The 42,044-nt window shown below is 65.9% G+C and carries 47 protein-coding genes; 17 read left to right on the top strand and 30 right to left on the bottom strand.

Annotation, left to right across the window (positions count from 1 at the left end; all coding sequences use genetic code 11):
• The 7 genes from MKI88_RS16380 to MKI88_RS16350 form a co-directional block, all read right to left on the bottom strand.
• Positions 1-396: ATP12 family chaperone protein (locus MKI88_RS16380; RefSeq protein ID WP_241632532.1), on the bottom strand; the 396-nt coding region annotated here is incomplete at its 3' end.
• Complete coding sequence (locus MKI88_RS16375; protein WP_241632530.1) at positions 393-620, bottom strand: hypothetical protein; 228 nt, start codon at positions 618-620, stop codon at positions 393-395. The genes MKI88_RS16375 and MKI88_RS16380, both read right to left, overlap by 4 nt.
• The gene (locus MKI88_RS16370) at positions 617-1,279 is read right to left on the bottom strand and encodes an HAD-IA family hydrolase (RefSeq protein ID WP_241632528.1); all 663 of its coding nucleotides are present in this window, start codon (positions 1,277-1,279) and stop codon (positions 617-619) included. Before MKI88_RS16370 ends, MKI88_RS16375 begins: the two co-directional genes overlap by 4 nt.
• On the bottom strand, positions 1,276-1,878 hold the full coding sequence (locus MKI88_RS16365) for an FMN-binding negative transcriptional regulator (protein ID WP_241632526.1): 603 nt from the start codon (positions 1,876-1,878) through the stop codon (positions 1,276-1,278). The genes MKI88_RS16370 and MKI88_RS16365 overlap by 4 nt, the downstream gene beginning before the upstream one ends.
• Entirely contained in the window at positions 1,878-2,987 is a 1,110-nt protein-coding gene (locus MKI88_RS16360; protein WP_241632525.1) for an RluA family pseudouridine synthase, read from the bottom strand. The genes MKI88_RS16365 and MKI88_RS16360 overlap by 1 nt, the downstream gene beginning before the upstream one ends.
• Entirely contained in the window at positions 2,984-3,361 is a 378-nt protein-coding gene (gene crcB / locus MKI88_RS16355) for a fluoride efflux transporter CrcB (protein WP_241632523.1), read from the bottom strand. The genes MKI88_RS16360 and crcB overlap by 4 nt, the downstream gene beginning before the upstream one ends.
• Before the next feature lie 56 nt (positions 3,362-3,417).
• Positions 3,418-4,086, bottom strand: coding sequence for a hypothetical protein (locus tag MKI88_RS16350; RefSeq protein WP_241632522.1), 669 nt, complete (start codon positions 4,084-4,086; stop codon positions 3,418-3,420).
• Between the two features lie 192 nt (positions 4,087-4,278).
• On the opposite strand from MKI88_RS16350, the gene MKI88_RS16345 reads away from it, so the two are divergent.
• A complete protein-coding gene (locus tag MKI88_RS16345) occupies positions 4,279-4,713 on the top strand; it encodes a biopolymer transporter ExbD (RefSeq protein WP_241632520.1) in 435 nt (144 codons plus the stop codon).
• A gap of 27 nt (positions 4,714-4,740) precedes the next feature.
• Positions 4,741-5,379 (top strand): hypothetical protein, encoded by a 639-nt coding sequence (locus tag MKI88_RS16340; protein WP_241632518.1) that lies wholly within the window; start codon positions 4,741-4,743, stop codon positions 5,377-5,379.
• Between the two features lie 53 nt (positions 5,380-5,432).
• Here MKI88_RS16340 and MKI88_RS16335 read toward each other — a convergent pair whose 3' ends face one another.
• From MKI88_RS16335 to MKI88_RS16290, 10 genes are all read right to left on the bottom strand, one after another.
• Positions 5,433-5,981 (bottom strand): GNAT family N-acetyltransferase, encoded by a 549-nt coding sequence (locus tag MKI88_RS16335; RefSeq protein ID WP_241632517.1) that lies wholly within the window; start codon positions 5,979-5,981, stop codon positions 5,433-5,435.
• 58 nt (positions 5,982-6,039) lie between these two features.
• Entirely contained in the window at positions 6,040-6,465 is a 426-nt protein-coding gene (ribH, locus tag MKI88_RS16330; protein WP_241632515.1) for a 6,7-dimethyl-8-ribityllumazine synthase, read from the bottom strand.
• Positions 6,466-6,470: 5 nt separating this feature from the next.
• Positions 6,471-7,760, bottom strand: coding sequence for a 3,4-dihydroxy-2-butanone-4-phosphate synthase (ribB, locus tag MKI88_RS16325; protein ID WP_241632513.1), 1,290 nt, complete (start codon positions 7,758-7,760; stop codon positions 6,471-6,473).
• A gap of 49 nt (positions 7,761-7,809) precedes the next feature.
• Positions 7,810-8,424, bottom strand: coding sequence for a riboflavin synthase (locus tag MKI88_RS16320; protein WP_241632511.1), 615 nt, complete (start codon positions 8,422-8,424; stop codon positions 7,810-7,812).
• A 120-nt stretch (positions 8,425-8,544) separates the two neighbouring features.
• A complete protein-coding gene (ribD, locus tag MKI88_RS16315) occupies positions 8,545-9,546 on the bottom strand; it encodes a bifunctional diaminohydroxyphosphoribosylaminopyrimidine deaminase/5-amino-6-(5-phosphoribosylamino)uracil reductase RibD (RefSeq protein ID WP_281063750.1) in 1,002 nt (333 codons plus the stop codon).
• On the bottom strand, positions 9,543-9,920 hold the full coding sequence (locus MKI88_RS16310) for a hypothetical protein (RefSeq protein ID WP_241632508.1): 378 nt from the start codon (positions 9,918-9,920) through the stop codon (positions 9,543-9,545). The genes ribD and MKI88_RS16310 overlap by 4 nt, the downstream gene beginning before the upstream one ends.
• A gap of 29 nt (positions 9,921-9,949) precedes the next feature.
• Positions 9,950-10,606 carry a TonB family protein gene (locus MKI88_RS16305; RefSeq protein ID WP_241632506.1) on the bottom strand — a complete coding sequence of 219 codons (657 nt, stop codon included), beginning with the start codon at positions 10,604-10,606 and terminating at the stop codon, positions 9,950-9,952.
• Between the two features lie 321 nt (positions 10,607-10,927).
• Complete coding sequence (locus tag MKI88_RS16300) at positions 10,928-11,110, bottom strand: DUF4169 family protein (RefSeq protein ID WP_241632505.1); 183 nt, start codon at positions 11,108-11,110, stop codon at positions 10,928-10,930.
• Positions 11,110-12,447 carry a glutamate--tRNA ligase gene (gene gltX, locus MKI88_RS16295; RefSeq protein ID WP_241632503.1) on the bottom strand — a complete coding sequence of 446 codons (1,338 nt, stop codon included), beginning with the start codon at positions 12,445-12,447 and terminating at the stop codon, positions 11,110-11,112. The genes MKI88_RS16300 and gltX overlap by 1 nt, the downstream gene beginning before the upstream one ends.
• The gene (locus MKI88_RS16290; protein WP_241632502.1) at positions 12,444-14,096 is read right to left on the bottom strand and encodes an NAD+ synthase; all 1,653 of its coding nucleotides are present in this window, start codon (positions 14,094-14,096) and stop codon (positions 12,444-12,446) included. Before MKI88_RS16290 ends, gltX begins: the two co-directional genes overlap by 4 nt.
• Positions 14,097-14,205: 109 nt before the next feature.
• Here MKI88_RS16290 and MKI88_RS16285 point away from each other — a divergent pair, with 109 nt between their 5' ends.
• Together MKI88_RS16285 and MKI88_RS16280 are read left to right on the top strand one after the other, a co-directional pair.
• Positions 14,206-15,141: a ribose-phosphate pyrophosphokinase gene (locus tag MKI88_RS16285; RefSeq protein ID WP_241632501.1), complete on the top strand. Its 936-nt coding sequence runs from the start codon at positions 14,206-14,208 to the stop codon at positions 15,139-15,141.
• 237 nt (positions 15,142-15,378) lie between these two features.
• Positions 15,379-17,265, top strand: a complete 1,887-nt coding sequence (locus MKI88_RS16280) for a methyl-accepting chemotaxis protein (RefSeq protein WP_241632499.1) — start codon at positions 15,379-15,381, stop codon at positions 17,263-17,265.
• A 97-nt stretch (positions 17,266-17,362) separates the two neighbouring features.
• Here the strand turns inward: MKI88_RS16280 and MKI88_RS16275 are convergent, their stop codons facing one another.
• On the bottom strand, positions 17,363-17,761 hold the full coding sequence (locus MKI88_RS16275) for a low affinity iron permease family protein (RefSeq protein WP_241632497.1): 399 nt from the start codon (positions 17,759-17,761) through the stop codon (positions 17,363-17,365).
• 254 nt (positions 17,762-18,015) lie between these two features.
• Between MKI88_RS16275 and MKI88_RS16270 the strand changes: the two genes are divergently transcribed.
• Positions 18,016-18,468 (top strand): hypothetical protein, encoded by a 453-nt coding sequence (locus MKI88_RS16270; protein WP_241632495.1) that lies wholly within the window; start codon positions 18,016-18,018, stop codon positions 18,466-18,468.
• 134 nt (positions 18,469-18,602) lie between these two features.
• On the opposite strand, the gene MKI88_RS16265 is transcribed toward MKI88_RS16270, so the two are convergent.
• Entirely contained in the window at positions 18,603-18,902 is a 300-nt protein-coding gene (locus MKI88_RS16265; protein ID WP_241632494.1) for a hypothetical protein, read from the bottom strand.
• A gap of 1,285 nt (positions 18,903-20,187) precedes the next feature.
• Here MKI88_RS16265 and MKI88_RS16260 point away from each other — a divergent pair.
• Positions 20,188-20,490, top strand: a complete 303-nt coding sequence (locus MKI88_RS16260) for a glycine zipper 2TM domain-containing protein (protein WP_241632492.1) — start codon at positions 20,188-20,190, stop codon at positions 20,488-20,490.
• 164 nt (positions 20,491-20,654) lie between these two features.
• Entirely contained in the window at positions 20,655-20,873 is a 219-nt protein-coding gene (locus MKI88_RS16255) for a hypothetical protein (protein ID WP_241632490.1), read from the top strand.
• Between the two features lie 86 nt (positions 20,874-20,959).
• Here the strand turns inward: MKI88_RS16255 and MKI88_RS16250 are convergent, their stop codons facing one another.
• Positions 20,960-22,207 carry a TetR/AcrR family transcriptional regulator gene (locus MKI88_RS16250; RefSeq protein ID WP_241632488.1) on the bottom strand — a complete coding sequence of 416 codons (1,248 nt, stop codon included), beginning with the start codon at positions 22,205-22,207 and terminating at the stop codon, positions 20,960-20,962.
• 95 nt (positions 22,208-22,302) lie between these two features.
• On the opposite strand from MKI88_RS16250, the gene MKI88_RS16245 reads away from it, so the two are divergent.
• Positions 22,303-23,073 (top strand): acyl-CoA thioesterase II, encoded by a 771-nt coding sequence (locus MKI88_RS16245; protein WP_241632486.1) that lies wholly within the window; start codon positions 22,303-22,305, stop codon positions 23,071-23,073.
• A 12-nt stretch (positions 23,074-23,085) separates the two neighbouring features.
• Here MKI88_RS16245 and MKI88_RS16240 read toward each other — a convergent pair whose 3' ends face one another.
• From MKI88_RS16240 to MKI88_RS16230, 3 genes are all read right to left on the bottom strand, one after another.
• Positions 23,086-24,132 (bottom strand): YeiH family protein, encoded by a 1,047-nt coding sequence (locus tag MKI88_RS16240; protein WP_241632484.1) that lies wholly within the window; start codon positions 24,130-24,132, stop codon positions 23,086-23,088.
• Positions 24,133-24,145: 13 nt separating this feature from the next.
• A complete protein-coding gene (locus MKI88_RS16235) occupies positions 24,146-25,858 on the bottom strand; it encodes an amidohydrolase family protein (protein ID WP_241632482.1) in 1,713 nt (570 codons plus the stop codon).
• A 62-nt stretch (positions 25,859-25,920) separates the two neighbouring features.
• Complete coding sequence (locus MKI88_RS16230) at positions 25,921-26,361, bottom strand: OsmC family protein (RefSeq protein ID WP_241632480.1); 441 nt, start codon at positions 26,359-26,361, stop codon at positions 25,921-25,923.
• Positions 26,362-26,428: 67 nt separating this feature from the next.
• Between MKI88_RS16230 and MKI88_RS16225 the strand changes: the two genes are divergently transcribed.
• A complete protein-coding gene (locus tag MKI88_RS16225; RefSeq protein WP_241632478.1) occupies positions 26,429-27,052 on the top strand; it encodes an NADPH-dependent FMN reductase in 624 nt (207 codons plus the stop codon).
• A 63-nt stretch (positions 27,053-27,115) separates the two neighbouring features.
• On the opposite strand, the gene MKI88_RS16220 is transcribed toward MKI88_RS16225, so the two are convergent.
• A complete protein-coding gene (locus MKI88_RS16220; RefSeq protein ID WP_348636266.1) occupies positions 27,116-27,700 on the bottom strand; it encodes a TlpA disulfide reductase family protein in 585 nt (194 codons plus the stop codon).
• Positions 27,701-27,716: 16 nt separating this feature from the next.
• On the opposite strand from MKI88_RS16220, the gene argH reads away from it, so the two are divergent.
• From argH to MKI88_RS16200, 4 genes are read left to right on the top strand one after another with little or no spacing between them, the layout of a single operon-like run.
• The gene (argH, locus tag MKI88_RS16215; protein WP_241632533.1) at positions 27,717-29,093 is read left to right on the top strand and encodes an argininosuccinate lyase; all 1,377 of its coding nucleotides are present in this window, start codon (positions 27,717-27,719) and stop codon (positions 29,091-29,093) included.
• Positions 29,090-29,332, top strand: coding sequence for a lipoprotein (locus MKI88_RS16210; RefSeq protein WP_241632476.1), 243 nt, complete (start codon positions 29,090-29,092; stop codon positions 29,330-29,332). Before argH ends, MKI88_RS16210 begins: the two co-directional genes overlap by 4 nt.
• Before the next feature lie 3 nt (positions 29,333-29,335).
• Positions 29,336-30,607, top strand: a complete 1,272-nt coding sequence (gene lysA, locus MKI88_RS16205) for a diaminopimelate decarboxylase (RefSeq protein ID WP_241632474.1) — start codon at positions 29,336-29,338, stop codon at positions 30,605-30,607.
• A gap of 44 nt (positions 30,608-30,651) precedes the next feature.
• Positions 30,652-31,413, top strand: coding sequence for a bifunctional precorrin-2 dehydrogenase/sirohydrochlorin ferrochelatase (locus tag MKI88_RS16200; protein WP_241632472.1), 762 nt, complete (start codon positions 30,652-30,654; stop codon positions 31,411-31,413).
• 7 nt (positions 31,414-31,420) lie between these two features.
• Here MKI88_RS16200 and MKI88_RS16195 read toward each other — a convergent pair whose 3' ends face one another.
• The 3 genes from MKI88_RS16195 to mgtE all read right to left on the bottom strand — a co-directional run bounded on the left by MKI88_RS16195 (position 31,421) and on the right by mgtE (position 33,942).
• Complete coding sequence (locus MKI88_RS16195; protein WP_241632470.1) at positions 31,421-32,008, bottom strand: response regulator; 588 nt, start codon at positions 32,006-32,008, stop codon at positions 31,421-31,423.
• A gap of 78 nt (positions 32,009-32,086) precedes the next feature.
• Positions 32,087-32,491, bottom strand: a complete 405-nt coding sequence (locus MKI88_RS16190; RefSeq protein ID WP_241632468.1) for a DUF1489 family protein — start codon at positions 32,489-32,491, stop codon at positions 32,087-32,089.
• A 35-nt stretch (positions 32,492-32,526) separates the two neighbouring features.
• Complete coding sequence (gene mgtE / locus MKI88_RS16185) at positions 32,527-33,942, bottom strand: magnesium transporter (RefSeq protein WP_241632467.1); 1,416 nt, start codon at positions 33,940-33,942, stop codon at positions 32,527-32,529.
• A 275-nt stretch (positions 33,943-34,217) separates the two neighbouring features.
• Between mgtE and MKI88_RS16180 the strand changes: the two genes are divergently transcribed.
• Positions 34,218-34,667 carry a peptidylprolyl isomerase gene (locus tag MKI88_RS16180; RefSeq protein WP_241632465.1) on the top strand — a complete coding sequence of 150 codons (450 nt, stop codon included), beginning with the start codon at positions 34,218-34,220 and terminating at the stop codon, positions 34,665-34,667.
• A gap of 53 nt (positions 34,668-34,720) precedes the next feature.
• Here MKI88_RS16180 and MKI88_RS16175 read toward each other — a convergent pair whose 3' ends face one another.
• Positions 34,721-35,611, bottom strand: coding sequence for a LysR substrate-binding domain-containing protein (locus MKI88_RS16175; RefSeq protein WP_241632463.1), 891 nt, complete (start codon positions 35,609-35,611; stop codon positions 34,721-34,723).
• A 281-nt stretch (positions 35,612-35,892) separates the two neighbouring features.
• Between MKI88_RS16175 and MKI88_RS16170 the strand changes: the two genes are divergently transcribed.
• Positions 35,893-38,193 (top strand): CDC48 family AAA ATPase, encoded by a 2,301-nt coding sequence (locus tag MKI88_RS16170; protein WP_241632461.1) that lies wholly within the window; start codon positions 35,893-35,895, stop codon positions 38,191-38,193.
• Here the strand turns inward: MKI88_RS16170 and MKI88_RS16165 are convergent.
• The gene (locus tag MKI88_RS16165; protein WP_407073372.1) at positions 38,144-39,448 is read right to left on the bottom strand and encodes an MFS transporter; all 1,305 of its coding nucleotides are present in this window, start codon (positions 39,446-39,448) and stop codon (positions 38,144-38,146) included. The genes MKI88_RS16170 and MKI88_RS16165 overlap by 50 nt on opposite strands.
• Before the next feature lie 189 nt (positions 39,449-39,637).
• Between MKI88_RS16165 and MKI88_RS16160 the strand changes: the two genes are divergently transcribed.
• Positions 39,638-40,267, top strand: coding sequence for a class I SAM-dependent methyltransferase (locus tag MKI88_RS16160; RefSeq protein WP_241632459.1), 630 nt, complete (start codon positions 39,638-39,640; stop codon positions 40,265-40,267).
• Positions 40,268-40,273: 6 nt separating this feature from the next.
• On the opposite strand, the gene MKI88_RS16155 is transcribed toward MKI88_RS16160, so the two are convergent.
• Positions 40,274-41,446, bottom strand: coding sequence for a phosphatidylserine/phosphatidylglycerophosphate/cardiolipin synthase family protein (locus MKI88_RS16155; RefSeq protein ID WP_241632457.1), 1,173 nt, complete (start codon positions 41,444-41,446; stop codon positions 40,274-40,276).
• Positions 41,447-41,569: 123 nt separating this feature from the next.
• Here MKI88_RS16155 and rpoZ point away from each other — a divergent pair, with 123 nt between their 5' ends.
• The gene (gene rpoZ / locus MKI88_RS16150; protein WP_241632455.1) at positions 41,570-41,914 is read left to right on the top strand and encodes a DNA-directed RNA polymerase subunit omega; all 345 of its coding nucleotides are present in this window, start codon (positions 41,570-41,572) and stop codon (positions 41,912-41,914) included.
• Positions 41,915-42,044 lie beyond the last annotated feature (130 nt).

Here is a 42,044-nt window from a genome sequence, read left to right as displayed (position 1 = left end):
CCCCGTCGCGACCGCGAAGACGATATCGTAGTGCTGCGCCGCCCAGTCGAGCAGCGGATCCCAGCGATCGGCCTGGCGCGCGACGAGCGCTGCCGGGCTGTCGGCGCGGTAGCAGAGCAGGTCGCTCTCGCCATAGACCGAGAGACCCGCCGCAAAGCCCGCAGGGTCGGGCGCAACGCGGTCGATCGCGGCGTTGGACAGGCCGGTGCAGGTCATGCTGCGCGGATCGATATCGTCGCCCTGCGCCATCCATTCACCGGCAATGGCGTCGGCCAGCGCGCGCGTCGGTACGATCAGCGATGCGCGTCCCGGCGTGCGCACGGGGCGGCTGTCGAGCGCGATCGCGAACCCGCCCTCGGCCGCGCTCGCCTCGGCCTGCTTGTAAAAGCGCTTCATGGCCGGGGCGGCGTACGCCAGCGGCGCGCGAGCATCCTCGGCATCAGCGCCGTGTCGATGAGCCCGAGCACGACGAGGACATAACCGACGGCCGGCGGAATGGCCTCGAAGCGGCCCGCGGTGATGACGAGGCCGAAAAAGATCATCAGCGCGCCCGCGATCCGGGTGAAGGTCATGACGAAATATCGTGCGCGCGCCTGCGCCTCGGCCTGTTCGGGAGTCATGCAAATTCCTTGAGGTGCGTCGGGATCGCTACGGGCTCGAGCGCGATGCCGTGCGCGCCGGCAATCAGCAGTTCCTCGGGCGCGTGATAGCCCCAGGCCACCCCCAGTGCATGCGCATCCGCCGCGCGGCCCATCAGCATGTCGAAGCTGGTGTCCCCGATCATCACCGTCGTCTCGGGGGCGGCGCCGGCCTCGGCGATCGCGGCTTCGATCATCGCCGGGTGCGGTTTGGACGGGTGGCGGTCGGCGGTCTGGAGCGTGACGAAGCGCTGTTTCAGGCCGTGATGATCGAGGCACAGCGCAAGCCCGCGATCGGACTTGCCCGTCGCGACGCCCAGCAGCCAGCCATCGGCCTCGAGTGCGTCGAGCGCGGCGGCGATACCCTCGAACAGCGGTTCGTCGACCAGCCCCTTGCCGCGCAGCGCATGGAAGGCGCGCTTATAGTCCTGGGCGAGCGACAGATGCAGCGCGGCATCGCCTTCGGGCAGCAATGCGGCGATCGCCTGCGGCACGCTCAGGCCCACGATCCGTCGGATCGCGGCGCGGTCGGGGGGCGCGAGCCGCGCCTGTTCGAAGCAATGCTCCATCGCCATGCAGATATTGGCCTGGCTGTCGACGAGCGTGCCGTCGCAATCGAAAAGCGCGAGGCGGTTGGTCACCCTGCCATGTTCCGCATCAGATGCGCCATCGCGCGCTTGCCTGCCGCCTCGAGCGCATCGGCCGCACGCTCGCGCGCCGCCTCGGGCTTGTTTTGTCCGAGCTTCTTCGTGCCGCGCCATGCGGTGATCTCGAGCGTATAGCCGGTGATCGCGCCGAGCATCCTGTCGACGAGTCCGGGCGTCATCTTGTCCCGCGTCCATTCGGGCTTGGGTGCAAGCGGCGCCTCGTGCAGCGCCGAAAGCCTGTCGATCTGCGCCAGAAGCGCGTCCGGCTCCATCTTGCGGACATGCCCTTCGAGCTCGACCGCAAGATAGTTCCAGGTCGGGACCTGATCCTCCATGCCGTACCAGTCGGGGCTGATATAGGCATCGGGGCCCTGAACGACATAGAGCGCGTCGGCGCCATCGAGGTGACGCGCGATGCCGTTTCCGCGCGCGATATGGAAACCGAGCGTCGCGTCATCGACAAAGACCGCAGGGACATGCGCAACGCGAGGCCCATCGGGCGTCGCTGCGAACAGCGCGCCGAAGCCGATCCCGGTCACGAAATCGCGGAGAGCGTCGCGATCCTCCCAGCGAAACTGCGGACCCGGATGCATCAGTCGCGCCCCCGCCCGCGCCTCTCGCCCTTGCGCTCCTTGCGCTTGTCCTTGGCGATGGCGGCGGCCTTGCGGCGCTTGCCCTCGGGGGTCTCCGAAAATTTGACTTCGTCGATCGTCAGCGCCTCGGCGAGCAGCGGGTCGAAACCGAGCGTCTCGATGCTCTCGGCGAAATGCCGGGGCAGCTCGGCGGTGACGTCGACCTGTCCGCCATCGGGGTGATCGATGCGGATGCGGCGCGCATGAAGGTGCATCTTGCGGCTGATCCCGCCGGTCAGAAAGGCCTCCTTGCCACCATATTTGCCGTCGCCGACGATCGGATGGCCGATCGCCGCCATGTGGACGCGAAGCTGGTGCGTGCGCCCGGTAAAGGGCTGTAGCTCGACCCAGGCGGCGCGGTTGCCCGCGCGCTCGATCACGCGGTAGCGCGTGCGTGCGGGCAGGCCCTCCTTCTCGTCGACATGCATCTTCTCGCCGCCCGTGCCCGGCTGCTTGGCGAGCGGAAGCTCGATCATGCCGTCATCGATATCGGGCACGCCGACCACGATCGCCCAATAGACCTTGCGCGCGGTGCGGCTCGAAAAGCTCTTGGCGAAGCTTGCCGCGGCGCGCGAAGACCGCGCGAGCAGCAGGGCTCCGCTCGTATCCTTGTCGAGCCGATGGACGAGCTTGGGCCGCCCTTCGGCCTCGAAGATCAGTGCGTCGAGCAAGCCGTCGACATGCTCCGACGTCTTGGTGCCGCCCTGCGTCGCGAGCCCCGGCGGCTTGTTGATCACCAGCGCCGAGCGATCCTTGTGGATGACGAACGACTGGGCATAGGCCAGCTGGTCTTCGCTGAGCTGGGGACGTTCGCGCCTGGGCCTGGCCGTCGGGGTCTCTGCCCTGGCGGGTTCGGCGGGCGGCACGCGCAGCACCTGCCCCGCCTCGATCCGGTCGCCGGGGGTCGCGCGCTTGCCATTGATGCGCAGCTGGCCGGTGCGCGCCCAGCGCGAAACGAGGTTGAAGCTGACATCGGGCAGGTGCCGCTTGAACCAGCGGTCGAGACGGATGCCGTCATCGTCGTCGGCGACGGTGAACTGGCGGACATCGGCGGGAGTATTGTTGGTCATGCGAATGCCCTTACCATCCAGAGCCCCGCAAACAGAGCGACGATCGACCCGATCACCGAGATCAGCGCATAGGCGGCGGCGGATGCCATGCCGCCGCGCTCGATCATGTTGACCGCATCGAGGCTGAAGGCGGAAAATGTGGTGAAGCCGCCAAGCAGGCCGATGCCGATCAGGTGGCGATAGCCCTCGGCCCCCGCGCCAAAGCGCGCGAGCAGCCCCGCGAGCAGCCCCATTGCGAAGCCGCCGACGAGATTCACGATCAACGTGCCCCAGGGATAATGGGGACCAAGGTGCTGGAGCGTCAGCCGGCCGACGCCGAAGCGCGCCGCGCTGCCGAGCGCGCCGCCGACCATGACGAGAATGAGATTCCGCATGTCGCGCCCTTAGCCCAAAAATGGCGGGCAATGCACCTATTGTATCGCGAAGCGCCTCAGCGGCCGATATTGGCGATCAGGTCGACCTCGGTGCCGCCCTTGGGCAGCGCGCGCGCAAGCAGGTAATAGGCGCCGCCATCGCGGTCGCGCGTGCCGCCAAGGATATGCTCCTGCCCCTCGCGGACATGCTCGGCGGTGAAGCCCGCGGCGGTCGCGCGCGTATAGTAGAAGTCGATCACCTGGCCGATATCGGCGGCGGTCGCGAAGGTGATCGCGCGCGCATGGCAACCGGCGCCGTCCTTGCCCGCGGCCTCGCTGACGCGCGCCTGCGGAAACAGCGGAAGGTCGGTGGGCAGCCTCGTCGCCCAGCTGGCATGATAGGCGAGGCCGGACATGCAGGCTTGTTTGCTGCCGTCGGCCTTCGCGGCGGCGAGCTTTGCGGGATCGACGGGATCGGGCGTGGTTTTGGGCGCGGGCGCGCGTTTGAGTGCGCCGAGTTGCGCGGCGCTCGGCTTCGGCCCCGGCGCGGCCGGCGGACCGGCGCGCTTTGGATCGACGACGATCTGGTCCCTGAGCGCGCCCGTGAGCGCCGGGTCGGACGCATTGCCCGCAAGGCTGTTGTCGAGCTTTGCAAGCTCGGCCTGATCGGGCTCGTTGCTGCACGCGCCGAGCGTCAGAAGCGCGGCGCACAAGAGCGTGGACGTGGAAAGGGCAATCCGGGCCATGGGCGGTGATCCTTGTTCGTGCGCGAACCTAGGCCATGTCAGGGTGAAGAAAGAACAGCAAAAGCTGGTTAATTCCGGGATGTTGGCAAGTCAGCTGTGCAAAAATGGAACATCGGGGCGGTGTCCGAACCATATTGGCTGCGCAACGACTATATGATATGTGATGACGTAACATCAATGCAGGAGGATGCCATGCGCCGTCGCACCGTCTTTGCCGCACCCGCCCAGCCGACCCTGATGAAGGACCTCAACACCACGCCGCTGATCGACGTGATGCTGGTGCTGCTGGTGATGTTCATCATGGTGATCCCGATCCAGCTGCATAAGGTGCCCGTCGACCTGCCCGGCAAGGGCGCAACCGACGTGCCGAGGCCGGTCCATCGGCTCGACATCACCGCCGCCAATGCGCTGCTGTGGGACGGCCAGCCGGTGAGCGAGGCGGCGCTGCCCGCGCGGCTCGCCGCGATGACGCGCGATCCCGCAGGGCCCGTGCTCCACGTCGCGGCCGATGGCGCGGCGCGCTACGAGGTCTTCGACCGCACGCTCGCGACCGTGAAGCAGGCGGGGATCACGCGGCTCGGCATGGTCGGCAACGAGCGCTATCTGAAGAGTCTGGGGACGCAGTAGGTGATGGGAAGGCGCTACGCACGATCCATGAGATGCGATCGCCGGATTTCGATCCTTGCAGCAGCGCTGCTGCTGACCGCGTGCGGCAGCAGCGATGGCGCGCCGCTCGACGGGGGGGCTCCGCTCCGCTTTGAACGTGACCCCGAAGCCGTAGCATTGATGAAGAACGATCCGTGCTGGCGGCGCGAGAAAGGGGCTTGGCATAGCAGCGTCGGCCACTGCCGCGAAATGTCTCCATCCAAACGGATGACGGGGGTCTTTGTCCTGACCTTTGAGGAAAGAAGCTTTTTCCCAAACAAGACAGCCATTCCGGACGCCAACGATCCGCTTCGCTTCACCCACGAAATCGAACTGGACTACGATGCTGTAGGAAAATACGCCCCGGCATCGGCCGCTTCGGAAAACGGGGATGCCTTTCTCCTGACGTTCATCGGTCGCAGGACGCGCGACCCATATAGCGTGGACTGCCAAGGGCTGCCACAATACACCACGGTCGTCGATCGCCTGATAAGCGCGCGCTACATCGGACCTATGGGCCCGTTTGATGTCGAACGGCTAAAAGCTTTACCGACAACGGTTTCGGTTAGGCATGACGGACGGCTGGGTGAATTGGAGGCCGAGGCGGTGAAACGCTGTTCGGGACGCCGCTCGGCATCTTCCAATTAGCATTGCACCGGAAGGTTCCTAAACATCAATCGGCAACATCGAACCCAATCGCCCTAAAGCGATGCCCTCCGCGCCTTCCATTCGGCCGCGCTCTGCGCCCAGCAGTCGACGCGCTCGGATTCGAAGGGGGCAGGGAGGGCGGTCGGGCCGCGATTGACCGCGCCAAGCCGCTCGGCGAGCCGGATCGACGCGGTGTTCTCTGGGTTGATGCAGTGGATCACCTCGTCCCAGCCGAGCTGGTCGAAGGCGAAGTCGATGCTGGCGATCGCGGCCTCGCGCGCATAACCCTTGCCGCAGAATTCGCGCGCTATGCCCCAGCCGACCTCGGTGCCCGGCCAGCCCTCGGGCTGCCAGGGGCCGACACGGCCGACCCAGCGCCCGCTTGCACGCTCGATCAGCGAGAACATGGCGAAGCCGTTGATGTGCCAGGCGCCCGCCATTGCGCAGATGCCGCGCCAGGCGGCCGCGCGCGGTTGCACGCCGCCCAGAAAGCGCATCGTCTCGGGGTCGGCGTGAAACGCGACCCAGCCCTCGAAATCCTCGCGTGCGGGCGGACGGAGCACGAGGTGCTCGGTCACCAGCATCGGCCCGCCCAAAGTCATCGCCTGTCCCTTTCAGATCCGGGCAGCCGGTGTAGCTCGGGCGGGGAACAGGCGCAAATCAGGTCGCGGCGAAGCGGCCCTGCAGTTCGAGCATCGCGATCGCGGCCTTGGCCGCCTCGCCGCCCTTGTCCTTTTCCTTGCGGTTCGCGCGCGTCAGCGCCTGCACCTCGTTCTCGACGGTCAGGATGCCGTTGCCGATGGCGATGCCGTCGAGCGTGAGCGCCATGATCCCGCGCGCGCTTTCGTTGGAGACGACCTCGAAATGATAGGTCTCGCCGCGGATGACGACGCCAATCGCGACATAGCCGTCATAGCGCCCGCTTTCGGCGGCAAGCGCGATTGCGGCGGGAATTTCGAGTGCGCCGGGCACCGTCACGGTTTCATGGGCATGACCTGCGTCTTCGAGCGCGGTGCGCGCGCCGTCGAGCAGCATGTCGTTGAGATGCTCGTAGAAGCGCGCTTCGACGATCAGGAATTTTGCCATGACGTTCAGGCCTTTCCGCAATCGATGGGACGTTCCCCTAGAATGGAAAGCCCGTAGCCGTCGAGCCCCACCAGCGTGTGATGCGTGTTGGTGAGGATCACCATGTCCTGCACGCCGAGCTCGTTGAGGATCTGCGCGCCCACGCCGTAATCGCGCAGTTCCTCGATATCGGGTGCGGGCAGCCCCGCCTTGCGCTGGACCGCGTTGGTGAAGGGCGCATCGGTCTGCTTGTTGATGACGACGACGACGCCGGCGCCCTCCTCGCCGATAATTTCCATCGACCGCCGCAGCATCACGCCGCGATCGCCTTCCTCGCCGAACACGTCGGCAAAGGTCGACAGAACGTGCATGCGGACGAGCGTGGGCTTGTCGGGATCGACGCGGCCCTTGACCAGCGCCACCTGCTCGGTGCCCGTGGCCTTGTTGTGAAAGGTCATCGCGGTCCACTCGCCGCCCCAGCGGCTGGTGAACTTCGCCTCGGCCTTTTTCTCGACAAGGTGATCATGCTGGCGGCGATAGGCGATGAGGTCGCGGATCGTGCCGATCTTGAGGCCGTGTTCCTGCGCGAATTCGACGAGATCGTCCATCCGCGCCATGGTGCCGTCGTCCTTCATGATCTCGCAGATCACGCCCGAAGGATTGAGCCCGGCAAGCCGCGACACGTCGACCGCGGCCTCGGTATGGCCGGCGCGTACGAGCACGCCGCCGTCGCGCGCGACGAGCGGGAAGACATGGCCCGGCGAGACGATGTGCTGCGCGCTTTTGGTCGAGTCGATCGCAACCGCAACCGTGCGCGCGCGATCGGCGGCCGATATGCCCGTGGTGACGCCTTCCCGCGCCTCGATCGACACGGTGAAGGCGGTCTCGTGCCGCGTGCCGTTGTTGCGCGCCATCAGGTCGAGGCCCAGCTGGTCGACGCGGTCCTTGGTGAGCGTGAGGCAGATCAGCCCGCGGCCATGCTTGGCCATGAAGTTGATCGCGTCGGGAGTCGCCATCTGCGCGGGGATGATGAGATCGCCCTCATTCTCGCGATCCTCGTCGTCGACAAGGATGAACATGCGGCCGTTGCGCGCCTCGTCGATGATCTCCTCGATCGGGACGAGCGCGGGCGTCTTTTCGCGCTGGAGCAGATATTTCTCGAGCTTCTTCAGCGTGTCGGCGGTGGGGTTCCAGTCCGCCTCCTCAAGGCTGCGCAGCGAGTTGGCATGAAGCCCGGCCGCGCGTGCGAGGCCGGAGCGGGAGATGGCGCCATCGGCGACAAGGTCGCGGACGCGTTCGATCAGTTGCGTGCTCATGCTCCGGCATTATCACATTGCAGTGTGATATACCAGAATAGAAATCACATCACCCTGTATGGTTTTCCAATGCCATGCGCATCCGACCGAGATAGCGCGCGAGCACGTCGATCTCGATATTGAGCGCGCGGCCCACCGCCAGCGCGTCGAATGTGGTGACCGTGGCGGTGTGCGGGATGATGTTGACGCCGAACTCGACGCCATCGGCGGTGTCGGTGACGCTGTTGACGGTGAGCGAGATGCCGTCGAGCGTGATCGAGCCCTTGGGCGCGAGATAGGGCGCGAGATCGCGCGGCGCGGCGATGGTGACGCGGTGCGAATCGCCCTCGTCGACAAGCGCGACGATCCGGCCAACGCCGTCGACATGGCCGGTGACGATATGCCCGCCGAGCTCGTCGCCGACCTTGAGCGCGCGTTCGAGGTTGAGGCGATTGCCCTCGTGCCACTGGCCCCCGGCGGTGCGCGAGACGGTCTCGCCCGAAATGTCGACCGCGAACCAGCCCGGCCCCTTGTCGACGACGGTCAGGCACACGCCCGAACATGCGATGGATGCGCCGAGATCGATGGTGCCCGTGTCATAGGCGGTCTGGATCACCGCGCGCAGGTCACCGCGCTGCTCGATGCTTTTGATCGTGCCGATATCGGTGATGATTCCCGTGAACATGCCTGCCTCATAGATCGCGCTTACAATGGCATCCGCTCGTCCTGAGGAGAGGCTGAGCCTGACGAAGCCTCATCTCGAAGGATCCTTCGAGATGCCGTTTCGACGTCGCTCAACGGCTCCTCAGGATGAGCGGCCTGTGGTCGATACTTCGTTCTCCCGCATGCGCTCGTAGACTTCGAGCCGGTCGCTGCCAAGCGGCCGCGTGTCCGAAAGCCGCCAGCGGCCATGCGCGTCGTCGAGCCGTTCGAGCCCGATATCGCCGAGCGCCGCCTTGCCGTGCCCGATCAGGATCGGCGCGCGATAGAGCAGCAGTCGGTCGACGAGATCGGCGGCAAGGAAGGAGGCCGCGGTTGCAGCGCCGCCCTCGACGAGCAGATGGTCGACATCCTCGAGCGCGCCGATCGCACGCGGATCGCGCACCGATTCCCAGCCCGAAGGGGGATCGCCACGCGTCAGCAGCGCGCGTCGGGGGCTTCGCGGCTCAAGCCCGGGCAAGCGTACGTCGAGCCGGGGTGCGTCGGCGTCATAGGTGCCGCGCCCCACCAGGATCATCTCGTGGCGCGAACGCTCCAGATGTGTGTGTGCGCGCGCCGCATCGCCCGTGATCCAGCGGCTTGCGCCGCTGACGAGCGCGATGCAGCCGTCGAGCGACATGGCGAGCTTCAGCGTCACATGCGGGCGGCCATGCGCACGACGGGTGAGGAAACCCGCCATCGCGCGGCGCACCGCGTCACCGCTGATACCTTCGGATATCGCGATGCCCGCATCCCGCAGGCGCTCAATACCGCGTCCGTCGGTACGCGGATCGGGATCGCCCAGCGCGATGACGACGCGCGCGACGCCGGCTGCGACAAGCAGGTCGGCGCAGGCGGGGCCGCGCTGGCTTTGGTGCGCGCAGGGCTCGAGCGTCACATAGGCGGTCGCGCCGCGTGCTGTGTCACCCGCCTGCTCCAGCGACATTGCCTCGGCATGTGGACGCCCGCCCGGCTGGGTCCAGCCACGGCCGACGACGATGCCGTCCCTGACGATCACACAGCCGACATTGGGATTGGGTGCGGTCGCCCCGCGCGTGCGTTCCGACAGCGCGAGCGCCGCGGCCATCCAGCGCGCGTCGCGGTTCAAAGCCCGAGCGCGTCCAGCTGCCGGTCGACCTTGCGGAACTGCTCCATGCGTTCCTGCTTCCTCTTTTCGAGTTCGGCCTGGAGCACCTTCTTCTTTTCCGCGTCGATCTTCTGCTGCGCGCGAATCTGTTCGAGGCTGCGGTCGAGCGGCCAGCTCTCGACATACTGGATGTCGCGCTTCCACGGCTTTTCGACGCGCGAATCGACGTAGAAGCCCGCCATCAGCAGCGTGGTGATCGTGATCGACAGGAAGCCGAAGATCAGCTCATGCTTCTGCCGCATCGCGAGGAATCCGCGCAGATCGCGGAGTGCGCGCCGGGGAGAGACGGGCCGGGGGAAGATTGCCATGGCGGCCAAGATAGTCGTTTGGGCCATGCGATTCCACCCCCGGCCGGTTGGGCGGGTCAGTCCGTGATCTCGAAGCGCACCGTCATCTCGCGCCAGCCCTCGACCGCAACGCCGTCGCGCGTGGCGGGGGTAAAGCGCCATTTCTTCAGTGCCTGCTGGACGGTGACCTCGTAAAAGGCGTCGTCGGCGGCCGAAATGCGCGCGACCTGCTTCACGCGACCATCGGAGCCGACGAGCACGCGCACGACGACGACGCCCTCCTCACCAAGCCGCTGTTTGCCCGGGGGATAGGGCGGCTGGAAGGCGTTCAGATATTTGGTGTTGATCTTGGGGCCGATGAAGACCGACGGGCGCGGCGGATCCTGGACGAGCGTGCCCGTGCCTTCTCCCGTGCCGGGGAGAGGCGGCGGATCGACGGTCGTCCCGGGCACAACGAAGTCCGGCTCGCTGGGGAATATGGTCTCGCCCGGCGTGATCTGGCTTGGGGCCGTCTGCTGCGGCTCGACCTTCTGTTTGGGCGGATCGGGTGGAACGGGCGCGGGATCCGGCGCCTCTTCGATCGGGATCAGGCGGATATATTTGATTCCTTCCGGAATGATCTCGGGGCTGCTCAACAGCAAAGCGCCGATGATCCCTGCGTTGATCGCGATCGCAGCGCCCATGCTCGTGGGGCTGCGGGTTTTCTGGTCGAGATAGCCTCCTGCGCTGTGCATGACGTCCTCCTCCTCGGAGCGGCGCCACGGCAGGCACCGCGTGAAGATAATGTTACATCATTACATTATTCGCGCAAGACTGTTTCGCGACGGCAATGGGCCGCGACGTCGTCGCTTCATAGAGCTACCGGACGAGTTTGCGACCGTAAGTTCCTCGCCGGTACGGGGAGGTGGCAGCCCGATGGGCTGACGCAGGGGCGGCGCCGAATGGGTGCGTTCGCGCCAACCCCTCCACCACGCTTCGCGTGGTCCCCCTCCCCGTTCCGGGGAGGAACCTGGGCGTCCGATAACCACGACGTTCCCGGCCTATGGTATCGCGATCTAGTCGTCGGTGTCGCGTTTAGCCTGATCGAGCGCGCGTTCGTGGCGCTCATGTTGAGCCTTGTCGGCCGCCTTTTGCGCGCCCGTCCTACCGAATTTCGCGCGGTTCTCGCTGGCCTTCTGCGCTGCATCGGCACGCGTTTTCGCCTTGCGCGCCAGCCGCAGGTTGATGATCTCGGCCATCAGTCCGCGACGGCGGCAAGCCGCGCAAGCGCGCGCTCGCGGCCGATCAGCGGCAGCAGCGCCGCCATGTCGGGGCCGTGATCACGCCCGGTGAGCGCGCGGCGCAGCGGCAGGAAGAGCGGCTTGCCCTTGCGCCCCGTCGCCTCCTTGAGCGTGGCCGTCAGTGCGTGCCAGGGATCGGCGGACCAGTCGATCTCGGCTGCGGCCTTTGCGGCTTCGCCCAGATAGGCGCGGTCCTCATCGGCGATATCGGTCCCGGTGACGGGCCCCTCGACCACCGCCCACCAGTCCGATGCCTGATCGACCGTCTCGAGATTGGGACGGATGGCCGCCCATGCAGCCTCGTCCATGCCCGCGGGCAGACGATCGGCGACCACCGCGAAATCGAGCTGATGAACGATGCGTGCGTTGAGCTGCGCCAGTTCGGCCTCGTCGAAGCGCGCGGGCGCGCGGCCGAAATGCGCGAAGTCGAAGCTGTCGACCAGCGGTTGCGGATCGGTCACCGCCTCGACGGGGTCGCTGGTGCCGATGCGCGCGAGCTTGGTGATGATCGTGACCGGCTCGATCCCCGCCTCACGGAAATGATCGACGCCGAGTGAGCCGAGACGCTTGGAGAGCTTGCCCTCGCTCCCCGTCAGCAGCGCCTCATGCGCGAATTGCGGAGCCTCTGCGCCGAGGGCCGAGAACATCTGAAGCTGTGCTGCGGTGTTGGAAACATGATCCTCGCCGCGCACGACATGCGTGATGCCCATGTCGACATCGTCGATCGCCGAAGGGAGCATGTAGAGCCAGCTGCCATCGGCGCGGCGGATGACGGGATCGGAGAGCAGATGCGGGTCGAAGCGCTGCTCGCCGCGGATCAGGTCATGCCACGCGATCGGCGTGTCGTGATCGAGCCTGAAGCGCCAGTGCGGCCGGCGCCCTTCGGCCTCGAACGTTGCACGCTCGGCATCGCTGAGCGCCAGCGCGCCGCGGTCATAGACGGGCGGCAATCCCCGCCCGAGCAGCACCTTGCGCTTGAGGTCGAGCTCCTGCGCGGTCTCGTAAGCCGGATAGACGCGGCCCGATGCCTTGAGCGCCTCGAACCTTTGCTCATAGAGCGCGAAGCGTTCGGACTGGCGCGCTTCGCCGTCCCAGCCCAGCCCGAGCCATGCGAGATCGGCGCGGATCGCGGTGACATTTTCCTCGGTCGAACGCTCGGCGTCGGTGTCGTCGATCCTGAGCAGGAAGCGCCCGCCATGCTTCTTCGCCCACATCCAGTTATGGAGCGCGGTGCGGATGTTGCCGACATGGAGCCGGCCGGTGGGCGAGGGAGCAAAACGGGTTACGACGGTCATGACGTCCTGAATGCGTTGGTGATGGGATAGCGGCGGTCGCGGCCGAAATTGCGCTTGCCGAGCTTGACGCCGGGAGGGGCCTGGCGGCGCTTGTATTCGGCGATATAGAGCAGCCGCTCGATCCGCGCGACGGTGGCGCGGTTGAAGCCGCGCGCCGCGACATCGTCAACCGACAGTTCCTCCTCGACGAGCCCGTGCAGGATCGCATCGAGCTCTTCATAGGGGGGCAGGCTGTCCGAATCCTTCTGGTCGGGGCGCAGCTCGGCCGAGGGCGGCTTGGTGATGATGCGTTCGGGGATGACCGGGCCGTCGGGGCCGAGGCCAAGCCGCGGGAGGTTCCCGTTGCGCCAGCGCGAGATCTCGAAGACCGTCGTCTTGTAGGCGTCCTTCAGCGGATTATAGCCGCCCGCCATATCGCCATAGATGGTGGCATAGCCGACCGACATCTCCGACTTGTTGCCCGTGGTCAGCAGCATGTGGCCGAACTTGTTTGAGAGCGCCATCAAGGTCACGCCGCGAATGCGCGACTGGATATTCTCCTCGGTGATGTCGACGCTGCGATCGGCGAAACTGTCGGAGAGCATGGTGTCGAACGCCTCGACCGCAGGGGCAATGGGAATGGTGTCGAGCTTGCAGCCGATCATCGCCGCGCACTCAGCGGCATCGTCGAGGCTTTCCTGGCTGGTGAAGCGGCTGGGCAGCATCACGCACCAGACGCGCTCGGGGCCCAGCGCATCGGCGGCGATCGCGGCGCAGATCGCCGAATCGATCCCGCCCGACAAGCCGAGCACCACGCCCGGGAAGCGGTTGGTGTTCACGTAATCGCGCAGGCCGACGACCATCGCGTGATAGACATCGGCGGGATGCGGATCGAGCGTGTGCAGTTCGCCGGGCACGCAGCGCCAGCCGCCTGGCCCACGCTCCCACACCGTATCGACGAGCGTCTCCTCCCAGTCGGGAAGCTGGTGCACGAGTTCGCCATCGGCATTGAGTACGAATGAGGCGCCGTCGAAGACGATCTCGTCCTGCCCGCCGACACGGTTGAGGAAGACGAGCGGCAGCCCGGTCTCCTGCACGCGCGCGGCCGCGATGCCATTTGCGCGCAGATCGTCCTTGTCGATCTCATAGGGGCTGCCATGCGGCGCGATCAGAAGCTCGGCGCCCCGCGCCTTGAGGTGCGCGCACACCGTCGGGAACCAGATGTCCTCGCAGATCGGCAGGCCGAGCTTCACCCCGCGAAAGACGATCGGGTCAGGAAGGGGAGCGGGCTCGAACAGCCGCTTTTCATCGAAGGTGCCGTAATTGGGCAGTTCGCGCTTGCGCGTTATCGCGACAACCCTGCCACCGTCGAGCAAGGTGAGTGCGTTGTAGAGCTTGCCATCCTCGAGCAGGACGGTGCCGACGATCATCGCGGGGCCGCCGTCCGCCGTGGCCTTTGCAAGCCGCGCAAGCTCCACGCCCGCGCGCTCGATCAGCGCGGGCTTGAGCACGAGATCCTCGGGCGGATAGCCGATGAGCTGGAGCTCGGGATAGACGATCAGGTCGGCGCGCGTTGCCTTGCGCCATTCGAGCATCGCATCGGCATTGCCGGTGATGTCGCCGACGCGCTGCGAAAGCTGTGCAAGCGCAATGGTTAGCCGGTCGGTCATGGCTCCACGCATTAGGCAGCCGCGCCCGCTGCGGCAATGCCCCCTTTCATGATTGCACTTCGATGACTAAAGGGGCGGGCAATCGGGAAACGGCGCGGGACCAGCACTCATGAAACTTCTCACCGGCAATTCGAACCTGCCGCTTGCCAAGGCGATCGCCGAATATCTGGAGATCCCCCTCACCGACGCGAGCGTTCGCCGCTTCGCCGATGAGGAAGTTTTCGTGGAAATTCATGAAAATGTGCGTGGCGAAGACGTGTTCGTCCTGCAGTCGACGGCATACCCCGCCAACGACAATCTGATGGAGCTGCTGATCTGCATCGACGCGCTCAAGCGCGCATCGGCCAAGCGGATCACCGCGGTGCTCCCCTATTTCGGCTATGCCCGCCAAGACCGGAAGCCCGGCCCGCGCACGCCGATCTCGGCCAAGCTCGTCGCCAATCTGATCACCACCGCGGGCGCCGACCGCGTGCTCTCGGTCGACCTGCACGCAGGCCAGATTCAGGGCTTTTTCGATATCCCGACCGACAATCTCTATGCCGCGCCCGTGATGTCGGCGGACATCCAGGCGCGCTTCGGCGGCAAGAACATCATGGTCGTATCGCCCGACGTCGGCGGCGTGGTGCGCGCGCGTGCGCTCGCCAAGCGACTCGACAACGCCCCGCTCGCCATCGTCGACAAGCGCCGCGAGCGCGCGGGCGAATCGGAGGTGATGAACATCATCGGCGACGTCGAGGGCCGCTTCTGCATCCTGATCGACGACATCGTCGATTCGGCGGGCACGCTGTGCAACGCTGCCGCCGCGCTGAAAGCCGCGGGCGCCGAGGATGTCGTCGCCTACTGCACGCACGGCGTGCTCTCGGGCGGCGCGGTCGCGCGCGTCGAGGGCTCGGAACTCGCCGAGCTCGTCATCTCCGACTCGATCGGCAGCCATGAGATCATCAAGGACGCGAAGAAGATCCGTCACCTGACGATCGCACCGCTGCTCGCCGAAGCGATCCGCCGCATCGCCGACGAAAGCTCGGTCTCGAGCCTGTTCGACTGAACGCGGCTCTGCCGATGCGGCGAGACAAGACGCAAATGCTACGCGCCGCATCAATATCAACTAACATATTATATTGATTGAATGACTTGGTCTGACCTCTGATCAACTGGACGGTTCGGGTCGATCGTCCACGCCAGTATTTGGCGCGACTCCGGCACGCGACCGCTTCTGCGCCTCTATAATTCATCGATATTGGCGGCCGATCTTCCTGCCGCCTGATGGAGGCATGGAGGGCAAATGACCACTTTTAAGAGCATGAAGATCGCGACCAAGGTTGCCGCGTTGCTGGGGATGCTGGGGCTGCTCACGCTTGGCATCGCCTTGCTGAGCCATCGCACGCTGGGTCAGGTCGATCAGGGCTATACCTCGCTGATCGTCAATTCGCTGCCGGCCAACACCGATCTCAGCCGCGCCAACCGCCGCGCCACCGATCTGGTCTATATCGGCTATCGCGCGCTTTCCTATGACGGCAACAGCGAAAAGGGTCGCGCGGCTCCGGAGTTGCTTCAGAAATCCTATGAAAGGGGCCTGAAGAATCTGGAGGACGCAAAGGAGTCCGATCCGAGCCTGGCCGACGCGATTGCCTCGCTGCGCCAGCGCTATGACGGCGTTCACGATACGACGCGGCAGGCGGTCGGCCTCAGCACGCAGAATCGCAAGGCCGAGGCGGCGCAACTCCTCGCCAGGGCGGACGACGAGCTGGAGGCCATGAACTCCGCCCTGGGCGATCTGACGATCGACCGCGTCAAGCAGAGCGACGCCGACACCGCAGCGCTCCAGGCGCAGGCAGCGTCAATGTCGACATGGATGCTGGTGATCAGCCTGATCGGCGTGGCAGGCGGCCTCGCGGTCGCGATCCTGGTCGCGCGCGCCGCGATCGTCGCGCCGCTGGCGCGCCTGCAGGATGCGATGCGCAGCCTGTCCCAGGGCAACAACCGGATCGCGGTGCCCGGCACCGAGCGTGCGGATGAAGTGGGCGACATGGCCAAGGCCGTCGAGGTGTTTCGCGACGCCGCGGTGGCGCAGGAACAGGCGGCCGCCGAGAAGGCGCGCGCCGATGCGGACCAGAAATTCGTGGTCGATACGGTGTCCGAACGCCTCGCCAATGTGGCTGAAGGCGACCTTACCGCCGAGATCAGGGTGGAGTTCCCGCAAAACTATGCCGAGCTGCGCGCCAACTTCAATTCGGCGCTCACCAACCTGCGCGATCTGATCGGCGCGGTGACCGAAAGCGCCCAGACGCTGCGCACCGGATCGGGCGAAATCGCCCACGCTTCCGAAGATCTTGCACGCCGCACCGAGAGCAACGCGGCGAGCCTTGAAGAGACTTCAGCCGCGCTTGCACAGATCGACGAGCGTATCAAGGCGACCGCAAAGGCGGCGGGCGTGACGGTGACGCGCGCGGATGAGGCGATCACCACGGTTTCGGGCGGCCGCTCGGTCGCCGACGAGGCGGTTCAGGCCATGGGCCGCGTGCGCCAGAGCGCCAAGGGTATCGACGAGGTCATCGAGGGTGTCGACAAGATCGCCTTCCAGACGCGCGTGCTCGCGATGAACGCGGCGGTCGAAGCCGGACGCGCGGGCGACGCCGGGCGCGGCTTTGCCGTCGTCGCGGATCTGGTCAGCGCGCTCGCCATGCGCGCCGAAGAGGAGGCGAAGCGCGCACGCGATCAGCTGACCGTGACGCAGAGCGACATCGTCTCGGCGGTCGACGCGGTCCAGAAGATCGATGGCGCGCTGACCGAAATCTCCGCGGGTGTCGGCGAGGTGCATGATCTGCTGGGGCGCATGGCCACCGACAATCAGGCGCAGGCTTCCGCGATCACGCAGATCAGCGTTGCGGTGATGAGCATGGATCAGTCGACACAGCAGAACGCCGCGATGGTCGAGGAAACCTCGGCCGCCGCGCGCAACCTTAGCGTCGAAACCGTGGCGCTGACCGAGAAGGCGGGCCAGTTCCGGATCGGGGATCGCGCAACCGCGACGCGAGTCGCCGCGCGAATCGTCAAAAAGGACGATGCCTCTGCCACAGCGATCAGGACCTTGCCCGTCGCGGCCATGGCGAAGGCGAACGCCGCGGCCGGGCGCACTGCGGCCGCCCGGGGCGACTGGCAGGATTTCTGAGGCAGCTGGCCAGACTGTCCGACGGACATGGCGGATCGAACCCTGTCCCGCCTTTGCGGGAGAGGGTTCGACGAGTCCCGCCCCTGATGCCGAGCGCTCAGCGGCGCCGGATCAGCCGCTTGATAGGCAGGGGATGCGGCGTGCCCTGACCAAATTCGCGCTCGAGGGCGGCGCGGATCGTTTCAAGCTCGTTGTCGCTGAGATGCTCGATCCCGATGAACTCGTCGCGTGCGTTGCCCATTGCACGGATGAGTTCGTCGAGCTTGGCCTGAATCGCGCTCGCGTCGCGGTTCTGGGCATTCTGGATCAGGAAGACCATCAGGAAGGTGATGATCGTGGTGCCCGTATTGATGACGAGCTGCCAGGTGTCCGACCAGCCGAACACCGGCCCGCTGATCCCCCAGACGACAATGATCGACAGCGCCAGCGAAAAGGCGGCGGGCTGCCCCGCCCAATGCGCGACCCTTTGCGCGATCCGTTCGAACAACCGTACCATTGTGGCCCCCTGTGGCGATTTGCGGCGGGCATGCTGTGTCCTTGCGCGTGTCGAGGCAAGCAGCGTCGCGCACTTCACTTGGAACGCTGGCGTTCCAATCGCCATTGCGCTGTGATAACTTGTCCATTCTCGCGCTTCGTGTGTCTCGAAAGAGAGCGTTTCGCGATCCGCATTGCAAAGTTGCGTCCACGTCCATGCAACGCGCCGCGGCGCGCAGTTGCGCGCTTACGCGGCCATGACGGGAAAAATGGATCATGACCAGAACCGACCGGATCGCGGGCCTTGTGCCCGCAGCGCTTGTGTTTGCCATGCTGTGCGCCGCGCCCGCCGCGGCTCAGGAAAGTTCCTACACGCCCGACGCTTATTGGGAAGTCTCGATGATCGACGTCGAGGATGGGCAAGGCGAAAACTATGCCGACTATCTGGCGCGCGAATGGAAGGCGAATCAGGAGTTCGCCAAGAGCAAGGGCTATATCAAGGATTATCACGTCGTTGCGAACACCAACAACCGCGAGGACGAGCCCGATCTCTATCTCATCACGATCTTCGACAAGATTTACGACACGCCCGAGCAGCTTCGCCAGCAAAAGGAATATGAGGCGCATGTGAAGAAGAATGCGCGGGTGCTCGACACCGAATTCGGCGCGCGCGGCAAGATGCGCCGCGTAACGGGCAGCATGCTTCTTCGTGAACTCAAGCTCAAATAAGGGGAATCCTGCGTGGAGCCTGATCGTTTGACGTGGAAGTGCTGAGCGCTGTCCGTTGAAAGCGTGAATCAGGCTCTGGTCCAACAGGCTGGTTCGGCCTGAAACGATCGAGGTTCAACGCCCGCGGCGCTGTTTCAACGCTGCCGCGGGTGTCGCTTGTTGGTATCGACCACGTCGCCAAGCATGTCCTCGTCATCCTCGATCTCGTCGGCATCGGCATCGCCGCCCGGATCGGGCACCAGATCGGTCTGGATCAGTCCCTGGTGAGGGCCTTCGCTCTCCACTTCCCACATTTGCGCGCGCTGCTTCTCGTCATAGTCGTCCTTGATGAAGGCGCCATTGATGCGCTTGTGCGCGATGCGGGCGGCCAGCGGCTCTGCCTGTTCCGCTGTGTCACGGAACTCCTGCTCAACCTGTTTCCGGTCGATCGACACCGCGCAGCTCCTCTTCCCGAGGCCTTTCGTTCCGCCCCCTCGTTGCGCTTATAGCACGAAAGACCCGCCAAAGTCCGCATCGGCTGAGGTGTGAAAATCCGGGTGCGATGGGGTGTCCGGGAAATGGGGGCTGGCATTGCTGCCAGCCCCCACTGCGCCAAGTCCGGATCGCCCAGATGTGCGACCGACGACCCATTCTCAGGCATCCACGCAGGACCCTTGTCGAATGACCTTGCCCCGCAGGGCGTTCGCCTACGAACCTCGCGCGGCGGGCGCTTTCGCGAAGCCTTTGCAAGTGTCGTCATTGATTGCCCCGCCGCTGCGGCTTTCAAGGAAGCGTCCTTGTCCAGCCGCGGCGTCGTCGCCGCCAAAGCCCCGCTCGTATCCGCCCAGCGCTTTTCGGCTGCGGCGGATGCTTTCATGGCGTGCCGAGTCGCGCAAAGGCCAAAGCGGGGTAGTTGCCCTGTGGATAACGGGGATATCGGGGAGAAGCGCCGGATCGTGCAGACCTGTGTTCGCCGGCCAGCGAATGCGTCCGTCGACGAACGGAAATGGGGGCTGGCATCGCTGCCAGCCCCCACTGCGCCGGGTCCGGTTATCTTCGCCTTGCGGCGTTGGCCCCGTATCCCTGGCGTTCTGCCCTTACCTTTGCGCCTGAACGCTCCGGCAGGTGCATGGGCCTGCTATGATCCGCACCGGGTTTCCGCCTTGGCATTCGCCTGGCGGCGGTTCATCGCTTGCCCAGACCTCTGTTTCCGAATGGCTTTTCCGAAGAATTGCCGTTCTTTCACAATGGCCTGTCTCTGCAGTCTTGCCCTTCGTTTCCGTCGGGCTCCTTGCTTCGACACACAAAGATTTCCACGTCGCGCCGAGTCGCGCAATGCACGAAATCATGCCTTTGGGCTGTGGATAACGGGGATATCGGGGATAAGCCCAAGCTTCGAACGGCTGCGCGCCAGATGCCATTCACGCGCCGCCGGCGCAAGTGGTTTAGCGCGCTCTGCGGCGAGTCCTGTCATGCTGCGCCGGATGGCCTTTGCAGCGGCTTGTCGACGAAAACGGGCAATTGGCCGTGCCCGAACGCGAAAACGGCTTAGCAGTCGCCGCGCCGGCCCCTAGCAGGACGGCGAACGCGCGCCGAAAATCAGCGTCATGGGATCATTTTATTTTTTAATCACGTTAATTCAGTGACTTGTATTGTTGTTTCAGGTTCATGAAACCGGGCACATCATGGGCGCGTTCACTAGGGGTCATTGATCAAAATCAAAAAAAGGGACTGTTGTTTATGCGTAGTTTTGTTCTTGCTCTGGGTGCCGCATCGCTCGCCATCCCCGCCACGATGGCCTTGCCGACCGAAAAGGCCGAGGCGGGCAAGCATTACAAGTACAAGGAATGGCGCGGTCGCGACGGCCGCACCTATTGCCGCAAGTCGGACGGCACCACCGGCCTGATCGTGGGCGCGGCGGGCGGTGCGCTGCTTGGTCGCGCGATCGATACACGGGGCGACCGCACGACGGGCACCGTCGTCGGCGCCGCTGCCGGCGCTCTGCTCGGCAAGGAAATCGACAGCACGCGCCGCTGCCGCTGAGGCGGCCCGACAAGCGTCGTGCAGACAAGGGGTGGGATGCTATTGGCGTCCCACCCTTTTTCTCTGTCCCCCATCGGGACTACGTAAAAACACACGGCTCGTCTGCGAAACCTAACGGTCTATCGTGGGTTCATGCTATGGTGGACCAAGGAAAGGGGAGTAGCATGCGTAACATTCAGCCTGTCGAACATACCCGTACCATCGAGCCGGGCCTTATGGGCTACCGGATCATGTATCGTCGCGAGGAAGCCAATCATTGCCCCGGTTGCGGCAACAGCAATTGGCATGTCGGCAGGCTATCGGCGCAGTGCGCATTTTGCGACACGAGCCTGCCCTTTGCCGATGGCGGCACGATCTCGATGGCGTCGCCGCTCCACATCTGAACGCGGGGCGGCGTCCGGCTGCGGCCGTGATTGAGCTTGCATAATCGAGCGCCGCGGCGACGGCTCATGGCGCCAGCGACCGCAGGTCAGGCGAGCATCCGGTCGTCGAAAAGCCCGAATGCCAGCGTCGAGGCGTAGAGGCCGATCGCATCCGCCGGAGCAAGTGCATCGGCCCAGTTGTGCAGCTCATAGGCGGCGTTGAGCATCGCCACCAGCGTCTGGCTCGCGACCAGCGGATCGACCGCACGGACCGATCCTTCGCTGATCCCATCGATCATCATGCCCGCAAAGCGGCGCGCGACATGGTCGGATCGCTCGACCATCGCCCCGCGCACGCGGCTCGGCAGTGCCTGAAGCGCGGTCGTCCGCAAGAGCGGGCCGCGTTCCGAAAACTGCACATCGAGGATCATCGCCATCGCCGAGCAGAGCCGCTCCCACTGGCTGCCGTCGGCGCGGTCGGCGGCGCGCTGCGCCTGCGTCTGTATAGCGAAGCTGTGCGCGAAGCAGTTGACGACCAGTTCGTCCTTGGCATCGAGGTGGTGATAGAAACTGCCCTTGGTCACATTGAGCTCGGATGCGATGCGCTCGACCGAGGCCCCGCGATAGCCGCGCTCGTTGATCAGCCGCGTGGCCGCCTTGAGAAAGTTGCGCCGCGCAAGCTCGGGCCCCTCGGGCGAGGCATCCTCGGCGAGCAGCGTGCTGACCGGCGCCCAGGCCGCGCCGCGTGGCGCCAGTCCGGTGTCGAACAGCTCGAACATCCGCGCGGACAGGCGGGGGAATTCGTCGGTGGCATAATGTTGCAGCCAGCCGGGCAGCCAGAAGATCGTCTCGACCAGCACGTGCGTCCGCGCCGTGAGCAGCGCCTTGGCGCGCTCATTATCCGCTGCGCCGAAAAAGCCGCGGATGCGGCGGAGCAATCCGCGGTAGCGATCGGCCAGAGCCTCGCGCTCCGGGCCCTCCATGGCGCGCAGGTCGGACAGCACCGTGAACGGGGGCTCGTCGCCATCGCGAATGCGCGCGCGCTGCGCGAAGCTTTCGTCGACATAGGCGCGGACGCGCGATCGCGGATCGGGCGCGCGTTCCGCGGACTCGACGATCGCCTCGATCCGGTCGAGCGAGCGATCGTAGCAGGCGGCGGCGAGCACCTCCTTGCGCTTGAAATAATAGGTTACGCTGGTGGTGTTGAGCCCGACCATGGCCGCGACGTCCGCCAAGGTCATGCCAAGCGCGCCATTCTCGTTGATCTCGGCTGCGGCCGCGTCGAGGATCAGCTCGCGCTTGCGCTGAAAACGCGCGGTCTGGGTCCGGTTCGTCGTGGCGGTATCGCTGCTCATAACGGAAGTGCTAGCAATTTGCGCTGTACTCGAACAGTCGGTCTTGTATCGGGAGCGCGATAAACCCTATCCAGGACGCACCGGAGAGGAACCGCATGACGACACTGGCCGATATCCTTGCGGGCGCGGCGCCCGGCGACACCGGGTTGCGATTCGAGATTCCACCGACCTGGATGCAGGGGCGCACCGCCTATGGGGGGCTTTCGAGCGCACTCGCGCTGCATGCGGCGTGCACGACGGCCGAGGATCTGCCGCCGTTGCGGACCGCGCAGATATCCTTCGTCGGACCGCTGGCGGGTTCGGTCGAAGTCGCGACGCGGACGCTCAGGCGCGGCCGGACCGCCGCGTTCGTCGGCGCCGACGTCGTCAGCGAGGCGGGGCTCGGGCTTGGTGCGACCTTTGTCTTCATGGGCGACCAGCCATCGCATATCGACCATGTCGCACTGCCTGCGCCGGCCGCATTTCCCGATCGGCCGTCTGCACCGCGGACCAGCGAGAGGGCCGATTCCTTCTTCCGGAATTTCGAATTCATCGACGCCGAGGGCGACTTCGGACGTGCCGACTGGGTGCGCTGGGTGCGCCTGCGCGAGCGTGACGGGCTCGATCCGATGATCGCGGTGATGGCCGTCGCCGATGCGCTGCCGCCCGCGGCGCTGCGGCTTGCGACCGAGCGCGGGCCGATCAGCTCGATGACCTGGCTGGTCAATATGCTGACCGCCGAGCCGCGGACGCGCGACGGCTGGTGGCTGCTGAGCTCACGCGCCGAATATGCGCGCAGCGGATGTTCGAGCCAGACGATGACGATCTGGAACGCCGATGGCGTCCCGGTGGCAAGCGGCATGCAGAGCGTGGCGCTTTTCGTCTGAGGCGCGATCCCGTCAAGTGAGCAAAGCCGCAGCGCTTGCGGCGAGCGCGAGCGCGACGAGCGTCGGGATGACGACCGCGAGCATCGGCCGCGCTCCGCTGTCGAGCAGCGTGTTCATCGGCGAACGCATGCCTGTTGCTGCGACCGCGCAGGCGAGCATCGCGCTTGCCGCCTGCTGGGCGAAATCGCCGACCATGGCGGGGATCGCGATGGCCGAATTGAGCGCGGCCAGTGCGAAGAAGCCGATGACGAACCAGGGGAGCCGGAAGAAGGCGGCGCGGCTGGTGCCTTCGGTCTGGAAGCAGAGCGCGACGATGGCGAGCACGGGGGCGAGCATCGCAACGCGCGTAAGCTTGACGATCGCGGCGGTCTCGCCCGCATGCTGCGAGAAGGAGTAGCCTGCGCCCAGCGCCTGCGCGACGTCGTGGATCGAGGCGCCGATCATGAAGCCTGCGCCGGTCTCGCCGAGGTCCATGAAGCGCGCAATGATCGGATACAGGAACATCGCGAACGAGCTCAGCGCCGATATGATGACGAGGACGAGCGTGAGCTGCGCCTGGCTCGCGCGCCGTTCGCCGAGCACGGCAGCGAGCGCGAGTGCGGCCGAGGCCCCGCAGATCGCGACCGCACCCCCCGCGAGCGTACCGAAGGCCGCGCCAAGCCCGAGCGCGCGCGACGCGAGCACCCCCGAACCGATCGTAACGGCGACGATCAGCAGCAGCGCGACGAGCGCCCAGGGGCCGAGATCGGCGACCTGGCCGATGGTGATGCGCAGGCCCACCAGGACGATGCCGAACCGGAGCAGCGTGCGCGATGCGAAGGCGAGGCCCGGCCCCAGCCGTGCGTCGGCGCTGAGGAAGTTGAGCGAAAGCCCGATCAGCAGCGCCATCAGCGTCAGTGGCGCACCATAGTGATCGGACAGATAGCCGGCGGCGAGCGTCGCGAGCGCGGCGACGCCGAGCCCGGGCAGGTAATGGATCGGGGTTACGCGCGGCGCAGGCTCGAGATCGCCGTAGAGATCGGCGCCCTGCGGCAGCCGTCGTGCGCCTGAAGCCGTCATCGCCGCGCCCGCGTCACTTGCACCGCCCGCCGTCGGGCCAGCCCGTCCAGCCCGCACCGCGAACCACCCGGCCGGGCTTCGCACCCGTATGCTCGCCGTCCCTGAGCACGGGGACGCCATTGACGATCACGTGTCTCATGCCCGTCGCATATTGCGCGGGCTTCGCGACCGTCGCGCGATCTGCAATCGTGGCGGGGTCGAAGACGACGATGTCGGCGAGATAGTCGCGCGCCAGCCGCCCGCGCTGCTTCAATCCCAGATTCTCGGCGGGCAACGCGGAGAGGCGGCGGATCGCGTCGGGCAAGGTCGCGGCCTTCTGGTCGCGCACATAATGACCGAGCACGCGCGCAAAGGTGCCATAGGCGCGCGGGTGGTTGTTGTATTTGAGGAAGACACCCTCGGTCGCCGCGGCTTCCTCGTCGGATCCGAAGCTCATCCAGGGCAGGCCGATCTGGCGACGGACATTGTCCTCCGACATCAGCCGGTAGAGCGTGCCGACGCGTGAGCCGTCCTCGATCACGAGGTCGATCGCGGTGTCTTCGGGGCTCTTGCCGCGCATCGCGGCGACCTCGGCCAGCGTCTTGCCGGTGAGTGGTTTGAGCGCCGGGTTCTTGAAGCCGACAACGATCAGGTTTTCCGCGCCGCCCGCGGCACGGTAGAGATTTTCCCAACCCTCGCCCGGCGCCTTCATCTCCGCGATGACGCGCGCGCGAATCTTCGGGTCGCGCAGCCGTTCGATCCATGTCTCCAGCCCGCCCGCCTGGACCCAGGTGGGCATCGCGGCATCAAGCCCGGTGCCCGCGATCGCATAAGGATACATGTCGGCGGTGATCCGCAGCCCCTGTTTGCGTGCATCCTCGATCCGCGCGATGGCGGCATCGAGCTTGCCCCAATTGTCCTGGCCCGCCTGTTTCAGATGATAGATTTCGGCGGGTGCGCCGCTTGCCCTCGAGATCTCGATCAGTTCGTCGATCGCCTCGATGAGCCGATCGCCTTCCGAACGCATATGGCTGATATACATGCCGCCGCACTGCGCGGCCTCGCTCACCAGTGCGATGAGTTCGGGAGTCTCGGCATAGGAGGCGGGCGCATAGATCAGCGAGGAGCCGACGCCCATTGCGCCCTCCTGCATCGCGGTACGGACGATGCGGCGCATTTCGGCGAGCTGCGCGGGGGTCGGATCGACATCGTCCTCTCCGAGCACATTCTCGCGGACGGTGGCAGCACCGACAAAGGATGCAACATTGGTCGAGACGCCCTTTTTCGTCAGGAAGTCGAGATACTCGCCGAGCGTCGTCCAGGTGATCGGATATTTGATGTCGCCCTGTCGCTCGACCACGAGCTTCTTCATCTGCGGGTTGAGCGGGCCGCTGCTCGTCCCCTCGCCCATCACTTCCAGCGTCACGCCCTGGCGAATGTCGCTCTGCGCGCGGCCGTCCTCGATCAGCGAGTCATTGGCCCAGCTCAGCATGTTGATGAAGCCCGGTGCGACCGCCAGACCCTGCGCGTCGATCGTTTCCTTGGCCGTCCCGGGTGCCTTGCCGCCGAGGTGGACGATGCGATCGCCCTTGACGGCAATGTCTCCGACCACGCCGGGCGCGCCCGACCCGTCATATAATGTGCCGCCGCGGATCAGCAGGTCGTATTCGGCCGCGGGGGGAGCGCTCGCGCCGATCAGCGCCGCCAGAAGCAACGATGCGGACATGCGACGAATGCGAAACGCCATGAACTACCCCCTCGATTATGATCTTCAGCCTTGTTGCAGAGCCTCTCACCAATTCCAATCGATTAGCGCCCCCCGCGCGGGTCGCCCGCGATGGTTGCGATGACCGGCGTGCCCATCAGCGTGCGATGGACGGGGCATTTGCCCGCGACCTCGATCAGCCGCGCGCGCTGCTCGTCGGAGAGCGCGTCGCCGTGGATATGGACGGTCTTGGTGAAATTGTCGGTCCAGGCGGGCTGGCCCTCGACGCCGCCCTTGCGGTGCGTGAGGCTGACCGAGACATGGTCGAGCGGCCAGCCCTTGTCACGGGCGTAGAGCCGCACCGTCATCGCCGTACATTCGCCGAGCGCGGAGAGCAGCAGGTCATAGGGCGCGGGCCCCAGATTGCCGCCGCCGACGCCCTCGGGCTCGTCGCCCGTCAGGACATGCCCCGAAACGTCGATGCGAACGGCAAAGGCGCTCTCGCCGGTTTCGCTCACATGCGCCTCGATCCGTCCATCCGCCATGCATGATCTCCTTCGTTCGCGGACAAGCACCTTGCCCGGACCGCAGATTTCTTCAATAGCAGCGGGCATGTCGAGCATCGAAACCCGTCCGCCGCTCATCGTCGGGCTTGGCGGCACCGCCAAGCAATGCAGCGCGAGCGAGCGCGCCTTGCGCCATGTGCTCAGGCGCTGCGAGGCGCATGGCGCGGAGACGCTGCTGTTCGACGGGCCGTCGCTCGACATTCCGATGTATGCGCCCGAGATCGCCGAACGTACCGACAAGGCGCGCGCGCTGATCGACGGGCTGCGTCGCGCCGACGGCGTCGTCATCGCGTCACCCGGATATCACGGCACCGTCTCGGGCCTGATCAAGAACGCGCTCGATTATGTGCAGGATATGGCCGCGGACGAACGCGTCTATTTCGAAGGGCGCGCGGTCGGTCTGATCGCGGTGGCGGCGGGCTGGCAGGCGACGGGAACGACGCTCGCGACGCTGCGCTCGATCACGCATGCGCTGAGAGGCTGGCCGACGCCGATGGCGGTCGCGGTCAATTCGATGATGCCCGTGTTCGATCCCGATGGGGAGGTGTGCGATCCGGCGATCGTCCAGCAGCTCGACGTCATGGCCGGGCAGGTCGTCAGTTTCGCGCGGATGAAGGCGCTCCACGATCTGGGCCAGGCGGCGAGTGTTGCGGAAGACGCCAGGGGCTAAGGCGCGCAACGTCCGGCGACTGTTTGCGGCCGTCGGTGATGACGAACAGATGGTCGATCGCGTCTATCCGGCCTTGCCCAGCGTCTCGGCGAGCAGCGTGTTGGCGCGCGGGCCGTTCCAGTCCATGCCGCCGATGACGCGCCAGACCTCCTTGCCATCAGCGTCGTAGAGGATCGTGGTCGGCAGCATGCCGCTGGCATAGTTCAGGCCGAGCCGGTTCTCGGGATCGAGATAGGGTTCGAGCATCGCATAGCGGCTCTTCTCGAACCAGGGGCCGACAACCTCCTTGCCCTTCGAATCCTGCGAGACGGTGAGCACCTTCAACTTTCCGGCCTCGCGCTTCGCAAGCGCGTCGAGCGCGGGCATTTCCTTGATGCAGGGGCCGCACCAGGTCGCCCAGAGATTGACGAGCACGGGCTTGCCCCTGAACTTTTCGAGCGTGACCGTGCTGCCATCGGGCGCGGTGAAGCCGTCCTTTGGCATTGTGGCGCCGCGTTGCGCGATGTCGAGCGTGCCCGTGAAGGCTTCGGGCTGAACGGTTTCCGCGACGTTCGCTTGCCGGTCTGGCGCTTGCGGCGCGGGTTCGGATTGCCTATCGCAGCCGCCAAGTGCTGCCAGGCCGAGGATGAGAATGAACGAAGACCGCACCAAGGGCTCCAATAGCATGTGGGGCGGGCGTTTCGAGGAGGGCCCGGCCGCTGTCATGCGCGAGATAAACGCGTCGATCCCCTTCGACAAGCGCTTGTGGCGGCAGGACATCGCAGGGTCGAGGGCGCATGTCGCGATGCTTGGCGCACAGGACATCGTCGGCGCCGATGATGTCGCGGCGATCAACCAGGGGCTCGATGCGATCGCGGCCGAATATGAAGCGGGTGGCGTCCCCGAGAATCTCGCGCTGGAAGACATCCACATGGTGACCGAGAGCCGGCTCGCCGAACTGATCGGTCCGGCAGCGGGCAGGCTCCACACCGCGCGCTCGCGCAACGATCAGGTCGCGACCGATTTCCGGCTGTGGGTGCGCGACGCGATCGACATGGTCGAGCCCGCGCTTGCCGCGCTGCAAAAGGCGCTCGTGGCGCGCGCCGAGGAACATGTCGCGAGCGTCATGCCCGGCTTCACTCATCTGCAATCGGCACAGCCCGTCACCCTCGGCCATCATCTGATGGCCTATTACGAAATGATCGGCCGCGATCGCTCGCGCTTCACCGATGCGCGCCGGCGGCTCAACCAGTGCCCGCTGGGCGCGGCGGCGCTTGCGGGTACGGGCTACCCGATCGACCGGCATGCCACGGCGGCCGCGCTCGGCTTCGACAAGCCCACCGACAATTCGCTCGATTCGGTCTCGGACCGCGATTTCGCGCTCGACTATCTGATGGCGGCGACACAGTGCGCGGTGCATCTGTCGCGGCTGGCCGAGGAATTCATCATCTGGGCGAGCCAGCCCTTCGGCTTTGTCTCGCTTTCGGATCAGTGGTCGACGGGCTCGTCGATCATGCCGCAAAAGCGCAACCCCGATGCCGCCGAGCTGGTGCGCGGCCATAGCGGCCGGATCGCGGGCTGCATGGTCGCGCTGACCATGACGATGAAGGGCCTGCCGCTCGCCTATTCGAAAGATATGCAGGATGACAAGCCGCCGGTGTTCGAGGCGCACGACCTGCTCGGCCTCTCGATCGCGGCGATGACGGGAATGATCGAAAGCGCCACCTTCCGTACGGACCGGATGCGCGCGCTGGCCGAGAGCGGCTTTGCGACCGCGACCGATCTTGCCGACTGGCTGGTGCGCAAGGCGGGGCTTCCCTTCCGCGAGGCGCATCACGTGACCGGACGCGTCGTCAAGCTGGCGGAGGAACGCGGCGTTACTTTGGGCGAACTGCCACTCGACGTGCTCCAGTCGGTCGATCCGCGTATCACCGAGGATTGTTTTGGCCTATTGGGCGTGGATGCTTCGGTAGCGAGCCGCACGAGCCATGGCGGCACCGCCCCGTCCGAGGTGCTCAAGCGGATCGTCGAGGCAAAGACTGCATTGGGAATGGCTGCATGAGAAAACTGGTCATCGTCTCGGCACTTGCACTGGCGCTTGCCGGATGCGGCAGCAAGAAGCCGCTGGCGCGCCCGGCGGGGGATCAGGTTCCCCCGGTGCCCGCAGCCGCACGGACCGCGCCGACGTCCGAGGATATGCTCACGCCTGACGATCAGGCGCGCCCCGAGCGCCAGGACGAGATACTGAAACAGTCCCAGGAGCGCGAGGACGACAAGTTCGACCTTCCGCCGACGGCCTGATCCATGGACCATTTCGAACTTCGCAGCGGCAGGCTGCATGCCGAGGATGTGGCGCTGGAGGCGATCGCCGAGGCGGTCGGGACGCCCGTCTATGTCTATTCGCAGACGACGATCGAGCGCCATGCGCGCGTATTCCGCGATGCGGTTTCGGGTGCGGGCAGGGGCGAGCCGTGGATTTCCTTCGCGGTCAAGGCCAATCCCAATCGCGCGGTGCTTTCGGTGCTCGCGCGCGAGGGCTTTGGCGCCGACGTGGTCTCGGCGGGCGAGCTGATCCGCGCGGTCGCCGCGGGCATCCCGGCGAACAGGATCATCTTTTCCGGCGTCGGCAAGAGCGCCGACGAAATGCGTCTCGCGCTCGCGCACGGGATCGGCCAGTTCAATCTGGAATCCGAGCCCGAGGCCGAGATGCTCTCCGCGATCGCGGCCGAGCTCGAGGTCGAGGCGCGGGTGGCTTACCGCGTCAATCCCGATGTCGATGCGGGAACGCACGCCAAGATTTCGACGGGCAAGTCCGAAAACAAGTTCGGCATCCCGATCGACACGGCGCTGGCGGCCTATGCGCGGGCGGCGGCGTTGCCGGGGCTCAAGATGCAGGGCGTCGCGGTGCATATCGGCAGCCAGTTGACCGCGCTGGAGCCGCTCGAAGCGGCTTTCACCAAGATTGGCGCGCTGGTGCGCGAGCTGCGCGCGGCGGGGCACGACATCACCGTTGCCGATCTCGGCGGCGGGCTGGGCGTACCCTATGACCCCGCACTGCCTGTGCCGCCGAGCCCCGCCGAATATGGCGCGATGGTCAAGCGCGTGACCGAGGGCTGGGGTGTCCGGCTCGCCTTTGAGCCGGGCCGCCTGATCGTTGCAAATGCAGGCGTGCTGCTGAGCCGCGTGATCCGCGTCAAGGACGGCGTCGCGAACCCGTGGGTGATCGCGGATGCTGCGATGAACGACCTGCTGCGCCCGAGCCTGTACGATGCATGGCACGACATCCGCGCGGTGACTCCATCGGGCGAGCGCTTCGCGGCCAATGTCGTCGGGCCCGTCTGCGAGACCGGCGATACCTTCGCGCTCGCGCGCGAGATGGACCGTGTGGAGGCGGGCGATCTGATCGTCTTCATGACTTCGGGCGCCTATGGCGCGACGATGGCGAGCACCTATAACAGCCGCGCGCTGACCCCCGAGGTACTGGTATCGGGCAATCGCTGGGCGGTGGTGCGCGCGCGCCAACCGCTCGAAGCGCTGATCGCCGCGGATTCGGTGCCCGACTGGCTGGGTGACTGACGCGCCGCTTGGCAAGCGCAACGTACCGCGCGACAAGACGCGAGATGCATAGCCTGCCCATATTCCTGCGGCTGGAAGGCCGCCCCGTGATCCTGCTTGGCGAGGGCGCTGCGCGCGACGCCAAGGCGCGGCTGATCGCGCGGGCGGGGGCAATCGTCGTGGGGGAGGACGGCGAAGCCGCGCTCGCCATCGTCGCGATCGATGACGAGGCGTCGGCGGTGGCCGCGGTGGAGCGCCTGAAGGCGCGCGGCATACTTGTCAACGCGGTCGACCGTCCCGCTTTGTGCGACTTCACGCTTCCCGCGATCGTCGACCGCGATCCCGTTCTGGTTGCGATCGGGACGGGAGGCGCGTCGGCCGGGCTCGCCAAGGTGCTGCGCCAGCGCATCGAGGCGCTGCTGCCGGCCTCATTGGGCGCGCTTGCGGTGGCCCTTGATGGTGCCCGTGCGGCGATCCGCGCGCGCTGGGTCGAGCCCGATCAGCGGCGGCGCGCGATCGACGCGGCGCTCGAAAATACGCTCGATCCACTGCGCGAACAGGATCGCGACGCGGTGGCACGCTGGCTGGCGGCCCCCGACGCCATCGTCGAGACGGGGCTCGTCACCATCGCGCTGCGATCCGACGATCCCGACGATCTCAGCCTGCGCGAAGCGCGGTTGCTGGGCCAGGCCGACACCGTCTTTCATGCAGAGGCGATTCCGCCCGCGATCCTCGCACGCGTGCGCGCGGATGCGGCTCGCATGGCGGCTTCGCCCTCCGAGCCACTGCCGCCCGGGCTTTCGATCCTGCTGATCGCCGCAGCCTGAGCCGAGCTCAGCCGCCCAACTGCTCGACCTGTTGCTGAAGCGCCTGAAGCGAATCGGCGAGACGCTGGCGATCGGCCAGTATGTCATGGACCCTGGAACGCAGCTCGCCGATCTCGATTGCGCGATGTGCGATCCGCGCATCGAGCGTTTCGTTGGAACGGCGCAGCGCCTCGTTTTCCTGCGCGCGCTCGACGAGCCGGCGCATCCGCGCATCGAGCACCTCGAATTCGAAGGGCTTGGCGACATGATCGTCCGCACCGGCCCCCAGCGCCTCGATGACCGCGCCGGGATCGCTCCGCGCGGTGATCATCAGTACGGGGGTGTGGCGGCGGTGCTGCATGGCGCGGATCTCGCGCAGCACGGTGTTGCCCGACATCCCCGGCATCACCATGTCGAGCAGGACGAGGTCGAAGCTGCGTCCCTGGATGCGATCGAGCGCTTCCTGTCCGCTGGCGCACAGGCAGCAGCGATAGCCCATCTGATTGAGCCGGCGGCCAATGACCTGGAGGTTGGTCCGGCTGTCGTCGACGACGAGAACGTCGAGCGGGGCGCCCGGGGGCGTCGCTTGGACCGCACTGAGCGGAGACAGGGCCATATTCACTCCGGCTGATATTTCTCAGACCGGGACATTTAGGACAAAGCCCTCACGATTTGGTTAATGAACTGCCAATTGTCACAAAAGCGCGAGCGCGGAGAGCTCGCCCAGCATCGCGGGGGGCAGTTCGTCGGCGTCGCCGAGAGCGCCCAGATCCGCGGGCGCGTCGCTGGTCGTGAGATAGCGCCAGCCCTGATGCGCGCGCCGCGGGCGCGGCTGTACGGTGACGAGGCGCGATTCGAGCCGGATGATCCACCGCTTTTCGTTCTCCATTTCCTCAAAGCCGAGGATCGTCTGGCGCGCGACGAGCTTGTGCTTGATGATCCAGTAGAGCGATCCCCCGATCAGCTCGTCGTGGCGCGTGGGGCGGTAGCGCGTGGTGACTTCGGCGACTTCGTTCTTGCTGCGCGCGGCGATCCGCTGGGTGAGGATTTCGAGCGACGCGCAGCCGACAGCGACCTTGGTGAGATTGAGTTCGGCCATGGCCCCACTTGGGGGGCTCTGCGCCCGGGATCAAGCTATCCTGTAAGCCCGGTTGCCGCCGCGAGGCCCAGAAACACGAGAAAGCCCATCGAATCGGTCGTCATGGTGACGAATACCGAGGAAGCGACCGCGGGATCTGCGCCGTAACGCTCGAGCGTCAACGGTACGAGCACGCCCGCCATGCCCGCGATGAGGATGTTGGTCATCATCGCCGCGGCTATCACGGCGCCGAGCTGCGGATTGGTGAAGGCGAGCGCGACGCCAACGCCGATCACCACCGCTACGGTGGCGCCGTTGAGCAGCGCGACCCGAATCTCGCGCCGGATCGTCCGCCAGGTGTTCGACTGGGTCAGCTGGTTGGTGGCGAGCGCGCGCACGGTGACCGCCATGGTCTGCGTTCCCGCATTGCCGCCGACGCCTGCAACGATCGGCATCAGCGCGGCAAGCGCCACCATCTGCTCGATCGTCCCCTCGAACAGGCCGATGATGGTGGAGGCGACCAGCGCGGTGGCGAGATTGGCGATCAGCCAGCGCACGCGGCTCTTGTAGCTGTCCATCACGGGCTCGTTGATGTCGCCTTCGCCCGCGCCAGAGAGCTTGAGGATGTCCTCGCCCGCTTCTTCCTGAATGATGTGGACGATGTCGTCGACGGTGATCATGCCGACGAGCCGACCCGACTGATCGACGACGGCCGCCGAGATCAGCGCATATTTCTGGAATTTGAGCGCGACCTCTTCCTGGTCCATGTCGACCGGGATCAGCGTCTGTTCACGCGCCATGACGTCCGAGATCGCGATCGAGCGCGGCGTGCGCAGCACCCAGCTCAGCGCGCAGCAGCCCAGGGGATGATGCGCAGCGTCGACGACATAGACCTCCCAGAAATCGGTGGTCAGATCCTCGTTGCTGCGCAGATAGTCGAGCACATCGCCCACGGTCCAATGCTCGGGCACCGCGATCAGGTCGCGCTGCATCAGGCGGCCCGCGGATTCCTCGGGGTAGGACAGCGCCTCCTCGATCGCGGCGCGATCGTCGGGCGCCAGCGCGCGGAGCACGGCGCGCTGGTCGTCCTCCTCCATGTCCTCGATGATCGCGACCGCGTCGTCGGTGTCGAGTTCGCCCGCGATCTCGGCGACCTGATGCGGATCGAGCGCGTCGATCAGGTCCTCGCGGACCCAGTCGTTCATCTCGGCGAGGACGTCGCCATCGAGCAGATCGGGCAGTGTCGCCGCGAGCGCCTGACGGCGATCGGACGGCGTGAGTTCGAACAGGTCGGCGATATCGGCAGGATGAAGCGGTTCGACGAGCGCACGCGCGCCCTCCGCATCACCCGAATCGACGCGTTCGAGCACATTGGTCACGAATTCGGGGGTCAGCCGGTCCTCGGCGTCGTGGCTGGGCTCGGCCGCCGCCATCGACTCCTCGGGCAGATGTTTCAGCTCGGTCTCGGACATTGCGGCCTCCCCTCGTGAAACACGGCCCCGGCAATATTGTTGCTCTAGGCGCACAAAACGGCACAGGCAATCCACCGAATGCCCGTCAAAAGGGATGTTTTCGCGGCCGCTATCGGCTATATATGGCCCAGGCTTACCGCAAGCCCCGGCGGAGGTGGCGTATATGCGACCCGCGCTGCCTCCGCCTCCCTTTTGGAACGAATGTCCGCGCCCTTTCCCTGTCGTCAGGGATCGCTATATGGGGCCCAGTTTTCCAACATTTGCGGGAGCCGATCATGGCGGACACACTTACCCTGACCCTCGACAATGGCGGCGATGTCGTCATCAAGCTGCGCTCCGATCTCGCCCCCGGCCATGTCGAACGCATCGGCCAGCTCGCCGATGAAGGCTTTTACGACGGCGTGATCTTCCACCGCGTGATCGACGGCTTCATGGCGCAGGGCGGCGACCCGACGGGCACGGGCATGGGTGGTTCCAAGCTTCCCGATCTGCAGGCCGAATTCAGCCGCGAGCCGCATGTGCGCGGCGTCTGCTCGATGGCGCGCGCGATGAACCCCAACAGCGCCAACAGCCAGTTCTTCATCTGCTTCGACGATGCGCGCTTCCTCGACGGCCAGTATACCGTGTGGGGCGAAGTGACCTCGGGCATGGAACATGTCGACGCGCTGCCCAAGGGCGAGCCGCCGGCGAACCCCGGCAAGATCGTGACCGCACGGACGAGCTGAGCACGACCGGCGCCTGCCCCGGCGCAAGCCGGGGTTGAGCCGTCTTTTTCCCGTTACGCGTCCCGCGCTTCGAACAAGGGCACCAGCCAGTCGTGAAACAGCCGCACCGGCCGCGTTTCCAGCGCGCGCGGACGGCATGCGAACCAGTAGCTGTACGGGCTCTCGACCTCGATATCGAAAAGGCGCACGAGCCGCGGGTCTTCGGCGTCCTCGAGATGGCTGTCGAGCATGAATGCGACGCCGAGGCCTCCGGCTGCGGCCTCGAGCATCAACTGACCCGAATCGAAATGGTCGATTGCGACGGGTTCGAGCCCCTCGAGCCCCAGGGCATTGCGAAACACCTCGAATGTCTCGGGCATGTCGCGGTGGATGAGCACCGTGGTCCGCGCGAGATCCTCGGGCACGCGGATCGCATTGGGGCCTTCGGTGAGCTTGCGCCCCGCGATCGGATAGACGCGATTGCGTCCGAGCCGTCGCGAATAGAGTGCCGGGTCGATCTCGCGCGCCAGCGGGATCGCCACGTCGAGCCCCTCGCCAAGCCGCGACAGGCTGTGCGCCGCGGTGTCGATATCGAGATGCAGTTCGGGATGCTTCGCACGCAATTCGGGCAGATGCGGCATCAGCTTTTGCGATGCGAACAGCGGCAGGATGCCGAGCCGCAGCCGCAGCACGTCGTGATTGGTCGAAAGATCGTCGATCGCGAGGCTCAGCATGTCGATCGCCGGCGCAATCTTGCGCAACAGCTTCTCGCCATCCTCGGTGAGGACCAGTGCCTGATGGCGCCGGCTAAACAACGCGCGTCCGAGGAAACGCTCAAGCGCCTGAACGCGCCGGCTGAGCGCGGGCGAAGACAGCGCCAGCTCTTCGGCCGCAGCCTTGATCGAGCCGAGCTTCGCGACCTGCACAAAGGCCTCGATGGCGGTCAGGGGTGGCAAACGCCGCATCTACACTCCCTCGTTACGCATGTGGCGGATCCAGGCCGCCAGATCTCAGTATTGGTTGTCCGTGACACTTTTATGATTGCATAATATGCAAGCGTAAAGAGCCTTTTCGCACTTGCAACATTCTTTGCTGCGCTGCACATGGAGCAGGCCTTTCAGGCATCCTCTCCTAAAAACTTTCACGGCCGGTCCTTTTTGGATCGGCCTTTTTTTTGTTCCGGGGTCGAAAGCGCCGGAGGGGGCACCTATCTTGCCGCTGTCGTTGATAGCGGAGCATATGGCCGATGGCTGACGAGGAAACCCAGGGGCGGCGATTGCAGGTCGCCAATGCGCGGCCCGAGGACAGCGGCCGCGGCCTTGCCCGGCTTTCGCACGCATCAATGCAGGCGCTCGGTCTTGCCGAGGGCGATGTCGTCGAAATCATCGGCAAGCGATCGACCGCGGCGCGCGCGGTATTGCCCTATCATGAGGATGACGGGCTCGAGCTTGTCCGGCTCGACGGCCTGCAGCGCGCCAATGCCGGCGTCGGCTCGGGCGACTTCGTTGAAATCCGCAAGATCGAGACCAAGCCCGCGCAGCGTGTGGTGTTCGCACCTGCACAACAGAACCTGCGTCTTCAGGGGTCGACCAATGCGCTCAAACGGACCTTTATCGGGCGTCCGGTCTCGTCGGGCGATGTGATCGCAACGGTCGGGCAACAGCAGGTCGACCGTGGCGAGATGCCGCAACAGCTGCGCCAGATGCTCGCGGCGCCAGCCTATGCGCTCCAGGAAATCCGCCTCACGGTGGTCTCCACCAGCCCCAAGGGCATGGTCCATATCGATGCAGAGACCGAGATCGAACTGCTTCCCGAATATACCGAACCCAAGGAAGCGCGCCGCGCCGACGTCACCTATGACGATATCGGCGGGATGGCGGCGACGATCGACCAGCTTCGCGAGATGGTCGAACTGCCGCTGCGCTACCCCGAGCTTTTCCAGCGCCTCGGCGTGGATCCGCCGCGCGGCGTTCTGCTCCACGGCCCGCCGGGCACGGGCAAGACGCGGCTCGCGCGCGCGGTCGCCAATGAAAGCGATGCCGAGTTCTTCCTGATCAACGGCCCCGAGATCATGGGCTCGGCCTATGGCGAGAGCGAGAAGAAGCTGCGCGAGATCTTTGAGGCCGCGCAGAAGGCCGCGCCCTCGATCCTGTTCATCGACGAGATCGATTCGATCGCTCCCAAGCGCGGCCAGGTGCAGGGCGAGACCGAGAAGCGTCTCGTCGCGCAGCTCCTGACCCTGATGGACGGGCTGGAGGCGCGCACCAATCTCGTCGTGATAGCGGCGACCAACCGCCCCGAGGCGATCGACGAGGCGCTCAGGCGGCCGGGTCGCTTCGACCGCGAGATCATCGTGGGCGTGCCCGACGAGCGCGGTCGTCGCGAGATCCTGGGAATCCACACGCGCGGCATGCCGCTGGGCGACAAGGTCGACCTCGCAGAACTTGCGCGGACGACCTATGGCTTTGTCGGCGCGGATCTCGCCGCGCTCGCACGCGAGGCTGCCATCGAGGCGGTGCGCAGGATCATGCCGAAGCTGGACCTCGCCGCGGGAACGATCCCGGCCGAGGTGCTCGATACGCTGTCGGTCACGCGCGAGGATTTCATGGCCGCGATCAAGCGCGTCCAGCCCTCCGCGATGCGCGAGGTGATGGTCCAGGCGCCCAATGTCAGCTGGGACGATATCGGCGGGCTCGACGACGCGCGCGAACGGTTGCGTGAAGGCGTCGAACTGCCGCTCAAGGATCCCGACGCGTTCCGCCGGCTCGGCATCCGCCCCGCCAAGGGCTTCCTGCTCTATGGCCCCCCGGGCACGGGCAAGACCCTGCTTGCCAAGGCGGTCGCGCGCGAGGCGGAAGCGAACTTCATCGCGACCAAGTCGAGCGACCTGCTCTCCAAATGGTATGGCGAAAGCGAGCAGCAGATCGCGCGTCTCTTCGCGCGTGCGCGGCAGGTCGCGCCCTGCGTGATCTTCTTCGACGAACTCGACAGCCTCGTCCCCGCGCGCGGCGGCGGGATGGGCGAGCCGCAGGTGACCGAGCGCGTGGTCAACACGATCCTCGCCGAGATGGACGGGCTCGAGGAACTGCAGTCCGTGGTCGTGATCGGCGCGACCAACCGGCCCAATCTGATCGACCCCGCGTTGCTCCGGCCCGGGCGCTTCGACGAACTCGTCTATGTGAGCGTGCCCGACGAGGGTGGACGCCGGCGTATCCTCGGCATCCAGACGGGCAAGATGCCGCTGGGCGACGATGTGGATCTCGACGATCTCGCAAAGCGCACCGATCGCTTCACGGGCGCCGATCTCGAGGATCTGGTCCGGCGCGCGGGCCTTTTCGCGCTGCGCCAGTCGCTCGACGTCGAGAAGGTCGCGATGGCGCATTTCGAAAAGGCGCTTGGCGAGACGCGCGCTTCGGTGACGCCCGAGATGGAGCGCGAGTATGAGACGATGGCCGCGCGGCTCAAACAGGATGCGCTGAAGATCGACCCGATCGGCTTTATCGCTCCCGGGATGCTCCGTCCGCGGGGTCAGAAGGGTCAAGAGTGACCCAGGCATAGGCGAAGAGCAGGACGAGCGCGGCGGCCGCGGTGTAATAGGGCAGCGGCCGCCACAGCTCGTACATGCCGACCCCGATCGACGGCCCCAGCACGAAGGCGGCGCCGTTGATCGAGGTCACCTTGCCCGCAACCGAACCCTGCGCCTTGGCGCCCACCGCCAGCGACGAGCCCGCGGTGAAGCCGGGGCGGGTAAAGCCGAAGCCGAGCGAGGACAGCGCGAAGGCGGTCGCTATGCCGTAGAGGTCGGTCGCAAGCCCGGTCAGCGCGCAGCCGATTGCCGACAGCACCAGTCCGATGAGCACCAGCGCGCGCGGTTTCAGCCCCAAAATCGGGATCAGGCCCCATTGCACGAGCAGCGCGGCGCCCGCGCCCATCATCAGCACGATCCCCGTCGCCTGCAGCGCGACCTCGAGCGAGCCGCCGATCCGATCGATAATGAGAAAACCGATCGCCTGCCCCGTCATGGCCTGCGCATGGCCCATGACCAGGCCGCAGAGCAGCCAGGGCCATATGCGCGGGTCGCGCAGACGCACCTCGACCGAGTGCGCACCGATCGCGGCGGTCACCGTGGCCCCTGTCGACTGTCCGCCGATTGAGGGATAGCTCGCCGCCGCGCCATGCGGATGCGCGATCGGGCGGTCGTCGGGAAGCAGCCGCCATGCCGCGATCGACACGGCGAGGCCGATCAGCGCGAAGACCAGCGCGGGACCCGCCATGCCGACCACGGGGAGCACGAAATAGGGCCCGAGCGCGGGGCCGAGAATGGTGCCCAGCCCGAATGCCGACGCGAGCAGCGTCAGCGCCTTGGTCCGTTCGTCACGGCTGGTGCGCGCGGCGACCATGGCCTGTGCGGCAGGCGGCGTCGCGGCGCCAAAGGCGCCATAGATCAGCCGGCCACCGATAAAGGCGACGAAGGTGAGTGCGGGCGCGAGCCAGCCAAGAATGCCCGCCGCGAGAAAGATGCCGCACAGAAGCGTCGAAACCGTGAACCCGGCGAGCCCTGTCACCACCATCGTGCGCTGGCCGTGGCGATCGAGCCGCTTAGCCCAGAAAGGTGCTGCCAGCACCCAGACCGCCGCCGACACCGAAAACGCCGCGGCGACCACGCTGTCCGCGACCTTGAGCGAGCGCCCGAGCGCGGGAAGCACCGACTGCATCGCGGTGTTGCCCGCCGCGATGGTGAGCATGACGACAAAGAGAAGTCCGAAATCGCGCCGACGCGCGCGCTCCTCAGCGCTCAACATCGACATGGCAGCGGGTCACGCCTTTGTCGGCGACCGCTCCGTCCGGTTTCATGCCCATGCCGCCCCGATACGCCGGAACGATGCGCGAACGAAAGGAAAAACTGCGGTATCGATGGGTTAGGCTCTACTTGAACAAGCCGCCTTTATTTGCGAGGGCTCGTAACACTGTTGTCACGGACGAGGAATTTCATGCCCGCATCATCCGCAAAGACCGAGCGCAAGCTGCCTGCCTGGGTCGCCGAGTGGGCGCGGCAACGTTCCGGTCCATGGGCAATGTTCTTCAAGGGATTTCTGAAGCATCCCGTGATGGTCGGCTCGGTCATCCCTTCGTCGGACACGCTCATTGCCAACATGCTCGGCCCCGTCGACTGGGCCAATACCAAGGTCTTCGTCGAATACGGGCCGGGCGTCGGCACATTCTGCCGGCCGATCCTGAAAAGGCTCGCGCCCGATGCAAAGCTGATCGCGATCGACACCAACCCCGACTTCATCGAATATCTGGGCGAGGAAATCCCCGACCCGCGTTTCGTGCCCGTGCTTGGGTCAGCCGCCGATGTGCGCCAGATCCTTGCCGATCATGGCCATGACCATGCCGACTATGTTCTCTCTGGCCTGCCCTTCTCGACGCTCCCGACGGGCGTGGGTCCGGCGATCGCCGAGGAAACCCAGGCCGCGCTGCGTCCCGGTGGCGCATTCCTCGTCTATCAGTTCTCGCCCAAGGTTCGCGACTTCATCGCGCCGCATTTCGCGCGGATCGACCATGGCTTCGAATTCTGGAACATCCCGCCCGCCCAGCTCTACTGGGCGTGGAAGGACTGACGGCCCTCAATCGAGGCCGAGATTGAGCCGGCGCGTGACGGTATAGTCCATCACGTTCACCACGAACCATGACAGCGTCCAACGCACGCGGTTGAGCCAGGTCGCGCGCGCCTTGTGAAGCTCGGGCGTGATACGTTCGCAATCGGCGAGTTCGCTCTCGAAGAATGCGCGCATATGCGCGGCAAAGCCCGCATCCTCGATGCGAAGCATCAGTTCCATGTTGAGGAACAGGCTGCGGATGTCGAAGTTGGCCGAACCGACATAGGTGACGTCGTCGATGATCATCAGCTTCATGTGGAGCAGGCTCGGCAGATATTCGTAAACCTCGGCGCCGTGCTTGAGCAGGCCCCCGTAGAGCAGCCGCGCCGCCCCCACGGTTGCCGCGTTGTCCGAACGCTGCGCGGTGATGAGGCGCAGCGAGCCTCCACGTTTGGCGACGTTGCGCGCGCGCTTGAACATGGAGCGGCTCGGCGAAAAATACGCCTCGATCATGTCGGCGCGCCCGGCATGTTCGAGATCGTGCTTCACCGTCCGCGCCCAGGGGCTCAGCCGCCGCGTCGGGCCGCCGATCAGCCAGCGCAGCGCGCCTCCGGATGCGGGCGGCAGCGCCTCCGCCATCATTCGCCTCAGCGCGCGGAAGCTGGCATTGTCCGACCGCACCCAGCGATCGAGGCTGTCATAATAGGTGACGAGCCAGCCAATTGCGGGGCCGCGCACTTCGAGCCCGAGATCGCGCCACTTGCCCGCCTCGTGCGGCGCGAAATAATCGTCCGCGACATTGAAGCCGCCGATGATCGCGGCCCGGTCATCGGCAATCGCGATCTTCTGGTGGTTGCGCAGCAGATAGCGCCGGCCGAAGCGCGGCACGAACCGGCAGAGTTCGCAGCCGGCCTCGTTGAGCGGCGCGAAGAAGCTCGCAGGGGTGTCGCTGCTGCCGAAACCGTCGACGATCAGCGACACGCGCACGCCGCGATTCATCGCGTCGAGCAGCGCTTCGCGCACCGCGGTGCCCGTCGCGTCGGCCTTGAAGATATAATAATAGAGCCGGATCCGGCTGTGCGCGCTTTCGATCAGCGCAAGCAGCGCCCGCAGCCGCGCGGGCCCCTCGACGATCGGGACCAGCCGATTGCCGTCGACCTCCAGAGGCGCTTCGCGCCGTGCGGGGCGTCCGTCGTCCATGCCCGATCAATGGGTGCCGGGCGTGCAAAGGGCAAGGGAAAAGCCGCATTTCCTTGACTCGCGCGCCCGGCATGGCTACCTCGCCGGCTTACTTCCGATATTTGCCAAGCAAGTGGAGCGACTATGGCGCGCGTTACCGTCGAAGATTGCGTCGACAAGGTTTCCAACCGATTCGACCTGGTGCTGTTTGCGGCCCAGCGTGCGCGCCAGATTTCGGGCGGCGCCGATCTGACGCTCGACCGCGACCGCGACAAGAACCCCGTGGTCGCGCTGCGCGAGATCGCCGAGGAGACGATTCATCCCGAGGACATGAAGGAAGCCGTCGTCTCGATGCTCCAGCGCGTCCAGGTCGACGAGGATGATGCCGTCGACGAAATCGGCTCGCTCAGCCAGTCGGCCGAGGCTCTGCGCCTGACCGCGGCTGCCCCGCCGCGCAACCAGAATATCGGTGGCGACTACGACGGCTGATCGCGCCGTTCGCCGCTGAAATCGAAAAGGCCGGGCAATTGCCCGGCCTTTTTCGTTGGAGTGATGATGCCTCAGGCAGCCTTGTCGGTCAGCGGCTGCTTGGTCTCGCCGATCGCGCGAATTTCCTCGG

This window comes from Sphingomonas sp. LaA6.9 (assembly GCF_022601895.1).
GTDB lineage: Bacteria > Pseudomonadota > Alphaproteobacteria > Sphingomonadales > Sphingomonadaceae > Sphingobium_A.
The sequence above is the reverse complement of the archived record's forward strand: the minus strand, read 5'-3'. Positions and strand labels throughout refer to the sequence as shown.

Excerpts from the sequence above, each read along its gene's own strand:
- MKI88_RS16375 (WP_241632530.1), bottom strand. The coding sequence starts at position 620 with ATGACTCCCGAACAGGCCGAGGCGCAGGCGCGCGCACGATATTTCGTC.
- MKI88_RS16365 (WP_241632526.1), bottom strand. The coding sequence starts at position 1,878 with ATGCATCCGGGTCCGCAGTTTCGCTGGGAGGATCGCGACGCTCTCCGC.
- MKI88_RS16360 (WP_241632525.1), bottom strand. The coding sequence starts at position 2,987 with ATGACCAACAATACTCCCGCCGATGTCCGCCAGTTCACCGTCGCCGAC.
- crcB (WP_241632523.1), bottom strand. The coding sequence starts at position 3,361 with ATGCGGAATCTCATTCTCGTCATGGTCGGCGGCGCGCTCGGCAGCGCG.
- MKI88_RS16350 (WP_241632522.1), bottom strand. The coding sequence starts at position 4,086 with ATGGCCCGGATTGCCCTTTCCACGTCCACGCTCTTGTGCGCCGCGCTT.
- MKI88_RS16345 (WP_241632520.1), top strand. The coding sequence starts at position 4,279 with ATGCGCCGTCGCACCGTCTTTGCCGCACCCGCCCAGCCGACCCTGATG.
- MKI88_RS16340 (WP_241632518.1), top strand. The coding sequence starts at position 4,741 with ATGAGATGCGATCGCCGGATTTCGATCCTTGCAGCAGCGCTGCTGCTG.
- MKI88_RS16335 (WP_241632517.1), bottom strand. The coding sequence starts at position 5,981 with ATGACTTTGGGCGGGCCGATGCTGGTGACCGAGCACCTCGTGCTCCGT.
- ribH (WP_241632515.1), bottom strand. The coding sequence starts at position 6,465 with ATGGCAAAATTCCTGATCGTCGAAGCGCGCTTCTACGAGCATCTCAAC.
- ribB (WP_241632513.1), bottom strand. The coding sequence starts at position 7,760 with ATGAGCACGCAACTGATCGAACGCGTCCGCGACCTTGTCGCCGATGGC.
- MKI88_RS16320 (WP_241632511.1), bottom strand. The coding sequence starts at position 8,424 with ATGTTCACGGGAATCATCACCGATATCGGCACGATCAAAAGCATCGAG.
- MKI88_RS16310 (WP_241632508.1), bottom strand. The coding sequence starts at position 9,920 with ATGGCCCAAACGACTATCTTGGCCGCCATGGCAATCTTCCCCCGGCCC.
- MKI88_RS16305 (WP_241632506.1), bottom strand. The coding sequence starts at position 10,606 with ATGCACAGCGCAGGAGGCTATCTCGACCAGAAAACCCGCAGCCCCACG.
- MKI88_RS16300 (WP_241632505.1), bottom strand. The coding sequence starts at position 11,110 with ATGGCCGAGATCATCAACCTGCGGCTGGCGCGCAAGGCGAAAACGCGT.
- gltX (WP_241632503.1), bottom strand. The coding sequence starts at position 12,447 with ATGACCGTCGTAACCCGTTTTGCTCCCTCGCCCACCGGCCGGCTCCAT.
- MKI88_RS16290 (WP_241632502.1), bottom strand. The coding sequence starts at position 14,096 with ATGACCGACCGGCTAACCATTGCGCTTGCACAGCTTTCGCAGCGCGTC.
- MKI88_RS16285 (WP_241632501.1), top strand. The coding sequence starts at position 14,206 with ATGAAACTTCTCACCGGCAATTCGAACCTGCCGCTTGCCAAGGCGATC.
- MKI88_RS16280 (WP_241632499.1), top strand. The coding sequence starts at position 15,379 with ATGACCACTTTTAAGAGCATGAAGATCGCGACCAAGGTTGCCGCGTTG.
- MKI88_RS16275 (WP_241632497.1), bottom strand. The coding sequence starts at position 17,761 with ATGGTACGGTTGTTCGAACGGATCGCGCAAAGGGTCGCGCATTGGGCG.
- MKI88_RS16270 (WP_241632495.1), top strand. The coding sequence starts at position 18,016 with ATGACCAGAACCGACCGGATCGCGGGCCTTGTGCCCGCAGCGCTTGTG.
- MKI88_RS16260 (WP_241632492.1), top strand. The coding sequence starts at position 20,188 with ATGCGTAGTTTTGTTCTTGCTCTGGGTGCCGCATCGCTCGCCATCCCC.
- MKI88_RS16255 (WP_241632490.1), top strand. The coding sequence starts at position 20,655 with ATGCGTAACATTCAGCCTGTCGAACATACCCGTACCATCGAGCCGGGC.
- MKI88_RS16250 (WP_241632488.1), bottom strand. The coding sequence starts at position 22,207 with ATGAGCAGCGATACCGCCACGACGAACCGGACCCAGACCGCGCGTTTT.
- MKI88_RS16245 (WP_241632486.1), top strand. The coding sequence starts at position 22,303 with ATGACGACACTGGCCGATATCCTTGCGGGCGCGGCGCCCGGCGACACC.
- MKI88_RS16240 (WP_241632484.1), bottom strand. The coding sequence starts at position 24,132 with ATGACGGCTTCAGGCGCACGACGGCTGCCGCAGGGCGCCGATCTCTAC.
- MKI88_RS16235 (WP_241632482.1), bottom strand. The coding sequence starts at position 25,858 with ATGGCGTTTCGCATTCGTCGCATGTCCGCATCGTTGCTTCTGGCGGCG.
- MKI88_RS16230 (WP_241632480.1), bottom strand. The coding sequence starts at position 26,361 with ATGGCGGATGGACGGATCGAGGCGCATGTGAGCGAAACCGGCGAGAGC.
- MKI88_RS16225 (WP_241632478.1), top strand. The coding sequence starts at position 26,429 with ATGTCGAGCATCGAAACCCGTCCGCCGCTCATCGTCGGGCTTGGCGGC.
- argH (WP_241632533.1), top strand. The coding sequence starts at position 27,717 with ATGTGGGGCGGGCGTTTCGAGGAGGGCCCGGCCGCTGTCATGCGCGAG.
- MKI88_RS16210 (WP_241632476.1), top strand. The coding sequence starts at position 29,090 with ATGAGAAAACTGGTCATCGTCTCGGCACTTGCACTGGCGCTTGCCGGA.
- lysA (WP_241632474.1), top strand. The coding sequence starts at position 29,336 with ATGGACCATTTCGAACTTCGCAGCGGCAGGCTGCATGCCGAGGATGTG.
- MKI88_RS16200 (WP_241632472.1), top strand. The coding sequence starts at position 30,652 with ATGCATAGCCTGCCCATATTCCTGCGGCTGGAAGGCCGCCCCGTGATC.
- MKI88_RS16195 (WP_241632470.1), bottom strand. The coding sequence starts at position 32,008 with ATGGCCCTGTCTCCGCTCAGTGCGGTCCAAGCGACGCCCCCGGGCGCC.
- MKI88_RS16190 (WP_241632468.1), bottom strand. The coding sequence starts at position 32,491 with ATGGCCGAACTCAATCTCACCAAGGTCGCTGTCGGCTGCGCGTCGCTC.
- mgtE (WP_241632467.1), bottom strand. The coding sequence starts at position 33,942 with ATGTCCGAGACCGAGCTGAAACATCTGCCCGAGGAGTCGATGGCGGCG.
- MKI88_RS16180 (WP_241632465.1), top strand. The coding sequence starts at position 34,218 with ATGGCGGACACACTTACCCTGACCCTCGACAATGGCGGCGATGTCGTC.
- MKI88_RS16175 (WP_241632463.1), bottom strand. The coding sequence starts at position 35,611 with ATGCGGCGTTTGCCACCCCTGACCGCCATCGAGGCCTTTGTGCAGGTC.
- MKI88_RS16170 (WP_241632461.1), top strand. The coding sequence starts at position 35,893 with ATGGCTGACGAGGAAACCCAGGGGCGGCGATTGCAGGTCGCCAATGCG.
- MKI88_RS16165 (WP_407073372.1), bottom strand. The coding sequence starts at position 39,448 with ATGTTGAGCGCTGAGGAGCGCGCGCGTCGGCGCGATTTCGGACTTCTC.
- MKI88_RS16160 (WP_241632459.1), top strand. The coding sequence starts at position 39,638 with ATGCCCGCATCATCCGCAAAGACCGAGCGCAAGCTGCCTGCCTGGGTC.
- MKI88_RS16155 (WP_241632457.1), bottom strand. The coding sequence starts at position 41,446 with ATGGACGACGGACGCCCCGCACGGCGCGAAGCGCCTCTGGAGGTCGAC.
- rpoZ (WP_241632455.1), top strand. The coding sequence starts at position 41,570 with ATGGCGCGCGTTACCGTCGAAGATTGCGTCGACAAGGTTTCCAACCGA.